Annotated in this window: 50 protein-coding genes (1 of these 50 cut by a window edge); 28 read left to right on the plus strand and 22 right to left on the minus strand. The window is 61.5% G+C overall.

Going from position 1 to position 57,487, the window contains the following annotated elements:
* From C5J24_RS10215 to C5J24_RS10250, 8 genes are all read left to right on the plus strand, one after another.
* Window positions 1-957: glycoside hydrolase family 105 protein (locus tag C5J24_RS10215; protein ID WP_105417668.1), on the plus strand; the 957-nt coding region annotated here is incomplete at its 5' end.
* A gap of 116 nt (window positions 958-1,073) precedes the next feature.
* Window positions 1,074-2,357: an ABC transporter substrate-binding protein gene (locus C5J24_RS10220; RefSeq protein WP_105417669.1), complete on the plus strand. Its 1,284-nt coding sequence runs from the start codon at window positions 1,074-1,076 to the stop codon at window positions 2,355-2,357.
* A gap of 72 nt (window positions 2,358-2,429) precedes the next feature.
* Window positions 2,430-3,323, plus strand: coding sequence for a carbohydrate ABC transporter permease (locus C5J24_RS10225; protein WP_037084987.1), 894 nt, complete (start codon window positions 2,430-2,432; stop codon window positions 3,321-3,323).
* A gap of 19 nt (window positions 3,324-3,342) precedes the next feature.
* Window positions 3,343-4,221, plus strand: a complete 879-nt coding sequence (locus C5J24_RS10230) for a carbohydrate ABC transporter permease (protein WP_370649418.1) — start codon at window positions 3,343-3,345, stop codon at window positions 4,219-4,221.
* Window positions 4,222-4,233: 12 nt separating this feature from the next.
* A complete protein-coding gene (locus tag C5J24_RS10235) occupies window positions 4,234-5,328 on the plus strand; it encodes an ABC transporter ATP-binding protein (protein ID WP_105417670.1) in 1,095 nt (364 codons plus the stop codon).
* Window positions 5,329-5,363: 35 nt separating this feature from the next.
* Window positions 5,364-6,620: a Gfo/Idh/MocA family protein gene (locus C5J24_RS10240; protein WP_245437568.1), complete on the plus strand. Its 1,257-nt coding sequence runs from the start codon at window positions 5,364-5,366 to the stop codon at window positions 6,618-6,620.
* 5 nt (window positions 6,621-6,625) lie between these two features.
* Window positions 6,626-7,648, plus strand: a complete 1,023-nt coding sequence (locus tag C5J24_RS10245) for a Gfo/Idh/MocA family protein (protein WP_105417674.1) — start codon at window positions 6,626-6,628, stop codon at window positions 7,646-7,648.
* On the plus strand, window positions 7,645-8,715 hold the full coding sequence (locus C5J24_RS10250) for a Gfo/Idh/MocA family protein (protein ID WP_105417676.1): 1,071 nt from the start codon (window positions 7,645-7,647) through the stop codon (window positions 8,713-8,715). The genes C5J24_RS10245 and C5J24_RS10250 overlap by 4 nt, the downstream gene beginning before the upstream one ends.
* A gap of 34 nt (window positions 8,716-8,749) precedes the next feature.
* On the opposite strand, the gene C5J24_RS10255 is transcribed toward C5J24_RS10250, so the two are convergent.
* Entirely contained in the window at window positions 8,750-10,426 is a 1,677-nt protein-coding gene (locus C5J24_RS10255) for a response regulator (protein WP_105417678.1), read from the minus strand.
* Window positions 10,427-10,436: 10 nt separating this feature from the next.
* Window positions 10,437-16,700: a HAMP domain-containing protein gene (locus tag C5J24_RS10260; protein WP_105417680.1), complete on the minus strand. Its 6,264-nt coding sequence runs from the start codon at window positions 16,698-16,700 to the stop codon at window positions 10,437-10,439.
* A 306-nt stretch (window positions 16,701-17,006) separates the two neighbouring features.
* Between C5J24_RS10260 and C5J24_RS10265 the strand changes: the two genes are divergently transcribed.
* Together C5J24_RS10265 and C5J24_RS10270 are read left to right on the plus strand one after the other, a co-directional pair.
* Window positions 17,007-18,035 (plus strand): four-carbon acid sugar kinase family protein, encoded by a 1,029-nt coding sequence (locus tag C5J24_RS10265; protein WP_105417682.1) that lies wholly within the window; start codon window positions 17,007-17,009, stop codon window positions 18,033-18,035.
* 3 nt (window positions 18,036-18,038) lie between these two features.
* The gene (locus C5J24_RS10270) at window positions 18,039-18,743 is read left to right on the plus strand and encodes a FadR/GntR family transcriptional regulator (protein ID WP_105417684.1); all 705 of its coding nucleotides are present in this window, start codon (window positions 18,039-18,041) and stop codon (window positions 18,741-18,743) included.
* A 63-nt stretch (window positions 18,744-18,806) separates the two neighbouring features.
* On the opposite strand, the gene C5J24_RS10275 is transcribed toward C5J24_RS10270, so the two are convergent.
* The 3 genes from C5J24_RS10275 to C5J24_RS10285 are packed head-to-tail and all read right to left on the minus strand — an operon-like array spanning window position 18,807 to window position 22,073.
* On the minus strand, window positions 18,807-19,925 hold the full coding sequence (locus C5J24_RS10275) for an iron-containing alcohol dehydrogenase (RefSeq protein WP_105417686.1): 1,119 nt from the start codon (window positions 19,923-19,925) through the stop codon (window positions 18,807-18,809).
* A 10-nt stretch (window positions 19,926-19,935) separates the two neighbouring features.
* Window positions 19,936-20,883: a 4-hydroxythreonine-4-phosphate dehydrogenase PdxA gene (gene pdxA / locus C5J24_RS10280; RefSeq protein ID WP_105417688.1), complete on the minus strand. Its 948-nt coding sequence runs from the start codon at window positions 20,881-20,883 to the stop codon at window positions 19,936-19,938.
* Complete coding sequence (locus C5J24_RS10285) at window positions 20,883-22,073, minus strand: exo-alpha-sialidase (RefSeq protein ID WP_105417690.1); 1,191 nt, start codon at window positions 22,071-22,073, stop codon at window positions 20,883-20,885. Before C5J24_RS10285 ends, pdxA begins: the two co-directional genes overlap by 1 nt.
* 434 nt (window positions 22,074-22,507) lie before the next feature.
* On the opposite strand from C5J24_RS10285, the gene C5J24_RS10290 reads away from it, so the two are divergent.
* The 5 genes from C5J24_RS10290 to C5J24_RS10310 all read left to right on the plus strand — a co-directional run bounded on the left by C5J24_RS10290 (window position 22,508) and on the right by C5J24_RS10310 (window position 28,464).
* Window positions 22,508-24,004, plus strand: coding sequence for an ABC transporter substrate-binding protein (locus C5J24_RS10290; RefSeq protein ID WP_105417691.1), 1,497 nt, complete (start codon window positions 22,508-22,510; stop codon window positions 24,002-24,004).
* A gap of 83 nt (window positions 24,005-24,087) precedes the next feature.
* Window positions 24,088-25,002 (plus strand): ABC transporter permease, encoded by a 915-nt coding sequence (locus tag C5J24_RS10295; RefSeq protein ID WP_105402768.1) that lies wholly within the window; start codon window positions 24,088-24,090, stop codon window positions 25,000-25,002.
* Window positions 25,003-25,013: 11 nt separating this feature from the next.
* Window positions 25,014-25,937, plus strand: a complete 924-nt coding sequence (locus tag C5J24_RS10300) for an ABC transporter permease (protein WP_105417693.1) — start codon at window positions 25,014-25,016, stop codon at window positions 25,935-25,937.
* Window positions 25,930-27,546: an ABC transporter ATP-binding protein gene (locus C5J24_RS10305; protein WP_105417694.1), complete on the plus strand. Its 1,617-nt coding sequence runs from the start codon at window positions 25,930-25,932 to the stop codon at window positions 27,544-27,546. The genes C5J24_RS10300 and C5J24_RS10305 overlap by 8 nt, the downstream gene beginning before the upstream one ends.
* A 36-nt stretch (window positions 27,547-27,582) precedes the next feature.
* Window positions 27,583-28,464, plus strand: coding sequence for a dihydrodipicolinate synthase family protein (locus C5J24_RS10310; RefSeq protein ID WP_105417696.1), 882 nt, complete (start codon window positions 27,583-27,585; stop codon window positions 28,462-28,464).
* A 52-nt stretch (window positions 28,465-28,516) separates the two neighbouring features.
* Here C5J24_RS10310 and C5J24_RS10315 read toward each other — a convergent pair whose 3' ends face one another.
* The 8 genes from C5J24_RS10315 to C5J24_RS10350 form a co-directional block, all read right to left on the minus strand.
* Window positions 28,517-29,581 carry an ABC transporter ATP-binding protein gene (locus C5J24_RS10315; RefSeq protein WP_105417698.1) on the minus strand — a complete coding sequence of 355 codons (1,065 nt, stop codon included), beginning with the start codon at window positions 29,579-29,581 and terminating at the stop codon, window positions 28,517-28,519.
* Between the two features lie 30 nt (window positions 29,582-29,611).
* Window positions 29,612-30,415, minus strand: coding sequence for an ABC transporter permease (locus C5J24_RS10320; RefSeq protein ID WP_105417700.1), 804 nt, complete (start codon window positions 30,413-30,415; stop codon window positions 29,612-29,614).
* A 6-nt stretch (window positions 30,416-30,421) separates the two neighbouring features.
* Entirely contained in the window at window positions 30,422-31,270 is an 849-nt protein-coding gene (locus tag C5J24_RS10325; RefSeq protein ID WP_105417702.1) for an ABC transporter permease, read from the minus strand.
* Between the two features lie 97 nt (window positions 31,271-31,367).
* Window positions 31,368-32,408, minus strand: a complete 1,041-nt coding sequence (locus tag C5J24_RS10330) for an ABC transporter substrate-binding protein (protein WP_105417704.1) — start codon at window positions 32,406-32,408, stop codon at window positions 31,368-31,370.
* Window positions 32,409-32,422: 14 nt separating this feature from the next.
* Window positions 32,423-33,394, minus strand: coding sequence for a dipeptidase (locus C5J24_RS10335; protein ID WP_105417706.1), 972 nt, complete (start codon window positions 33,392-33,394; stop codon window positions 32,423-32,425).
* A complete protein-coding gene (locus C5J24_RS10340) occupies window positions 33,391-34,113 on the minus strand; it encodes a hypothetical protein (protein ID WP_105417708.1) in 723 nt (240 codons plus the stop codon). Before C5J24_RS10340 ends, C5J24_RS10335 begins: the two co-directional genes overlap by 4 nt.
* Window positions 34,110-35,819 (minus strand): hypothetical protein, encoded by a 1,710-nt coding sequence (locus C5J24_RS10345; RefSeq protein WP_245446607.1) that lies wholly within the window; start codon window positions 35,817-35,819, stop codon window positions 34,110-34,112. The genes C5J24_RS10340 and C5J24_RS10345 overlap by 4 nt, the downstream gene beginning before the upstream one ends.
* A gap of 5 nt (window positions 35,820-35,824) precedes the next feature.
* Window positions 35,825-36,583, minus strand: coding sequence for an IclR family transcriptional regulator (locus C5J24_RS10350; protein WP_245441188.1), 759 nt, complete (start codon window positions 36,581-36,583; stop codon window positions 35,825-35,827).
* A 335-nt stretch (window positions 36,584-36,918) separates the two neighbouring features.
* Here C5J24_RS10350 and C5J24_RS10355 point away from each other — a divergent pair, with 335 nt between their 5' ends.
* The 7 genes from C5J24_RS10355 to C5J24_RS10385 all read left to right on the plus strand — a co-directional run bounded on the left by C5J24_RS10355 (window position 36,919) and on the right by C5J24_RS10385 (window position 42,055).
* Complete coding sequence (locus C5J24_RS10355; protein WP_105417710.1) at window positions 36,919-37,692, plus strand: amino acid ABC transporter substrate-binding protein; 774 nt, start codon at window positions 36,919-36,921, stop codon at window positions 37,690-37,692.
* Between the two features lie 76 nt (window positions 37,693-37,768).
* Entirely contained in the window at window positions 37,769-38,449 is a 681-nt protein-coding gene (locus C5J24_RS10360; protein ID WP_105418386.1) for an amino acid ABC transporter permease, read from the plus strand.
* Entirely contained in the window at window positions 38,446-39,207 is a 762-nt protein-coding gene (locus C5J24_RS10365; protein WP_105417712.1) for an amino acid ABC transporter ATP-binding protein, read from the plus strand. The genes C5J24_RS10360 and C5J24_RS10365 overlap by 4 nt, the downstream gene beginning before the upstream one ends.
* Before the next feature lie 226 nt (window positions 39,208-39,433).
* On the plus strand, window positions 39,434-40,078 hold the full coding sequence (locus tag C5J24_RS10370; RefSeq protein ID WP_105402755.1) for a lysophospholipid acyltransferase family protein: 645 nt from the start codon (window positions 39,434-39,436) through the stop codon (window positions 40,076-40,078).
* Complete coding sequence (locus C5J24_RS10375; protein WP_046632174.1) at window positions 40,075-41,022, plus strand: phosphatidate cytidylyltransferase; 948 nt, start codon at window positions 40,075-40,077, stop codon at window positions 41,020-41,022. The genes C5J24_RS10370 and C5J24_RS10375 overlap by 4 nt, the downstream gene beginning before the upstream one ends.
* Window positions 41,022-41,417, plus strand: coding sequence for a hypothetical protein (locus C5J24_RS10380; protein WP_105402754.1), 396 nt, complete (start codon window positions 41,022-41,024; stop codon window positions 41,415-41,417). Before C5J24_RS10375 ends, C5J24_RS10380 begins: the two co-directional genes overlap by 1 nt.
* Entirely contained in the window at window positions 41,414-42,055 is a 642-nt protein-coding gene (locus C5J24_RS10385) for a CDP-alcohol phosphatidyltransferase family protein (RefSeq protein WP_105417714.1), read from the plus strand. Before C5J24_RS10380 ends, C5J24_RS10385 begins: the two co-directional genes overlap by 4 nt.
* A 100-nt stretch (window positions 42,056-42,155) precedes the next feature.
* Here C5J24_RS10385 and C5J24_RS10390 read toward each other — a convergent pair whose 3' ends face one another.
* The 5 genes from C5J24_RS10390 to C5J24_RS10410 all read right to left on the minus strand — a co-directional run bounded on the left by C5J24_RS10390 (window position 42,156) and on the right by C5J24_RS10410 (window position 46,502).
* Window positions 42,156-42,878, minus strand: a complete 723-nt coding sequence (locus C5J24_RS10390) for an amino acid ABC transporter permease (protein ID WP_105402752.1) — start codon at window positions 42,876-42,878, stop codon at window positions 42,156-42,158.
* A gap of 3 nt (window positions 42,879-42,881) precedes the next feature.
* A complete protein-coding gene (locus tag C5J24_RS10395) occupies window positions 42,882-43,541 on the minus strand; it encodes an amino acid ABC transporter permease (RefSeq protein WP_205836933.1) in 660 nt (219 codons plus the stop codon).
* 72 nt (window positions 43,542-43,613) lie between these two features.
* On the minus strand, window positions 43,614-44,459 hold the full coding sequence (locus C5J24_RS10400) for a transporter substrate-binding domain-containing protein (protein WP_105402750.1): 846 nt from the start codon (window positions 44,457-44,459) through the stop codon (window positions 43,614-43,616).
* A gap of 97 nt (window positions 44,460-44,556) precedes the next feature.
* Window positions 44,557-45,327, minus strand: coding sequence for an amino acid ABC transporter ATP-binding protein (locus C5J24_RS10405; RefSeq protein ID WP_105402749.1), 771 nt, complete (start codon window positions 45,325-45,327; stop codon window positions 44,557-44,559).
* A 26-nt stretch (window positions 45,328-45,353) separates the two neighbouring features.
* On the minus strand, window positions 45,354-46,502 hold the full coding sequence (locus tag C5J24_RS10410) for an NAD(P)/FAD-dependent oxidoreductase (protein WP_371674238.1): 1,149 nt from the start codon (window positions 46,500-46,502) through the stop codon (window positions 45,354-45,356).
* Window positions 46,503-46,670: 168 nt separating this feature from the next.
* On the opposite strand from C5J24_RS10410, the gene C5J24_RS10415 reads away from it, so the two are divergent.
* Window positions 46,671-47,789, plus strand: coding sequence for a LacI family DNA-binding transcriptional regulator (locus C5J24_RS10415; RefSeq protein WP_105402747.1), 1,119 nt, complete (start codon window positions 46,671-46,673; stop codon window positions 47,787-47,789).
* Between the two features lie 165 nt (window positions 47,790-47,954).
* On the opposite strand, the gene C5J24_RS10420 is transcribed toward C5J24_RS10415, so the two are convergent.
* Together C5J24_RS10420 and C5J24_RS10425 are read right to left on the minus strand one after the other, a co-directional pair.
* On the minus strand, window positions 47,955-48,677 hold the full coding sequence (locus tag C5J24_RS10420; protein WP_105417720.1) for a ribonuclease activity regulator RraA: 723 nt from the start codon (window positions 48,675-48,677) through the stop codon (window positions 47,955-47,957).
* 72 nt (window positions 48,678-48,749) lie between these two features.
* Window positions 48,750-49,535: an IclR family transcriptional regulator gene (locus tag C5J24_RS10425; protein WP_105417722.1), complete on the minus strand. Its 786-nt coding sequence runs from the start codon at window positions 49,533-49,535 to the stop codon at window positions 48,750-48,752.
* Window positions 49,536-49,746: 211 nt separating this feature from the next.
* On the opposite strand from C5J24_RS10425, the gene C5J24_RS10430 reads away from it, so the two are divergent.
* The 5 genes from C5J24_RS10430 to C5J24_RS10450 are packed head-to-tail and all read left to right on the plus strand — an operon-like array spanning window position 49,747 to window position 55,088.
* Window positions 49,747-51,267 (plus strand): ABC transporter substrate-binding protein, encoded by a 1,521-nt coding sequence (locus tag C5J24_RS10430; RefSeq protein ID WP_105417724.1) that lies wholly within the window; start codon window positions 49,747-49,749, stop codon window positions 51,265-51,267.
* A gap of 41 nt (window positions 51,268-51,308) precedes the next feature.
* Window positions 51,309-52,229 carry an ABC transporter permease gene (locus C5J24_RS10435; protein WP_105417726.1) on the plus strand — a complete coding sequence of 307 codons (921 nt, stop codon included), beginning with the start codon at window positions 51,309-51,311 and terminating at the stop codon, window positions 52,227-52,229.
* The gene (locus C5J24_RS10440; protein WP_105417728.1) at window positions 52,226-53,143 is read left to right on the plus strand and encodes an ABC transporter permease; all 918 of its coding nucleotides are present in this window, start codon (window positions 52,226-52,228) and stop codon (window positions 53,141-53,143) included. The genes C5J24_RS10435 and C5J24_RS10440 overlap by 4 nt, the downstream gene beginning before the upstream one ends.
* Window positions 53,143-54,114, plus strand: a complete 972-nt coding sequence (locus C5J24_RS10445; protein ID WP_105402741.1) for an ABC transporter ATP-binding protein — start codon at window positions 53,143-53,145, stop codon at window positions 54,112-54,114. Before C5J24_RS10440 ends, C5J24_RS10445 begins: the two co-directional genes overlap by 1 nt.
* Window positions 54,111-55,088: an ABC transporter ATP-binding protein gene (locus tag C5J24_RS10450; RefSeq protein WP_105417730.1), complete on the plus strand. Its 978-nt coding sequence runs from the start codon at window positions 54,111-54,113 to the stop codon at window positions 55,086-55,088. The genes C5J24_RS10445 and C5J24_RS10450 overlap by 4 nt, the downstream gene beginning before the upstream one ends.
* 81 nt (window positions 55,089-55,169) lie before the next feature.
* Here C5J24_RS10450 and C5J24_RS10455 read toward each other — a convergent pair whose 3' ends face one another.
* Window positions 55,170-56,531 (minus strand): sigma-54 dependent transcriptional regulator, encoded by a 1,362-nt coding sequence (locus C5J24_RS10455; RefSeq protein ID WP_105417732.1) that lies wholly within the window; start codon window positions 56,529-56,531, stop codon window positions 55,170-55,172.
* On the minus strand, window positions 56,528-57,487 hold the 3' portion of the coding sequence (locus C5J24_RS10460) for an ATP-binding protein (RefSeq protein WP_105418388.1). The gene runs 894 nt beyond the window's last position; only the last 960 of its 1,854 coding nucleotides appear in the window; the start codon falls outside the window, past its right edge — the gene reads right to left on this strand; its stop codon occupies window positions 56,528-56,530. The genes C5J24_RS10455 and C5J24_RS10460 overlap by 4 nt, the downstream gene beginning before the upstream one ends.

Consider the following 57,487-nt stretch of genomic DNA (forward strand, 5'->3'; position numbering starts at 1 on the left):
GGCTGGGAATGGACCCATGGGGTCGCGCTTTTCGGCCTTCTCAAATATTGGCAGCTGACCGGCAATCAGAAGGTGATGGGCATCATCGTCGACTGGTTCGAAGCCCGGCTGGCTGAAGGTACCCCCACAAAGAACATCAACACGGTCGCCCCGTTCCTGACGCTTGCCCATCTCTATGAACTCACGGGGGATCCTCGGTGGCGGCCCTACCTGGAAACATGGGCCGAATGGGTGATGCACGAGATGCCGCGGACCCGCGAAGGCGGGCTGCAGCATATCGTCTATAACAGCGTCAATGATCAGCAGATGTGGGACGACACGCTGATGATGAGCGTGCTGCCGCTTGCCAAAATCGGCCTGGTGCTCAAACGGCCGGAGTTCGTGGAAGAGGCGAAATACCAGTTCCTGGTCCACGCCCAATATCTCTGCGACACGCAGACCGGCCTCTGGTTCCACGGCTGGACGTTCGACGACAATCATAATTTTGCGCGCGCCAGATGGGCACGCGGCAATAGCTGGATCACGATCGCCATTCCGGAATTCGTCGAGCTCCTGGACCTTGCCGAAAACGATCCCCTCCGCCGCCATCTGGTGTCCCTGCTCGGCCGGCAGGCAGCGGCGCTGAAACTCCACCAGCACCCATCGGGCCTGTGGCACACGCTGGTCGATGATACCTCGAGCTATCTGGAAGCCTCGGCGACCGCCGGCTTCGCCTATGGTTTGATGAAGGGCGTACGCAAGCGGTATCTGGGCATCGAGTATCTGGAAACCGCCGAGCAAGCCATGAAAGGCGTGATCGACAACATCAGCCCCGGGGGAGAGCTCCAGCAGGTCTCTTTCGGCACGGCGATGGGCGGCGATCTCGATTTCTACCGGCAGATCAAGCTGACATCCATGCCTTACGGGCAGGCGATGGCGATGCTCTGCCTGACCGAGCTTTTGCGCAGCTTCATCTGACAAGCTGCGCCGAGGAAGAATGGGTGTGTCCGGCAGGAGGAGCCGGCATGCAACAAGCCATGAACAACCGCATCCGGCGCCCATGAGGCGCTTCGGGTCAGAAGGAGGAGGACGAAATGACCAGACTGACGAGACGAGCATTGTTGGGCACCATGGGAGCGGCTGCAGCCGCTTGCGCACTTCCGGCCATGCCGGCGTTTGCTGCCGATCGCTCGATCCGGCACTATTGGTGGGGCAATCCGGAGCGCGACAAGCGCACCTTTGCCGTCATCGACACATTCCAGAAGAAAAACGCCGGTATCGCAGTTTCCGGCGAAACGATCGGCTGGGGCGACTACTGGACCAAGATGGCGACCCAGACCGCCGGCCGGAACATGGCCGACCTCGTGCAGATGGACTACCGGTTCCTGTTCGAATACGTCAATCGCGGGGCGCTGAAGCCCCTCGACGAATTCGTCGGCAAGAGCCTGATGATCGCCGACTTCGACAAGGGGCCTCTTGATGGCGGCAAGGTCGATGGAAAGCTTTATGCTCTCAACATCGGCTCGAACAGCCAGGTCATGGTCCACAACAAGCGCGCCTTCCAGGAAGCGGGCATCGATGCAGACCTGATCAACTGGACCTGGGACGACTTCGCCAAGGCATGCGAAAAGATTACCGCCAAGTCCGGCGGCAAGATGAAGGGGTCGGACGATCTGTCCCTGATGATCGAGACCTTCGAATCCTGGGTTCGCCAGAACGGTCGGGAATTCTACAGCCCAGACGGCAAGGTCACGGCGACAGCCGGTGACGTCACCAGCTGGTGGCAGATGTGGGCCGATCTGCGCAAGGCCGGGGTTGTTCGCGACAAGAACAAGACCGTCATTCTCGATCCGCCGATTGCCGAGTCGGGCATTGCCGTCGGTGACACCGCCATGTCCCACTACTGGTCCAACCAGCTGGTCGGCATCCAGGCCGTGGCGAAAGACAAGATCGGTGCCGCCATGGTGCCCCACAAGGCGGGCGGCAAGCCTGGCCAGTTCATCAAGCCGTCGATGTTCCTGTCTCTCAGCCGGGACGCCAAGGATACCGGGGCCGCAATTGCCTATATGAATGCCTGGGTCAACGATCCTGATATTACCGGCATTCTCGGCCTCGAACGCGGTATTCCTTGTTCGCCAAAAATCCGCGCGGCGCTGGCCCCGAAGCTCACGGAAGTCGAGAAGCTCTCCGTCGACTATTTCACGGCGATCCAGAGCAAGGTCGGCCCGCTGCCGGTGCCCGCCCCCAAGGGAGCGGGAGAGGTACGAGACGCCTTCATGCGTATCGGCACCGATGTCGTGCTTGGCAAGGTGGAAGTCGCGAAAGCCGCCGGCACCTTCATCGAGGATGCCCAGGCGATCATCGAGCGCGCCCAGTAATCGGCGCGGCAATATCAAGGCCCCGGCGGCGCCTGCCGCCGGGGCCTCTCTTCCGACAACAAGGTCGTTTCGATGAAACGTTTTTTTGCCCGCAATGCACCGGCCTATGTGTTTCTTCTTCCATGGCTGATCGGATTTTTCCTGCTCGCGCTTGGGCCAATCCTTGCGTCGCTTTATCTTTCCTTCACCCGCTATGACATGGTGAGCGCGCCCCGATGGATCGGCTGGGGCAATTACGAATACATGTTCACGCGGGACCGGCGCTTCTGGAAAGCGCTGGAAGTGACGTTTACCTATGTTGCGCTGGCTGTACCCGCGCGCCTGATCATGGCTCTCGGTGTCGCCATGCTGCTCGACAAGGGCCTGCGCACGATCGGTCTTTACCGAGCGATCTTCTATCTGCCGTCCCTGCTGGGCGCGTCCATCGCCATCGCCATCCTGTGGCGCCAGCTTTTCGCCGCCGACGGCGTCGTCAATCAGGTCCTGGCGATGGTGGGAATTCAGGGAGCCTCGTGGATCACCGATCCCGATACCTCGCTTTATACGCTGGTGGTGCTGGCCATGTGGCAGTTCGGCTCGCCGATGCTGATCTTTCTGGCGGGCCTGCGCGGCATACCGCGCGATCTTTACGAGGCGGCGGAAATCGACGGGACGCCCGGCTGGCGGCAATTCACCCGCATCACCTTGCCGCTTCTTGCCCCGGTGATCTTCTTCAATCTGGTGCTGCAGACGATCGATTCCTTCAAGACCTTTTCCAGCGCCTTCATCATCTCCAACGGCACCGGCGCTCCGGCGGACAGCCTCCTGTTTTATACGGTCTACCTGTTCAACGAAGCCTTCAAATTCTTCCGCATGGGTTATGCATCGGCGCTTGCCTGGTTCCTGTTGGTCATCATAGCGACCTTCACCGCGATCGCTTTCTTCACTTCCAAATATTGGGTGCACTATGAAAACGAGCGCGACTGATCTGGAGCTCGCCATCCAGATGGACGAGGCCGCGCGCGTGGCTCACGAGCTGCGGCTGAAGCGCGACAGACAAAATCGCAACGGCCGGATCCTGAAGCATATCTTCCTGATCATCGTGTCATGCGTCATGCTCTATCCGCTGTTCTGGCTGCTCGCTTCCTCCTTCAAGCCGGAAAACGAGATCTTCGGCAGCCTGACGCTCTGGCCTTCCGAATTTCGGTTCGAGAACTACACCAAGGGCTGGTACGCCCTGCCGATCTCCTTCACCGTCTTTTATGTGAATTCGGCGATCGTCACCGGCCTGTCGGTGATCGGAAACCTGGTTTCCTGCTCGTTCGCGGCCTATGCCTTTGCGCGATTGAGTTTCACAGGGCGCAGCTTCTTTTTCGCGCTGATGATGATGACGCTGATGATCCCCTATCACGTAGTTCTCATCCCTCAATATGTTCAGTTCCTGAATCTCGGCTGGGTCGACACCTATCTGCCGCTGGTGGTGCCGCGTTTCCTCGCCTCCGATGCCTTTTTCATCTTTCTGATGGTGCAGTTCTTTCGACAATTGCCGCGCGAACTGGATGAAGCGGCGATGATCGACGGCTGCTCGCCCTTCAAGATCTATTGGGCAATCATATTGCCGCTTTCGCTGCCGGCCATGGGCACGGCCGCGATCTTTTCGCTGATCTGGGTCTGGGAGGATTTCCTCGCCCCGCTCATCTACCTCAACGACATCAAGAGCTACACCGTGCCCCTGGCGCTTCGCCTCTTCCTCGATCAGGAGGGCCAGTCCGCCTACGGCCAGATGTTCGCGATGTCGGTTCTTTCACTGGTCCCGGTCGTCATCTTCTTCGTCCTGTTCCAGAAACTCATCGTGCGCGGCATCGCCACTTCCGGAATGAAATAGGGAACAAGACGCATGGCAGGATTGACGCTTCGAAACGTCGGCAAGCGCTATGGGGCGCTGTCCATCATCCAGGGGTTGAATCTGGACATCCACGACGGCGAGTTTCTTGTTCTCGTCGGTCCATCGGGCTGCGGAAAGTCGACGCTCCTGCGGATGATCGCGGGGCTCGAAGACATCAGCGAAGGAACGATCTCGATCGGCGGAAAGGTCGTCAACGATCTGCCCGCCTCGAAGCGCGAGCTTTCCATGGTCTTTCAAAGCTACGCTCTTTATCCCCATATGAGCGTTCGCAAGAACCTTGCTTTCGGTCTGCAGAACTTCAAGGTTTCGCGCACCGAGGTGGAAAGGCGGGTGGCGGAGGCCGCGCGCATCCTGCAAATCGAGCAGCTCATGGACCGCAAGCCGCGCCAGCTTTCCGGCGGCCAGAAGCAGCGAGTGGCGATCGGCAGGTCGATCGTGCGCGAGCCGCAGCTTTTCCTGTTCGACGAGCCGCTTTCCAATCTGGACGCGGAACTGCGCGTGCAGATGCGGGCGGAACTGGCCTCGCTCTACGCCCGGCTCGGCACCACCATGATCTATGTGACCCATGACCAGGTGGAAGCGATGACCATGGCAAGCCGGATCGTAGTTCTGCGAGGCGGCAAGATCGAGCAGCTCGGCACGCCCCAGGAACTCTATACCCGGCCGCAAAATCTCTTTGTCGCGGGCTTCATCGGCTCGCCGAAGATCAACATGCTGCAGGCGAGAGCGACGCGCGACGCGGGCAGGACCGTGGTATCGGTGGCCGGCATGCCTGATTTTGCGATTGCCGAGCTTCCGACCGACGATCAGGCACTGACTTTATGCGTGCGGCCTTCGTCTCTGCGTGTCGGCACTGGCGATGTCACGGGCGAAGGCACGATCCGGCTGGTGGAATATCTTGGCAGCGAGACCTTGCTGCATATCACCCTGTCTTCAGGCCAGGTCCTGCTGGCCAGCGACAATGGGCGAGTGCCCTACCGAATGGGCGATCCGGTCACCATCGGGTTCGACCTCTCCGACCTCCACTATTTCGATGGCGCGGGCAAACGCATCGAACCCACCCAGAAAGAAAGCCAGGTACAGTGAAGATCGCCATTGTTGGATGCGGCTCACGGCATCAGATGTTCCGCAATTCCGTTGTTGAAGATTATGCCGACAAACATGAGATCGTTGCCCTTTGCGACAGCAACGCCCATCGCCTCAGCGAAGCAGCGCGAGCGGCTTCAAGGCCCGGCACGAACGGCGTCGCGACCTATCTCGCCGCCGATTTCGACCGGCTGATTGCGGAGCAGAGACCGGATACGATTGTCGTCGCAACGCCGGATTTCCTGCATGCCGATTACATCGTCCGTGCCTTCGAGGCCGGATGCGACGTCATTTGCGAAAAGCCGCTGACGATCGATCTCAGCCGCCTCAAGCAGATCGTCGATGCCCAGGCGCGCACCGGCCGGAAGGTCACCGTGACCTTCAACTACCGCTATTCGCCGGCGCGCACCCAGATCAAGGAGCTGATTTCATCCGGAGCGATCGGCACGGTGACGGCGGTCGATTTCCGCTGGCACCTCGATCGGGTTCACGGCGCCGATTATTTCCGCCGCTGGCACCGCCAGAAGGAAAATTCCGGCGGGCTCCTGGTCCATAAATCAACTCACCATTTCGACCTTCTCAACTGGTGGCTGGGGACCGCGCCGACGGAGGTCCTGGCCTCCGGCCGCCGGGTCTTTTATCGCCCGGAAATGGCAATGGAACTTGGTCTTGCTGGCCGTGGGCCACGCTGCAGCGACTGTCCTGTCGCCCACAAGTGCGATTTCCGGCTCGACCTTGCCGCCGACGAGAACCTGCGCAATCTCTATGTCGAGGCTGAACACGAAGACGGCTATTTCCGGGATCTCTGCGTATTCGACGAAGAGATCGGTATCGAGGATACGATGCAGGCGCATATCCGCTACGCCTCGGGCGTCACCGCCAATTACACCCTGACTGCCTATTCGCCCTGGGAAGGGTTGGAGATCAAGTTCCAGGGCACCAAGGGCGACATCACCCATCGCCATGTCGAGGTCCATGGCGTGTTCGGCGGCAAACGCGCCCATGCGGATGAAGATGCGATCACCACGGAACTTCACCTGGCCGGCGAGCCCGCGCGCCAGCTTGCCGTTCCGAAGGCAGTGGGGGATCACGGCGGCGCGGATCCGGTCATGCTGGGTTACATCTTTGATCCGGAAAGCATGCAGCCCGATCCTTACGGCCGTGCCTCCGATCATGTTGCCGGCGCCTGGTCGATCCTCACCGGCATCGCCGCCAACGCTTCCATCGAGACGGGTTCGCTCGTCAACATCCAATCCATGCTTCGCGCTCGCGGCATCCACCTGAACAGGTAGTTTCCATGGCTTTTAACCTTCGAATCGGCGTCATCGGCATAGACCACGGACATATCTACGGCATGATCAACGGCATGCGGGGCGCCGGCGCCACGCTTGTTGCATGGACAACGGGCGACGAGACGCCGGAGGCGGTCCGCAAGACATTCCAGGAAACCTATCCGGATCTGCCCGCCCGGCCGATGCAGGCCATCCTCGATGACGAGAGCATTGTCCTTGTCCTGTCGTCTGCAATCAACAGCGACCGCGCCGATATCGCAGTGGCGGCGATGGTGCACGGCAAGGACGTTCTGGTCGACAAACCCGGCTGCACCAGCCTGGAACAGCTGGCAGACATCCAGCGTACCGTCTCGGAGACCGGGCGGCGCTGGGTCGTATCCTTTTCCGAACGCGTCTCCGTCGAGAGCGCCACCCTGGCGGATCAGCTGGTCGCCGAAGGCCGGATCGGCAAGGTCGTCCAGACGGTCGGTCTTGGACCGCATCGCTTGAATGCGCATCTCAGGCCGGATTGGTTCTGGGACAGGACCCGTTGCGGCGGGATTCTTGCCGATATCTGTGCCCATCAGTTCGACCAGTTCCTGCATTATACCGGCTCGGCCGAGGCACGCGTCGTTTCCGCCCATGTGACCAATGTCGCAAATCCGGATCGGCCCGGATTTCAGGATTTCGGCGAGGTTCTGCTGGAGGGCAATGGCGGCCGGGGTTATGCCCGGGTCGATTGGCTGACGCCCGACGGTCTTCCCGTCTGGGGCGACGGCAGGATGACCATTCTCGGGACGGAAGGGTATATCGAGCTGCGCAAATACATCGATATTGCCGGCCACGACGGTCAGGACCACGTTTTTGTGGTCGACAAGTCGGGCGTGCAGCGTTTCGAGGCAAGCGGCGCCGGAAAGCCCTTCTTCGCCCGCCTGTTTGCCGATGTGGAAAGGCGCACCGAGACGGCCATGGCCCAGTCCCATGCGTTGCTCGCGACCCGGTTGGGACTGCAGGCGCAACACATCGCCGAAGAGAAGAAAGACCGATGACGACGCGCATCCGTGTCGCCGTCATCGGCGCGGGTATAGGCAAGGCGCATCTCGCCGCTTATGCGCAATTGGCCGATCTTTTCGACGTCCGTTACGTCTGTGACCTCAACCTGCCTCGCGCCGAGGACGCGGCGCAACAGGCTCCCGGCAGCCGGGTCGTTGCCGACATCAGCGAGGTCTTCGCCGATCCCTGCGTGGATCTGGTCGACATCTGCCTGCCGCCACAACTGCACGCACCGATGACGCTTGCCGCACTGGAGGCAGGCAAGCACGTGGTCTGCGAAAAGCCGCTTGCCGGTTCAATAACCGAGGTGCGCCGGATCACCGAGCTTGCCGCACGAGCGGGGCGGCAGGTCTTTCCCGTATTCCAGTATCGTTATGGAGCCGGCTACCGGGCAGCGCACGAATTGAAGGTCCGGGGCCTGCTGGGCAGGCCTTACGTGGTGGCCCTGGAGACACACTGGCAACGCGGATCAGATTATTACGCAGAGCGCTGGCGGGGCACCTGGAAAGGCGAGCTCGGCGGCGTGCTCGTCAGTCATGCGTGCCATATCCACAACCTGACGACTCATCTCGCGGGAGATGTCGTGGAGGTTGCCGCCTTCCTCGATACACGCGTCAATCCCATCGAGACCGAGGATTGCGCCGTGCTTTCGATGCGCACCGCAGCGGGGGCGCTGATCACGTCCTCGGTCACCTTGGGTGCGGCCGGAAACAGTTCGCGGCTGAGGATGTGTTTCGAGCATGTCACGGTCACGTCGGGCACGGAACCCTATCAGATAGGGGCAGGACCGTGGAGGTTCGAAGCAACCGACCCCTCACGACAGCCCGAGGTCGATGCGGCAACGCGAGACATACCCGATGTCCTTCCGCGATTTCCGGGACTATTCGCAGATGTCCATGCACGTCTCACCGGCGAACCTGACCTTTACCTGCCGTCGCTTCAGGAAAGTTATCACTCGATCGAGCTTGTGACGGCAATCTACGCGTCGGCAAGGGAAGGCCAGATCGTACGCCTGCCGCTTTCCGCAGATCACCCCCTCGCTGCGGGCTGGCTGCCGGTCTGAACAGGACAGATATCGCGGAGCCCGAAAGGGGCGCTCAGGCGGCCGTCGCCCGCTCAGCCACCGCGCGATGCACTGCCGTCTGAAGTTGCTCTTGAGTGAACGGCTTCATCATCCTCGGGAGATCTGAAAGCCCGTGATCTTCGTGCAGTTCAACATATCCGGAGGCGAGGATCACCGGCAAGCCCGGATAAGAGGCGAGGATCCGCCGTGCCAGTTCCGCGCCGGTCATGCCCGGCATGGCGTGGTCCGTGATGACAAGGTCGAACTTCTGGTCGGAGCCGAGGATCTCGAGTGCGGCGGCGGCCGAGGATGCCTCCGTGGCGACATGGCCAAGGTCTTCCAGCATTGCCGACGTTCCCATGCTGACGAGCGAATCGTCGTCGACCACAAGCACCGTCAGTGCATGCGGCACATTGGGAGCAGCGTCTGGCGATGTAGCCTCCGATGACGACGCCGCCACCGCAATATTTTCGGCGACCGGCAACCACAAAGACACCGTCGTCCCCTCTCCCTTGACGCTCGACAGGTCAAGGATGCCACCCGATTGAGCCGCCAGGCCGTGCACCATGGAAAGGCCGAGACCCGTCCCCTTTCCAGGCCCTTTCGTCGTGAAAAAGGGCTCGGCCGCGCGGGTAACCGTCGCTTCGTCCATGCCTTCGCCGGTATCGGACACCGAAATCCGCACGTATCGACCGGCGGCCAGGCGGCCGTGCCTCGAGACATCTTTCTGCTCTGCGGACACCATGATCGTACCGCCCCCGATCATCGCGTCGCGCGCGTTCACGAACAGATTGAGGAGGGCAAGTTCGAGCTGGTTGCTATCGACCAACAACTGCGGAAGCCGTGGCGGAATATCTTTTCTGATATCGACCCCAGGCCCCAGCGCCTTGCTCAGCAGGTCCTGGATGTTTTCGAAGAGTTCGGCGAAATCGACCGCGTGCGGCTTCAATTCCTGGCGGCGCGCGAAGGCCAGCAGCCGTTGGGTCAAAGCCGCGCCGCGCTCGGCCGCCTGTATCGCATTGGCGATCAGCCGCTCGCTCTTCTCGTCGATTGGAAGCCGCTTCTTCAGGAGGTTCAAGCTACCCAGAACCGCCATCAGCAGGTTGTTGAAATCGTGGGCGACGCCGCCGGTCAATTGGCCGATCGTGTCCAGCTTTTGCGCCTCGAACAATTGCGCAAGCGCTTCTTCGCGCTCGCGCGTCCTCTGGTCGATCCGTTCCTCAAGGTCTTCATTGAGCTGACGGAGCTGGTTCGAGGACGCTTCGAGTTCGGCGGTGCGTTCCCGAACCCTGTCCTCGAGGTCGGCATTCAACCGCTCCAGTTCCCTCGTCTTCCGGTACAGGTCGGCGAATACCCGGACCTTGGCCCGCAGAACTTCCGGAACGATGGGTACCGAGACATAGTCGACGGCACCCGCCGCATAACCCCGCAGCCGGTCCGGTTCCGCCATCATGACGGCCGACACAAAAATGATCGCCGTATGCTGGTATCGGGGGTGCTCCCTGATCATGCTGACGAGCTCGAAGCCGTCCTGCTCCGGCATGCAGACATCCACGAGAATGACCGCGATATCGTTGCGCAGGAGATGCTCCAGGGCTTCCCTGCCCGACTGGGCCTTGATCAGGTTTTCGCCAAGCTCCTGCAGCACGACTTCATAGCTCAGGAGCTTTGCCGGCTGATCATCCACGAGAAGGATATTGACGGGGTTCATGGCCATATCCCTAGCGATGCAGCCACATGCGGAGAGCGGAAAGCAATTGCTCCGTATTGACCGGCTTTGCCAGATAATCCGACGCACCCGCCTCCAGGCACTTTTCGCGGTCTCCCTTCATTGCCTTTGCGGTCAGCGCAAGGATGGGCAGGCGCCGGAACCGGTGGTCTGAGCGGATCACCTGCATTGTTTCGTAGCCGTCCATTCCAGGCATCATGATGTCCATCAGGACGATCGCGACAGCCGGCTCCCTGTGAATGACGTCGATGGCCTCGCTGCCGGTCGTCGCTGTCAGGACCCTCATTCCGCGGCGCTCGAGAACGCTGCTGAGAGCGAAGATATTGCGGGCGTCGTCGTCCACCAGCAGAACGGTTTCCCCGATCAGATCCTCATCGGAACTGTGAAGTTCCTCAAGCATCGCTTGCTTGGCGGCCGGCATATCGGCCACCACCCTGTGGAGGAACAGTGCCGTCTCATCCAGGAGACGCTCGGGCGACTCCACACCCTTGACGACGACGCTGCGCGCCATCGTGTGTAGCTGGGCGTCCTCTTCCGGCGAAAGCTCGCGGCCCGTGAATACCACGACCGGAACCTCGGGAATGTCACTGTCGTCGCGGATCTTTTCGAGAACTTCGAAGCCCGACATGTCAGGCAGGGTAAGATCGAGAACGACGCAGTCGGCCGGATCCTGCTTCAGCGCGGCCAGCGCTTCGGCACCCGAGCCTACACTTTCGATGTCGATGTCATCATGGCTGAGCAGCGCAGTCACGCTCAGCCGCTCCGCCTCGCTGTCTTCAACGAGCAGAAGCCGCTTGCGACGCGGTTCGGCATAATTCTTCAGCCGCAGGAATGCCTTTCCGAGGCTGTCGGTGGTTGTGGGCTTGCTCATGAAGGCGAAGGCGCCGCGCGTGAGGCCATGCTGACGGTCCTCGTCAAGGCTGATGATTTGGACCGGAATATGCCGCGTCGCCGCGCTCTGCTTGAGCTGGCTCAGCACCGTCCAGCCGAGCATGTCCGGCAGGAAGATGTCGAGGGATATCGCGGCGGGTTTGAATTCCTGCGCGAAATTCAACGCTTCGCTGCCGCGCGTGGCCACCAGGACCTTGAACCCGCTGTCACGGGCCAGATCGACAAGCACCCGGGCGTAGTGGGGATCATCCTCGACGATCAACAGAACCGCGTCCCCGGGGTTTATTTCGCCGCGATCGTCGTCGATCTGTTCCGTGGTTTTGTCGGCACGCCGTGCCGCGGCCGCTTCCGCGAGCTGAACCACGTTGCTTTGCGCCGGCAGGTATTTTGGCACGGGGGAAGCGCCGACATAGGTCAGCGGCAGGTAGAGTACGAACGTGCTGCCGACGCCGGGGGTGCTGCGCAGCTGGATTTCGCCCCCAAGCAGGCTCGCCAGTTCGCGGCTGATCGCAAGACCTAGCCCGGTGCCCCCGTATTTCCGGCTGGTCGAGGCATCCGCCTGTTGGAATGCCTCGAATATGATCCGCTGCTTTTCGGGCGGGATGCCGATACCGGTATCGGAGACTTCGAAGGCGATCACCGACGGGGCATGTTTGAGAGAAGGATGATCCAGGGACCAGCCTTCCGTCACCGGAGCGACTTTCAGCGTGACGCCGCCCTGCGCGGTGAACTTGAAGGCGTTGGACAACAGGTTCTTGAGGATCTGCTGCAGCCGCTTGGAGTCGGTAATGATGCTTCTCGGCACCTCTTCGCCGATCTCGACCATATAGCTGAGATCGCGGTTTTCCGCCTCATGCCGGAACGGCCTCGACATCATCTCCAGCAGGTTGGTGATGAATATCTCTTCGGCATCGACCGAAACGGTCCCAGACTCGATCTTGGAGAGGTCGAGAATATCGCTGATCAGGTTGAGGAGATCGGTGCCCGCGCCATGGATCGTCTTTGCAAACTCCACCTGCTTGCCGGAAAGATTGCCGTCGGGGTTTTCTCCCAGCTGCTGGCCGAGGATCAGGATCGAGTTGAGCGGCGTGCGCAGCTCGTGCGACATGTTGGCGAGGAACTCGGACTTGTATTTCGATGTCAGCGCAAGCTCGGTCGCCTTTTCTTCCAGCGCACGGCGGGCCTGCTCGATTTCCTGGTTCTTCGCCTCGACCTCCACGTTTCGTTCTTCGAGCTGCTGCGCCTTTTGCTCAAGCTGCTCGTTGGTCTGCTGCAACTCCCGCTGCTGCGTCTGAAGTTCGGTCGCAAGCTGCTGGGATTGCTTGAGCAGACCTTCCGTCTGCATCGTCGCCTCGATTGAGTTGAGTACGATGCCGATCGAGGTCGTCAGCTGGTCGAGGAAGGAAAGCTGCAGCTCGGTGAATTCGCCGGCCGAAGCAAGCTCGATCACCGCCTTGACCTGTCCTTCGAAGTGAACCGGCAGAACGATGGCGCTCTTGGGAAGGGTCGAGAAAACCCCCGAGCTGATGGGAACGACATTGTCGGGAAGATTGGTGACGAGGATGCGACGGGCATCGATGGCGCACTGCCCCACCAGGCCCTGGCCGAATTCCAGGCGCCGCGGATGTGCCGCACCGACCCCGTCCGCGTAACTGGACAGCAGAGACAGGGTTGGTTGGCGATCCTCCGCGTCCACCTGATAGATCACGCCTTGATGTGCTCCGACGAGAGGCGCCAGTTCCGACAGCAGCATTTTCCCGACCAGCGTCAGGTCGCGCTGCCCCTGGAGCATGTTGGTGAATCTCGCCAGGTTCGTCTTCAGCCAGTCCTGTTCGGTATTCTGCTCCGTCGTCAGGCGCAGATTGCCGATCATCGTATTGATGTTGTCCTTGAGCTCGGCGACTTCTCCGCGCGCTTCCACCTGGATCGACCGCGTCAGGTCGCCCTTGGTGACGGCGGTTGCCACCTCGGCGATAGCCCGGACCTGGGTGGTGAGGTTTGCGGCCAGCAGGTTGACGTTACCCGTCAGGTCTTTCCATGTACCGGCGGTGCCCGGCACGTTCGCCTGGCCGCCAAGGCGGCCTTCGACGCCCACTTCGCGAGCCACCGTGGTGACCTGGTCGGCGAAGGTCGCGAGCGTATTGGTCATGTTGTTGATGGTTTCGGCAAGCGCTGCGACCTCGCCCTTGGATGCGACGGTGAGGTTTTGCTTGAGGTCGCCGTTGGCAACCGCCGTCACCACCTTGACGATGCCGCGCACCTGTTCGGTCAGGTTGGCGGCCATGACGTTGACCGTGTCGGTCAAGTCCTTCCACGTCCCCGCGACGCCGGGCACCTGCGCCTGGCCGCCGAGCTTGCCCTCGGTGCCGACCTCGCGCGCCACGCGGGTGACTTCGCCCGCAAAGGCGTTCAGCTGATCCACCATCGTGTTGATGGTGTTTTTGAGTTCCAGGATTTCGCCCTTCACATCCACCGTGATCTTGCGCGACAGGTCGCCTCGCGCAACGGCGGTCGTGACTTCGGCGATGTTGCGGACCTGCGTGGTGAGATTGGCGGCAAGCAGGTTGACGTTGTCGGTCAGATCCTTCCAGGTTCCCGCGACGCCCGGCACGACGGCCTGGCCGCCAAGGCGGCCGTCGGTGCCGACCTCGCGCGCCACGCGCGTCACTTCGCCCGCGAACGACCGCAGCTGGTCGACCATGGTGTTGAGCGTGTCCTTCAGCAGCAGGATTTCGCCACGAACGTCGACGGTGATCTTGCGTGACAAGTCGCCATTGGCGATCGCGGTGGCGACCTCGGCGATATTGCGGACCTGGGCCGTCAGGTTGCCGGCCATCGAGTTGACGCTGTCGGTCAGGTCCTTCCAGGTGCCGGCGACACCCGACACCTGCGCCTGGCCGCCGAGCTTGCCTTCGGTGCCAACCTCGCGTGCAACGCGCGTTACTTCGCCGGCGAAGGCGTTGAGCTGGTCCACCATCGTGTTGATGGTGTTCTTCAGTTCGAGGATTTCACCCTTCACGTCGACAGTGATCTTGCGCGACAGGTCTCCTCGCGCGACCGCGGTCGTCACTTCGGCGATGTTTCGCACCTGACCTGTCAGGTTGGAGGCCATCGAGTTGACGTTCTCGGTCAGATCCTTCCAGGTGCCGGCAACGCCGGGCACCTGAGCCTGGCCGCCGAGCTTGCCTTCGGTACCCACTTCGCGCGCCACACGCGTCACTTCCGAGGCGAACCGGTTGAGCTGGTCCACCATCGTGTTCAGCGTCTCCTTCAGCTGAAGGATTTCACCCTTCACGTCGACGGTGATCTTGCGTGACAGGTCGCCGTTGGCGATCGCCGTCGAGACCTCGGCGATGTTGCGGACCTGGGCCGTCAGGTTGCCCGCCATCGAGTTCACCGAATCCGTCAGATCCTTCCAGGTGCCGGCGACACCCAGAACGTTCGCCTGGCCCCCAAGACGTCCCTCCGTCCCGACCTCTCGGGCGACACGCGTCACCTCCCCGGCAAAGCCGTTGAGCTGGTCCACCATCGTATTGATGGTTTCCTTGAGTTCGAGAATTTCGCCGGACACCGTCACGGTAATCTTCTTCGACAGGTCGCCCTGGGCGACGGCGGTCGCAACTTCGGCGATGTTGCGCACCTGGCCGGTCAGGTTGGAGGCCATGGAATTGACCGAGTCCGTCAGGTCCTTCCAGGTTCCCGCGACGCCGCGCACGTTGGCCTGGCCGCCAAGCCGGCCTTCGGTTCCCACTTCGCGCGCGACACGCGTGACTTCCGATGCAAACGCGTTGAGCTGGTCGACCATGGTGTTGATGGTCTCCTTCAGCTCCAGGATTTCACCCTTTACATCGACGGTAATCTTCTTGGACAAGTCACCATTGGCGATTGCCGTCGAGACCTCGGCAATGTTGCGGACCTGTGCCGTCAGGTTCCCGGCCATGGAGTTGACGTTCTCCGTCAGGTCCTTCCAGGTGCCGGCGACGCCGCGGACGTTGGCCTGCCCGCCGAGTCGTCCTTCCGTTCCCACCTCGCGGGCGACGCGGGTGACTTCCGATGCAAACGCGTTGAGCTGATCCACCATCGTGTTGATGGTTTCCTTGAGTTCCAGAATTTCACCCGAAACCGTGACCGTGATCTTTTTCGACAAGTCGCCATTGGCGATCGCCGTCGACACTTCGGCGATGTTTCGCACCTGGGCCGTCAGATTGGACGCCATGGAGTTGACGTTGTCGGTGAGGTCTTTCCAGGTTCCGGCGACGCCCGGCACCTGAGCCTGGCCACCGAGGCGGCCTTCGGTGCCGACTTCGCGGGCAACGCGCGTCACCTCGCCGGCAAAGCCGTTGAGCTGGTCGACCATCGTGTTGATGGTTTCCTTCAATTCAAGGATTTCGCCGGACACGTCGACGGTGATCTTTCTCGAAAGGTCGCCGCGGGCGACGGCGGTCGTGACCTGGGCGATGTTTCGCACCTGCGCCGTCAGGTTGCCGCACATTGCGTTGACCGAGTCGGTCAAATCCTTCCACGTGCCGGCTACCCCCGGTACGAGCGCCTGGCCCCCCAGCTTTCCTTCCGTGCCGACCTCCCGGGCAACGCGCGTCACTTCCGATGCAAAGGAGCGGAGCTGGTCGACCATCGTGTTGATGGCCTCCTTCAGCTGCAGGATTTCGCCGCGGACATCGACGGTGATCTTTTTGGAAAGATCGCCGTTGGCGACCGCAATCGTGACGTCTGCGATATTGCGGACTTGAGCGGTCAGGTTCGAAGCCATCGAATTGACGCTCTCGGTCAGGTCTTTCCAAACGCCGGTCACTTCCGGAACCTGAGCCTGCCCACCCAGCTTGCCATCCGTGCCAACCTCGCGGGCGACGCGCGTCACTTCGGACGTGAACACGCTCAGCTGCTTGATCATCGTGTTGACGATCTCGGCCGAACGCAGGAACTCCCCTTTCAGCGGACGCCCATCGACGTCAAGCGGAACCGTTTGCAGCAGGTCACCCTTGGCGACCGCCGTGATCGTCCGGGTAACCGCCGTCGTCGGCCACAGCAAATCGTCGATCAGGGTGTTGATCGACCCTTCCATGTCCGCCCAGGCTCCATCGGAGAGGCCAAATCTGACCCGGGTGCTGGTGCGGCCATCCCGCCCGACAACCTGACCTACATTTTCGAGCTGCGCCGCCATTTTCTGGTTGGCCGCGATGATGTCGTTCAATGTATCTGCAATTTTTCCGGTGACGCCGGTCATATCGGACCGCATCCGGACCGAAAAGTCTCCCCGTCTCATCGCCAGGAGAGCTTCAAGCAGGGCGCGGGCGTCTTCGTCCGCCATCACCGCCACATCTACGTCGGAAAGGTCATCCGAATCCATGCCACTGCGCTGAACGTCATTGCCCTGTCTGCTCACCGAAGCCCCCTGCCTTAGAGTGCCATTTAATCTAGCGCAGGATTTCAAAAAGACTACAGGCCGGGCGCGCTCCGCCTCCCGCGTCAAACGAGCAGATTTCGCTCTGCAAAGGGACGCCAAATTACAGCAAGTGAAGGCCCGCAAAAATACGGTCTGGCCAATCCATCCGGCGCCCGCGCGACGACACAATTTGTCAAATACTGCTGTTATACAATTGACAATATGAGCAAATTTCGCTCAAAAAGATAACAACAGATTATGTGGTCCATTATGCTGGTTATTCTTGCCGACGACCTGACTGGCGCGCTTGATTGCGCGGCGCCGTTTGCCGGCAGGGGTTTGCATACTGAAATCGCGTTGAGCATCGAGGCTATCGGAGCGGCCTTGCAACTGAGGCCCGCGGTTCTTTCAGTCAACCTCGGATCTCGGGAAGTCGAGTCGGAGGCTGCGCGGCAGGCAACTGCGGCGGCCCTGTCGTGCCTGCCGTCGGACATCGTCCTGTTCAAGAAGATCGATTCCCGCCTCAAGGGCAATATCGCCGCCGAGCTCGACGCGACGCCTTTTCATCTGGCGCTGGTCGCGCCTGCGATACCTGACTTCGGACGGAATGTCCGAACGGGACATGTCGAAGGTTTCGGCCTGGACAAGCCGTTGAAGGTCGCCGACGCGCTTGGCGTTCATGCCGGACGCGCCATCATTCCCGATACGCTTTCACAGGAAGACATGTCTGCGGCTCTGGCAATTGGCCGCGAGGCCGGGGCAGATCTTCTTGTCGGCGCCAGGGGTCTCGCCGAGGCGCTGGCCTGTCACATGACCGGCCGTCAGGTCGCCGAACCGGCTCTCCCTGAACCCGGCCCTGCCCTTTTCGTCATCGGCTCGAGAGATCCGATCACGCTGGCGCAAGTCGAGGAATTGCGGCGGGCGGTCGTGCCTGACTATATTGCCGCGCCGAACGGGCACCCGGAGAGGATCGCACGGCCGCAGCATTCCGTGACGCTGGTTCAGGCCACGCCGGATGGAAAGGACGATCCGCCGCTTCTGGTATCGGACCGGTTGGCGGCAAGCATAGTCCCGGACATGACGGCACCGGTCGCCACTCTGCTTCTGTCGGGCGGCGCGACTGCCGAGGCTGTCCTGAAGGCAATGAATGTTTCGCGATTCCAGCTTCTCGGCGAATGTCTGCCAGGCCTTGGCTTGGCTTATATCGATGGCCAATGCATCATCGCCAAATCCGGCGGATTCGGCACGCCGGGCACATTGTGCGAGATAGCAAGAATAACCATGGACGAGAAGGGTTGAACGATGGGGCTTGAGAGCGGCACTGCCCGCAAGGGCCTTCCTGATATCGTCTTTGAGCGGATGTTGCGCGCGATCAAGTCGGGGGCATACAGGCCGGACGAGCGGTTGCCGACCGAACATGAGCTAGCCAACGAATTCGAAGTGTCGCGGCCGATCATCCGGGAAGCGCTGAGACGGTTGCGCGAGCAGGGACTGATCTATTCGAGACGCGGTGCCGGCAGCTTCGTGCGTGCGCTCGGCCTGCGTGAACCGCTCGGATTCGGCCAGCTGGAAAATGTCGCCGATCTCCTCAACTGTTACGAGTTTCGCATGACGCTTGAACCTGCAGCAGCGGCGGCGGCGGCAGTGCGTCACGACAAGGAGAGCCTGGCGGCCATAACGCGGGCCCTGGAATTGCTGCGCGATGCCACGAACCGCCAGGCCCATCGCGAAGACGCCGACTACCAATTCCATCTGGCTATCGCGCGGGCGGCTCAGAACAGCTACTTCTCGACGGCGATGGAGGCCCTGAAGGATCACATTGCCGTGGGGATGAAATTCCACGGAGCCTCCGTGAAAAGAGAGGCAACCGGGCTGGCGAAGGTGTTCGGCGAGCACGAGGCGATTGCCGATGCAATCACACGCGGAGACCAGGAATCGGCGCGGCAGTTGATGCTGGACCACTTGAAGGGCTCACGCGCGCGGCTGTTCCAATCGTCGCACCAATGAAACCCGAATGCGTCATCCGGAAATAACGGCCATCCGGCAGCGTACCGCCGGATGGCTATCACTTCAAAATGCCGCCTCGTAGATTCCCAGCACATCGTCGATACTCATTTCGGCCGGGTTGTTATCCATCAGCCGACGGATCGCATGCGCCTCAGAAGCGTAGAGGGAAAGCTCGTCCTGCCTGGCGCCGTGAGCCGCCAGCGACATCTGGATGCCAAGCGCTCCGCAGAAGTCGCATGCCGACGATCGCAATTCGTCCGAGGAGAGATTGTCACCGAGACCGAGTGCTGCGGCCACTTCCGCGGTCTTCGCGGCGGCGACAGACTGGTTGAAAGCCAGTACATGCGGGAAAACGATGGCATTCGCCAGACCGTGCGGCAGGTTGAGCCGCGTCCCCAGTGGATAGGCGATCGCATGGCCGGCCGCCGTATTGACCGGTCCAAGGCAAATCCCACCGTAATAGGAAGCGAGCATCAACCCTTCGCGCGCCTCCGTATCCTGCCCGTCCTTCACCGCCCGCGCCAGATACCGGCCGACCAGCCCGAACCCCATGCGGGCAAAGCCGTCGATCATCGGATGGGCGCGGCGGTTGGTGAAGGCTTCGACGCAATGCGCCATGGCATCGACACCCGTCGCGGCGGTCACGGCCGGAGGCACCGAATAGGTCAGTTCAGGATCGAGCACCGCGAAATCCGCGATCATGTGCGGGCTCTCCACCGCGATCTTGGTCCGCTTGACCGGATCGGTGATGAGCGAGCGGATGCCGGCCTCCGAGCCGGTACCCGCGGTGGTCGCGACCTGGGCAAGCCGCGTGCGACGGCCGGCGACGCGATTGGGACCGGCAACGTCTTCGAGGCTCTGCTCGGAATCCCACAGCACCGCGACAAGCTTGGCGACGTCCAACACGGATCCACCGCCAAGCCCGACGATCAGTTGCGGACGAGCCTTGCGGGCAGCCGCCAGCGCAGCATCCAGCGTCAAGGTGTCCGGCTCGCCCGGAATGGCGTCGAATACCGAAAATCGGCCGGGCAACTGCAGACGGTCGGCGAAACCAGCCGTGATCGGCGTCGCAATGACCAGGGTCGAGGCGACGTCGCCGGCCCAGACGCCAACCTGGCTGATCGTGCCGGCCCCGACGGCGAGGCGCAGGGGCTGGTGGAGTGTGATGGGTGCAATGGCCATGACGCTTTCCTTATCGGACCCCCGCCACGAGCTTGCGCGCGTAGGCGATGGCAGAATTCATATTGCCGTGATTGGCGATCCCCTTGCCGGCGATATCGAATGCGGTGCCGTGATCGACGGAGGTGCGGTCGATCGGCAGATCGACCGAAACGTTGACGGCCGTGTCGAAGGCGACAAGCTTGATCGGGATATGGCCCTGATCGTGATACTGCGCGACGACCAGATCGAAGGCGCCCGAATAGGCTCGATGGAAAACCGTATCGGCGGAAATCGGACCGTGAACCTCGATGCCTTCGGCGCGGGCGGCCGCCACGGCCGGCGCGATCTGATCGTCGTCCTCCGTGCCGAAGAGGCCATTTTCGCCGCAATGGGGATTGATGCCGGCCACCGCAATGCGCGGACGTTCATAACCAATGCGCTTCAGATGCGCGTCACCGGCGCGGATCGTCGCCAGAACCCGTTCCGTCGTGGCGCGCCGGATAGCCTCCTGCAGGGAGACATGCGTGGAGACATGGATCACCTTCAGGCGGTCGGAGGCCAGCAGCATGTATGCCGCTGCCGAACCGGTGAGGCTGCGCAGCATGCCCGTATGGCCATCGTAGTGATGACCCGCAAGGTTGAGCGCTTCCTTGTTGATCGGCGCGGTGACGATGCAGCCGATCGAGCCGGCCTCGGCATCGCGTACGGCGCGCTCGATGAAGCGGAACGCCGCATCGCCGGCGACCGCCGAAAACTGCCCCCAGGGCAGAGGCGCTCCCTCCACCGGAAGATCGACCACGTAAGGCGTGAGGTCGAGCGTGACCCCGACCGCGTCGCGGGCCGCCTCCAGCGTCGCAAGATTGCCGTAGACCCGCGTTGCGGAGCGATCGGCGTCCGACATCTCGGCCAGCGCCTTGACTGTTACTTCCGGACCGACGCCACAGGGGTCTCCCATGGTTATACCAATGATATTGCTCATCAAATTCTCCCGTCAGTCGCGTCTGCCCAGCCCGAAGCCAGGCTCACGTATTTGATTGCCCGCCTGTGATAGGTATAGGCGATGTGCAGGGTCCCGTCCGGCGCGTCCAGCAGCCACGGATAGGACATTTCCTTGTTCCGGCCATCGGTGGAATCGTTGGACAGGCAGGTGCCCGGCCCGTCTTCGATCAGAATACGGACTGGGAAGCTTAGCCCGCCATCATTCGAAATACAGACACAGACCGGCGCGCGCGGCACGCCCCAGACGGGCACGCAGCCGCCCGTAGGATCGGCATCCGGTCTTTCGTCACTCTCGCCGAGTTCATCGTAAAGCGAAGCACGGCGATCGCCGGACTGAGCCGCGCTTGTCGGATTGCAGATCATCGCAAGCCGACCGTCCTTCAACCGGATAACCGCAATCGAGGAATTGTTGTTCGGCACATCCGTTGCCTCGGGCACCGACCAGGATCGGCCGCCATCGGCGCTTTCGCTCCGGTAGACGAAATCCGCCTGCCTCCGGCGGAAAAAAGCCGCATGACCGCCTGCCGGCAAGGCGACGGGACTCATATGGACGCAGCCGGTCGATTGCGGCAATTCTTCGAGGCGCCAGGTTTTCCCGGCATCTGTGGATATCCCGATTGCCGCCGTGTCATGGCTTCCATTCCACTTCTGGCCCGGCCGCTGAACGCAGCGGAAGATCGGCAGAAGCCATGCGCCGTCATCCCGCACCGTCAGCGGAGCTCGGATAAAACATCCTTTCGGCAGGTCGAGATAAGCGCCCGCCTCCGTAGTCAGCCTTGTCGGGTCGCTTTGATCACGCCGGATCTCGGCCATGCGGATACGGCATTCGTCCTGGTTACCGGAAGGCTGCGACGTGTGGAAAAGCCAGAGCCGGCCATCGGGCGCGTTAAGCAGAACCGGGTTCTGCTCGGAATGCGCGTCATCGAAGCTCAGCCTCTGCGGCAGCCCCCAGAGGTCCGAGGACGACATGAGGACGGACGCGAAAATGGATATATCGGACTTACCTTCCAGCGAGCCACCGAACCAGGCGCAGATCAACGCGCCGTCAGCCAGGAGATGCAGGAAGCTTGCATGGTTCTGCACCATGGGGGAAGGCAGGAAGGCTTCGTGCCTGCCGGCGGTCATCCGTACCTTGCCGGTCATTGCTGCCGCTATTTCATCAGGGCTCATAAAGCTCTCCTCTCGGCGCTGAGAATTGCCAGAAACACAAAGTTGTCAAGTTTTATAATATGCATAAGCCGCAGGTTTCAGGTGCAGGTATAATCATAACAATATGGAAAATAACGGTATTTTTACGAATGAATTTTTCTCAAAAAATTACATCGCAAAACAATTTGACAAAGTGCGCAGGACAGAACATGGTTTGGAGGAGAATAGCACAGGAGGAGTAGGCGATCGCGGTGCAGCGAAATATGTGGCCCTGCCGTCGGGGGAAATTTTCGGTCCAAGACCCGAACGCCCCACGATTGAGCCTCTAAATCGCCATCGGTCTTCCTTCACGGGTCGGCTCGCCAATCACCAAATCAGCCGTTCATCCACCGGGCCACGGCAGGTCGATCGGAACGGTGTCTGATCAATTTATATTCACTTGGGAGGTGAACCACATGAAGAAGATGCTGATGACCGCGCTGATCCTTGGATCTGCGCTTGCGCCGGCTTACGCGGGGTCCGGTCCTATCAAGATCGTGCTGCCCGAAGAAGCCGATCTGCTGGAGCCGTGCATGGCGACCCGTTCCAACATCGGTCGTATCATCATGGAGAATGTCAGCGAAACCCTGACCGAGCTCGATGTACGCGGCAAGAAGGGCGTGATGCCGCGCCTTGCCGAAAAATGGGAGCAGACCCAGGACGGCAGCTGGCGGTTCCATCTCCGCCAGGGCGTCAAGTTCTCCAACGGGACGACGTTCGACGCCAAGGACGTGAAGCACAGTTTCGATCGCGTGATGAGCGACAAGAATGCCTGCGAATCTCGCCGCTATTTCGGCGGCATGAAGATCAGCGCCAATGTCGTCGATCCCAACACGATCGATTTCAAGGCCGACCCGGCCCAGCCGATCCTGCCTTTGCTGATGTCATTGGTGACGATCGTCCCGGAAGAAACTCCGCTGGCATTCATTCGCGAGCCGATCGGAACCGGCCCCTATGCGCTGAAGAACTGGACGCCGGGTCAGCAGATCGTGCTGGCCGCCCGCAGCGACTACTGGGGCGCCAAGCCGCAGGTGACCGAGGCGACCTATCTGTTCCGCTCCGATCCGTCCGTGCGTGCGGCGATGGTGAAGGCTGGTGAGGCGGATCTTTCTCCGTCGATCTCGCAGCTGGATGCAACCGATCCGAAGACCGACTTCTCCTATCTCGACAGCGAGACGGTCTATCTGCGTCTCGACCACAACATTCAGCCGCTGAACGACGTGCGCGTTCGCAGGGCGCTCAATCTGGCCATCGATCGTCAGGCATTCATCGGCACGCTGGTGCCGGATGGTGCCGTGCTCGCGACGGCGCTGGTTCCGCCGACCACGCAAGGCTGGAACCCGAACGTCAAGGTGTTTCCCTATGATCCGGCAGGCGCCAAGAAGCTTCTCGCGGAGGCCAAGGCCGCCGGCGTGAAGGTCGATACGCCGATCACGCTGATCGCCCGCACGGCAAACTTCCCGAACGTCACCGAAATCATGGAAGCGGTTCAGTCGCAGCTCCAGGAAGTCGGCTTCAAGGTCGATCTGAAGTTTGTCGAAGTCGCCGAGCACGAGAGCTACTATTCCAAGCCCTTCAAGGAAGGTCGTGGCCCGATCATCGTCGCCGCCATGCACGACAACTCCAAGGGGGATCCGTCCTTCACCATGTTCTTCAAATATGCCTCGCAGGGTACGCAGTCGGGCTTTTCCGACCCAAAGGTCGACGACCTGATCAAGCGCGCCTCGGCGGCAGTCGGCGACGAACGTGCGAAGCTCTGGTCGCAGTTGATCGCCTACCTGCATGACGACGTGGTTGCAGACGGCCTTCTCTTCCACATGGTCGGCTTCTCGCGCGTTTCACCGCGTATCGACTTCAAACCGACCATCGCTACAAATTCGATGCTGCAATTGTCCGAGATCGGCATCAAATAGTCAGCGGAAACCGGCTACCGGATTTCCAATCACGACCCAAAGGCGGCGGGTACCCATCCGCCGCCATAATAGTCGAGGGCGACATGCTCAGTTTCATTCGTAAGCGCTCCGTGGCGAGCTTGATTTCACTGGTCGGGCTGCTTGTGCTGGTGTTCTTCCTGTCCCGCCTGACCGGCGATCCGGCCGCTCTCTTCCTGCCCGTCGAGGCTTCGGCCGAAATGAAGCAGCAGTTCCGCGAGCTTCACGGGTTGAACGACCCGCTGATGGTGCAGTTCGGGCGCTATGTCGGCGACGTGGTAACCGGCGATCTCGGTGAATCGCTCCGCAAGGCACGGCCGGCGCTGGGTGTGGTGACGGAAGCCTTCGTGTGGACGCTCTGGCTCGCCGTGATCACCATGTCGCTCGTCACGGCGGCCGCCATCGTCGTCGGCTCGCTCGCCGCCTTTCGTTCCGGTGGCTTCTTCGACCGGCTCTCCTCGATCATCTCACTCGTTGGCGCCTCCGTCCCGGATTTCTGGCTGGCCATCGTCGCGATCGTCGTCTTCTCCGTTAACCTCGCATGGCTGCCGACCTCCGGCACCGGCTCGATCCTGCACTGGATCCTGCCGATCGCCGTGTTGTTCGTCCGTCCCTTCGGCATCATCGTCCAGGTGGTGCGCGGCTCGATGATCGGCGCGCTATCCTCCGCCTATGTGAAGACGGCCCGCGCAAAAGGCGTCAAGGCCGGCCCGATCATCTTCATCCACGCCCTGCGCAACGCCATGCTGCCGGTCATCACCGTCATCGGGGACCAGGCGGCAAGCCTGTTGAACGGCGCCGTGGTGGTCGAGACGATCTTCGGTTTTCCAGGCGTCGGCAAGCTGATGATCGACTCGATCCTGCAGCGGGATTTCAACGTCGTCCTTGCCGCGATCCTGGTGACCGCGCTGGCGATCTTCCTCATGAACCTGCTGATCGACCTTGCCTATGCGCTTCTCGATCCGCGCATCCGTCATTGAGGAGCGCAACGATGAGTGTTTCCACCTCCGATACGACGATCACCCACGAGCCCCCCTTCCCGGTCCGCATGGCACGGATGCTCTGGGCCGACAAATTCGCGCTCTGCGCGGTAATCTTCCTGCTCATCATCATCGTACTTGCCCTGGTCGGGCCATCCTGGCTCGGTGAGCTCGCCACCAAGCAGAACCTGCGCGGCCGCAACCTCGCGCCGTTCGACTGGAGCCGTGAATGGGTATGGTGGATGGGGGCCGACGCTCTCGGCCGGCCGCTGCTCGCCCGCATCATCGTTGCGACCCAGAATACGATCATGGTCGCAGCCGGCGCGGTGATCCTGTCGTCGGTCACCGGCACGCTGCTCGGCCTCGTCGCCGGCTTTTCCTCGCCCCGCGTCGGGCAGGTGATCATGCGCCTGGCGGACGTGATCATGTCCTTCCCCTCGCTGTTGATCGCGGTGATCGTCCTTTATCTCCTGGGGTCCTCGATCCTGAACCTGGTCGCCGTCCTGTCGATCACCCGCATCCCCGTTTATCTGCGCACCACCCGCGCCGAGGTGCTGGAGATCCGCGAGCGGATGTTCGTGCAGGCGGCGCGGGTGATGGGCGCTTCGCAGAACCGCATCCTGTTCCGTCACATTCTGCCGGTCGTTTTCCCGACGCTCACGACACTGGCGACGCTGGACTTCGCCTATGTCATGCTTGCCGAAAGCGCGTTGTCCTTCCTCGGCATCGGCATCCAGCCGCCCGCGATCACCTGGGGGCTGATGATCTCCCAGGGGCGCCAGTATCTGACCAATGCCTGGTGGCTCTCGTTCTGGCCCGGACTGGCAATCATCATGACGACCTTGTCGCTCAACCTTTTGTCGAACTGGCTGCGCATCGCGCTCGACCCGGTTCAGCGCTGGCGCCTGGAAATGAAAGGCCGAAAGAATGGCTGAGCACCTGCTGGAAGTCCGCAACCTCTCGGTCGAATTCCACACGGCCGCCGGCGTCGTGCATGCCGTGCGAAACATCTCCTATCATCTCGACCGCGGCGAAACGCTGGCGATCCTGGGCGAGAGCGGATCGGGCAAGTCGGTTTCGTCAGCGGCGATCATGAACCTCATCGACATGCCGCCCGGCCGGATCAGTGCCGGGCAGATCCTGCTTGATGGCAAGGACCTGCTGACAATGCCGCCCCAGGCCCGCCGCGAGGCAAACGGCCGGCGGATCGCGATGATCTTTCAGGACCCGCTCAGCCATCTGAACCCGGTCTATACCGTCGGATGGCAGATCCGCGAAGCGATGACGACCCATGGCATGCCGGCCGAACAGGCCAGGAGCGAAGCGGTGCGCCTGTTGACGCGGGTCGGCATTCCCGATCCGGAAGGCGCCATGGGCAAATATCCGCACGAATTTTCCGGCGGCCAGCGTCAGCGCGTGATGATTGCGATGGCGCTTGCGCTGCGCCCCGACCTGCTGATCGCCGATGAGCCGACCACCGCGCTCGACGTGACGGTCCAGGCCGAGGTGCTGGCGCTGTTGAAGGAGCTGCAGCGGGAAACCGGCATGGGCGTGCTGATCATCACCCACGATCTCGGCGTGGTGGCCGAAATTGCCGATCGCGTCGTTGTCATGGAAAAAGGCGAGTTGGTCGAGACCGGCACGGTTCGCGACGTCTACAAGAACCCAAAGCATCCCTATACCAAAAAGCTGATCGGCGCCGCCCCCGGAAAGGGCGAGATGCACATCGCGCAGCTGTCGGGCGAACCGCTGCTCAGCGTCCGGGACATACGCAAACGCTACGGCTCTTTCGATGCGCTGAAGGGCGTCTCGTTCGATCTGAGAGCCGGCGAAACCATGGCGATCGTCGGGGAAAGCGGCTCGGGCAAATCGACGCTTGCCCGCGTTCTCTTGAGGCTGGACGAGCCAGACGCCGGTACGGCTCACTGGAAGGGGCGCGATCTTTTTCAGCTCTCGCCATCGGAACTCTACAAGCTCCGCCGCGACCTTCAGATGGTGTTTCAGGACCCCACCCAGTCGCTCAATCCGCGCATGACGGTGTTCCAGCTCGTATCCGAAGCATGGGCCATCCATCCCGACATTCTGCCAAAGCGCCAATGGCGGGAACGGGTCGCGGAACTGCTGGTGCAGGTCGGCCTTTCGGCCGAGCACATGAGCCGTTACCCGCACCAGTTCTCCGGCGGCCAGCGACAGAGGATTGCAATTGCCCGCGCGCTTGCGCTCGAACCACAGCTGATCGTCTGCGACGAGGCGGTGTCGGCGCTCGACGTGTCGGTGCAGGCCCAGGTCATCGCGCTTCTCGACAAGCTGCGAAGGGACATGGGAATCTCCTTCATCTTCATCGCCCACGACCTGCCCGTCGTTCGTGACTTCGCGGACTACGTCATGGTCATGCAGAAGGGCGAAGTGGTGGAATTGGGAACGGTCCGGGAAATCTTCGAGACGCCCCGGGAAGCCTATACAAAAGCGCTCCTGGCGGCGAGCCTCGATCCGGACCCGGATGTTCAGGCCGAACACCGGGCAGCCCGTCTCAAACGTGCATGACACACCGCCGGACGGCGGATAAGCGGAGTTGATTGAATGACCAGAAATGCCTTTGTCGCACTTGTGACTTGCTTCAACGAAGACGAGACGATCAATTTCGAGGCGACCCGCGCCCAGGTCCGCCGGCAGGTGGCGGCGGGCAACAACATCATGTGCGCCGGCACCAATGGTGATTTCACAGCTCTCACCCACGAAGAGAAGATCCGCCTGACGGAACACGTGGTTGACGAGGTGGCAGGCCGCGCCAAAGTCATCGTCAATGCCGGGATGCCTGCCACCTTCGAAACGGTGCAGCTCGCCAAAGAGTTTGACCGGATCGGCGTCGACGGCATCGCCGTCATCACCCCCTTCTTTATCGCCTGCACCCAGGACGGACTGGTCCGCCACTTCTCGACGGTCGCGGATACGGTCAAGACGCCGGTCTATCTCTATGACATCCCCGCCCGGACCCAGAACCACATCGAGCCGGCGACGGCCGCAAAGCTTGCCGGGCACGGCAATATCGCCGGCATCAAGGATTCCGGCGGCGCTCAGGAAACTCTTGCAGCCTACCTCCAGGTCTCGAAAGAAAACCCAGGATTCGAGGTTTATTCCGGTCCCGACCATCTTGTCCTGTGGTCGCTCCAGAACGGCGCTGCTGGCTGCATATCAGGCCTCGGCAACGCCCTGCCGCACGTGCTCGCCGGCATCGTTGCGGCCTTCAATTCCGGCGACATCGCGGAAGCGGAGCGTCAGCAGGCGATCTATACCGCCTTTCGCACCGAGCTTTATGCGCTGGGCTTTGCGCCCGCCATGGTCAAGCGGTCGCTTTACCTTCAGGACAAGTCGGTTGGCGCGAGCAGGCAGCCTGCCCTGCTTCCAGACGAGTCTCAGGACGAGAAAATAAAAGAAATTCTAAAAAAATACGAGCTGCTGTAGGGTTTTCTGACCTAAGGTGTCGCCAAATTTACGAGGCGCTTCGAGCGCAACCCTATTTGGTGATCACGAACACCGCGTCCGGCGCCCAGCTGATACAGCATTCCTCGCCTTCCTTGATGATCACCACATCGGCGCCGAGCACCCTGACGCGCATGGGGATCTCCCCTGCCCGTCCGATCACGAGTGCGTTGTCGCCGTAGTTGACGATCGTCTCGACGATCATGCGGGCGTTCTTGCGGCCCTCGATCGGGTTGCGTGACAGCTTGATATGCTCCGGGCGGATCAGAAGCGTCACCTTCTGGCCATCGGCAAGAGTATCTTCGCCAGCGTATTGGACGGCTCCAAGCGTCGGGTTTTCGGCCGTTCTGTCGGTCCCGCTGGTAATGATTGCCGGGATCAGGTTGCTCTCGCCGATGAAGGCAGCGACGAAGGAGGTCTGCGGGTGATGGTAGATATCCAGGGGTGCTGCGACCTGCTCGATACGTCCCTTCTCGAACACCACGATGCGATCGGACATCGACATGGCCTCCGACTGGTCATGGGTCACGAAAATGGTCGTCACGCCGAGGCTGCGCTGGATGCGCTTGATCTCGATCTGCATCTGCTCACGCAGGTTCTTGTCGAGCGCGCCGAGCGGCTCGTCAAGCAGAAGCAGCGAGGGCTCGAAGACCAGTGCGCGGGCAAGCGCGACCCGCTGCTGCTGGCCGCCGGACAATTCCTTCGGATGGCGATGGCCAAAGCCCTTGAGACCGACGAGCGACAGCATGTCCTCTGCCTGCCTCAGGCCCTGCGAACGGCTGACGCCACGCATCTGCAGCGGGAAATAGACATTCTCCACCGCCGTCTTGTGCGGAAACAAGGCGTAGTTCTGGAACACGATGCCAATATTGCGCTCGTGCGGCGCAAGCTCGGAGATCGACCGGCCACCGACTTGCACCGTGCCGCCGCTCGCCTTTTCGAAACCGGCAATGATCATCAGGGTCGTCGTCTTGCCCGAGCCGCTCGGCCCCAGGAAGGTCACGAACTCCCCCTTGTCGACCGACAGGCTCACATCGTCGAGCGCTGTGAAATGCCCGTAGGTCTTGGTGATGTTGGAGAGTTGCAGATAGTTCGTCATGGGAAGTCCTTGGGGAAGTCCTTGCGAGGATCAATGTGCGCCGGCCGGCCGGCTCGGCTTGGGAGCGCGGCTGCGCAGCGCGCTGGCGAAATAGGGAGCCGCTATGCCGAGCAGCACGACGAAGAACAGCAGCGTCGAGATGACGGCGATCACCGGATCGGCCTCCTGGCGAATGCTGTCAAACATCTTGCGCGGCAGGGTCTCCGCGTCGCGGCCGGAAATGAAGATCGCCACCACCGTCTCGTCGAAGGATTGGATGAAGGCGAAGAGCGAGCTGATGACCAGGCCCGGCCGCAGGATCGGCAGGGTGACGTGCAGGAAGGTCTTTGCCGGACTGGCGCCGAGGCTCTGCGCGGCGCGTTCAAGGTTTCGGTCGAAACCCTTGAGATTGGCCGAAAGGACGAGGAAGGCGATCGGGACCGACAGGCAGGTATGCGCCAGGATGACGCCGAGATGGCTGTGCACCAGCCCGAGATCGCCGAAATAGGAATAGTAGCCGACCGCCATGACGATATGGGGCACTGCCATCGGCATCAGCATCATCAGGTCGGCAAACCCCTTGCCGCGAAACTTGTGGCGCACCAGGGCGAAGGTTGCAGGCACGACCAGGGCCATGGTGAGGATGGTCGTCGCAGTCGCGATCAGGATGCTGTTCCAGGTCGGTATCAGCCAATCCATGCTGGTGAAATAAGCCCGGTAATATCCAAGCCAGTAACCCGGCGGCGGGAATTGCAGCGAGCTCGCGTTCGAAAACGACATCGGCACGACGATGACGAGCGGTGCTGCAATGAAGAGCACGACGATGAAACCGGCCCAGCGCATGAACGTGTTCATGTTCGGTCACCCCCAGAGTTTGTCGAGGCCGAAACGGCGGTGATAAATGGTGAGGATGATGAGTGTCACCACGAGCAGGATCATCGCCATGGCGGAGCCCAGACCGAAGGCGAGGAACTCCTCGATCTGGTGGCCGATCAGACCGGCGACCATCTGCTCGCGCGGGCTGCCGAGCAGAACCGGCGTCACGTAGAAACCGAGGCAGATGACGAAGACCAGGACGGAACCATTGGCGATACCCGGTGCCGTCAGCGGCAGGTAGACATGCCTAAACAGCGACCAGCCCTTGGCGCCCAGGCTTTCCGCCGAGCGGATCAGCGCCGGGTCGATCTTCTTCATCACCGAATAGATGTTCATGATCATGTAGGGCGCCAGGATATGCACCATGGCGAGCGTCGAGGAAAAACGGGTGAAGAGAAGCTGCGGCGGTTTGTCGACGCCGATCATCTGCAGGAAGGCGATCAGCGGACCGTTATTGCCGAGCAGAACCATCCACGAATAGGTACGGACGAGGAAACTGGTCCAGAAGCTCATGGTGACGAGCAGCAAGATCAGCATTGCCGTGCGCGGCTTTGAATGCGCCATCAGATAGGCCAGCGGATAACCGACCAGAAGGCAGCAGAGCGTGACGAAGGCGGCCGTCACGAACGTGTTCAGGAAGACGCGCTGGTAGAGCGCGCCGGTGACGACCTTCTGGTAGTTCGCAAGCGAGACCTTCGGCTCGGTGAAGCTCATGATCGCCACTTCGGCAAGCGGCACGGCGAAGAAGATGAGCATGTAGATGCCGAGCGGCGCCAGCAGCAGCCAGGGCCAGATGTTCGTCTTTTCCGTCAGTTTTGAAAGGCTGATGCCCATTGCCGTTCCCTTTTCATGGCAGGCAGGATCGTTTCGGCATCGCGCGGTCGCTCCGCGCGATGCCGGCTAGCAGGTCAAGTTGATCCAGGAGAGCGGATCAGCTCGCGACCCACTCCTCGAAACGTTCGGCGAGCTCCGCCGGGTCTATGCCCAGATTCGCCATGTCCTGCTCGAAGGTCAGCTTGTAGTTGTCCGGCGAGGTCGGCATGCGCTTGGCATCCGCTGGATCCACGAACTGGTTGGAGGCCGGGTTCAGCGCGCCGTAGTCCGCAGCCTTGGAGAAGCCGGCGAGCGGCTTGGCACTGGTTGCGAACTCGACGAATTTCCTGGCGTTCTCGAGGTTCGGTGTCTTCTTGGCGACAACCCAATAGGCGCGCTCGATCTCGCCCTGGTTCCAGGTCATGGCAACCGGAGCGCCAGCCTTCTCGGCCTCGAAATATCGGCCGTGCCAGATGCCGATCATGTCGATCTCTCCGTCACGCAGGATCTGCGTCGACTGGGCGCCGGCAGTCCACCAGACGCGGATATGCGGCTTGATCCTGTCGAGCGACTTGAAGGCCCGGTCAACATCGAGCGGATAGAGGTCCTTGACCGCGACGCCGTCGGCCAGAAGCGCGATCGGGATGACGCGCGACGCATAACGCTGCAGCGACCGCCCGCCGGGGAATTTCTCGACGTTCCAGAAATCGGCCCAGGTCTTCGGAGTGTCCTTATATTTGTCCTTGCGCCAGGCCATGACGGTGGCGAACGCATGTGACGCGACGCCGTTTTCGAAGAGGCCGCCTTTGTAGGGTTCCTTCAGCTCTTCGATGATGCCGGCCTGGTTGGCGCGCACCAGTTCGCCGCCGCCGAGCGTGGTGACGTCGAATTCGTAGGTGCCGGTCTTCACCTGCTGGGCGAGCTTGGCGAACGAGACCGGGGAAACCGTCTTGACCTGAATGCCGGTTTCTGCGGTGAAGGGATCGATGAGATGCGCCTTTGCCGCAGCCTCCCAGGGACCGCCCCAGGTGTTCACGTAGAGGATCTTTTCCTGCGCGCGAGCGAGATAGGGAGCGGCAAGCGAGGCGGTGACCGCAGCGCCGGCCGTCTTCAGGAAACGGCGGCGGTCAGGCATGAGAAATGTCTTCATTCCAGTCATTGCAGTTCTCCTCTTTATGATTTTCTGAAGGTGGCTTCGTAGAGCCGCAGCCAGTTCTGGTGGGTGATCTTCGCGACCTCTTCTTTCGAGAAGCCCACGGCGCGCAGGCCGTCCGGGATTACCCTGATGTCCTCGACCTTCTGGAACCATTCCGGCGGCGCGGCCTTGAGCGGCTTGCCGGGGGCGCTGGCGCCATAGTCCTCGCCACGGGTCCAGCGCCCCTTGCGCATCCACGCATAATCGGGAGCGGTGAAATTGTGGCTCTTGTCGGTGCCGATCGCGACGGAGTCGATGCCGGCAAGATCCACCGTGCGGGCAACCATCGTGCACCAGGCTTCGATCGAAGCGCAGAAGTCGTCGCCGGTGATGTTGCGATAGGCAGCGCAGCCGATCACGCCGCCGGTATCCTTCAGCGCCCGGATGACGTCGTCCGACTTGTTGCGCTTGTGGAAGAACAGCGACTGGGCGTTGGCATGGGTGACGGCGATCGGCTTTTCGGAAACCTTGATCGCATCGAGCGTCGTGCGGTCGCCGACATGGCTGCAATCGACCAGAATGCCGGCAGCATTCATCTCACGCACCACTTCCTTGCCGAAACGGGCAAGGCCGGAATCTTCGGCCTCGTAGCAGGAGCCACCGAGTTCGTTCTGGTTGTTGTAGGTGAGCTGCACGACGCGCACGCCGAGTTCGGCAAACATCTCGACGAAGCGGATCCGCCCTTCGAAAAGGTTGGCATTCTGGAAACCCATGATGACCGCGACCTTGGCCGCGCTGGAAATGCGCGTGATGTCGCCTGCGGTAAGGGCGATCTCGGCAATGTCGGAGTTTTCGCGCACCAGGTCGCGCCAGCGGCCGATCGAGTCCATCGATTCAACGGTGCCCTCCCAGAAGCCGCAGGTATTGACGACCCCGCCGACATCCCCTGCCCTCAGGGATTCAAAGGCGGCGCGATCGAAATGCCCACATTGCAAACCGTCGATGATCATGATCTCGCGCCCTCTTTTATACGTTCGGAAATGCTGGACGACAGGAAGGAGACATCCGTCTCGTCGTCATTGTCCTTGCGGCCGATGACGGTGCCGTCCTCGTTGACGATCATCGGGCCGGCATGGCGGCGCGAGACGACGCTGTCGGTCGCAAGCGCCTGCTTCGCAAGGTGATAGATGCGCCACCAGAGGTCGCTCTCGATCTCGGCGCCGTTTTCCAGAAGCGACCAGAGAAGAGGATCGTCGTTGCGAAGGTCGCCGGTGACAGCTGCCGGAACAGCCTTCAACACATTGCCGAATACGGAGATCGAGAGCCCTGATCGCCCGCCAAAACGCGCGGCAAGCGCAAGTTCCTCGGCATCCGTGGCTCCTGTTATGGTCAGCTCCACCGACCCGAACCGGGTTGTCAGCTCACCGAGAAGATCGATCGCCGTCGGCAGCACGAACCATGCGTGTTCGCCGCAAGCATCGAGCGTCATGCGGTTGCCGGCTTCGGAAGCAATCGCGATACGGGCGGGAGCCGCCGACTTGAAGCTCTCGAACCGCTGCTCGAGCAGTTTGAAACCGCCAAGGCCGAGCTTTTGCGAATACATCGGAATGTCGCCGACTGTCAGGAAGAAGCCTTTGGGCAGGCTGCTCAGCGAAAGGATCCTCTCCGACATCAGCCGCATTTCGCGAGGCATGACGCGCATGGAGGGAGATGAACGCGAGGATGTCATAGAACAGGCTCCGCCGGGTAATACCAAGTGCCGGTATAGCCGGCGCGCAGATCGTCGGGGGTCGGTGCGCCGTGATAGAGCACGCCGCGCAGGTTGCGGTTCAGGAAGTCACGGGTCTTGTCGATGCCGTGGATGCCGACATTCATCAGCCGCACGAGATCGATCGGCACAAAAGCCTCCGCGTTAATGTTGGCGCGGGGCGTGTGATAGTCCCGCCCGCGCAGGCTCTGAATGCGCGCCACCATGTAGCGGTGTTCGGGATGTTTCATCAGGAAACGGGCGGTGCTGAGCGAACCATCGGCGCTGCCGAGATCGGCAAAAAGGGATTGGATGCCGCCGCAGACATCGAGGCCGAGGTCGAGCGCATCGGGAACCTCCTCCCGGGCGCCGCGGCGCGGTTCCTCCGCCGTCTCCGACTTGTACCAGACATATTTATAGGCCTCGGGGCCAGCCATGTCGGTGTCGAGCGCCCACCGATATTCATCCCCGACAAGCGCCATCAGTTGTTCGACCGTCTCGGCCGGTGAGATGCTGAATTCGTCGGGAGCATCGATGGCTGACAACAGCCGGTCGGCTTGTTCCGGCACCAGTTCGATCAGCAACGACAGGAAAGTCTCGAAGGCTTCCGGAATGAGGTGGGCTTCGAATTCGGCGGCAAGCACGTCAAGCGGGAAATCCGTGGCACGGCCAAACACCGTTCCGCTGCGGCGGAATTCTTCGAGTGCTGCCACGACCTTTTCGAGGTCGGACGCCACTTCGGCGCTGGAAGCAAATGTCTCGTAGACCATCCGGTCCTGTTTGCGGAACACGATTGCCTGGCGGAGAAGTCCGAGCAGCCTGGCGATGCGGGGATCCGACCCATCGAGCTTCAGCGCGCGGGCCATCGCAATCGCGGCTTCGCGCGCGGACAGAAGCCCGTCGATCAGGCGCGGATGTTTGTGGACGAAGAAGATAAGGCCGAGCGCCGAACCATTGCCGACGCCGATATAGCGGCGAAGCTGCGGGTCGAGACGCACGGCGGTCTCCGATTTCTTGGCCGCCAGATGCTCGACGAGGTCGCAGGAGAATTCCCGCATCAGGTAGGCGGTCAGCAACTGGGCCTGCAGGACACTACCGAGCGAATGACGGGCACCGAGCGACGGAAAGGAGCGCGTCCCGAACGTGCCGTTGCCGTCGAGGCCGGTATTGCGCATCAGGTAACAGACCTTCGAAAGATCGGCGACGGAGGGCTGACGGCCTTCGGCAAGCGCTTCGAGCGTCTGGTCGAAGACCCGCATCGAGCGGTTCGAGCGGCACCAGATGAGCGTTCCTGCGGTCGCCCGGCCGGTATAGAGCTTGGGGATTTCCCGCCGCGCCGTTTCGATCTCGACTTCGGTCGCCGGCCCTTCGATCAGTGCGCCCATCATGTCCCAGGCCTGGCCGATGATACGGCCGGTACGAGCCGTGCGGCTCGGCGGACGGGAAAAGCCGATGAAGGAGAATTCCTGGTCAGGCGCCTTGATGGAGTAAACGACGGTTCCTTCGGCGTTTCCATCCACGTTGAAAAGGACGTTGGAGATGTCCCAGCGCTCGCGGATCATCTTGTTCATGAAGGCGCGGGTGCCGCTGAGCCGGCTCGGCTGGATTGCCGCCAGCCGTGAGGTCTTCATCACCTCATGGCTCGGGCGCGGTCGGGGCGTTGCCACCTGTTCGGAAGTCGCGGTCATGACCGTCAACGTTCTCCCTGCTGCATTTTCGTGATGGTTCGGGCGGTTTCGAGAAGCGGCTCGCGGAAGCTCTCGAGGTCGAAGCGCATTTCCGGCATGACCAGCGAGATCGTCGACGTGCACTTGCCGTGGAGATCGAAGATCGGCGCGGCGATGGCGACGACGCCGCTATGGGTATAGCCGCTCGACAAGGCGTAACCGTTCGCGCGCGCTTCGCCCAGGAGCTCCTCCGAAGCGAGCGGCTCGCCGCTTTCCGTCAGGCGGGCCAGTGTCAGTTCGTCCGCGAAAGCGGTCAGGATGCGGCCGGATGCGGAACCTTCGAGTGACATGGTCGTGCCGATCTTCTGTTCCGCACGCAGCACGCTTTGGGATTCGACACGCGAGACTATGCAAGGCAGTCCGCGATCGAGCACTGCCAGCGAAGCCGTCTCCTTCACTCGATGGACCAGCATTTCGATGATCGGCTGAACCCGCGTTCCGAGATTCGCCTGCTCCATGGCCGCCGCGGCAAGCCGGCAGGCATGCATCGAAAGCCGGTAGCGCATCTCCTGATCCTGCTCGACCCAGCCGGCTTCGATCAACGTGAGCAGCCGCTGGTAGGCGGTTGGTCGCGACAACGCCATGGCCGACGCGATCTCGGGCAGTTTCATGCCGCGGGCGCTCGATGCCAGCACGTCCAGCACCGCCATGGTCTTCAGGACCGTGGAGAGTGGGCGGACGCCGCCGCTTTCCTCTTGTATTCTATTTGAATATATTGTATCCATGTTGAATATAATCTGGCCGTCATTGATTTATGTCAATCGCGTCGGAGGCGAGTGCGCGCGAAAACGGCACGTTCATCGCTAAGGGGTTCAGGATGTTTGGAATTTTTTGCGTTGAATTCAGTGCGCCACAGGCATCGACACGGTCGAGTGGCGTAAATCCACAGCCGTGACGTGCATCTACGTGCGAAGACGGAAGTCGTGGCTGTCGGTTGGCTGCCACCGTATGTGAGCAAAATATTCGCATTTGCCGGCTTTATTTGCGGTTTTCTTTCAATCGCCGCGTCCTATTTTCTGTCATCTAGTCGCCAGCAAGCACTGCTGAAAGGATGACCTAAATGTTCCGGCTGAAAACCATTATCGCGGCGGCCCTTATTCACGCGGCGGCCCTTACGCCGTCCCTCGCCGGCGAAAATCTCGCTGCCATCAAATCCTCCGGTGTCGTCAAGATCGGCACGGAAGGGACCTACGCGCCATTCACCTTCCATGACGCAAGCGGCAAGCTCGTCGGTTTCGACGTGGAGATCGGGCAAGCCGTTGCCGCGAAAATCGGCGTCAAGGCCGAGTTTTTGGAAGGAAAGTGGGACGGCCTTATCGCCGGCCTCGACGCCAAGCGTTACGATGCCGTCATCAACCAGGTCGGCATCACCGAAGCCCGCAAGCAGAAATACGATTTCTCCGAGCCCTACATCGCCTCCAAGGCAGTGCTGATCGTTCGCCAGGACAATAGCGACATCAAGGGCTTTGCCGATCTCAAGGGCAAGAAATCCGCCCAGTCGCTGACCAGCAACTTCGGGAAGATCGCCCAGCAGTCGGGCGCCGAGCTTGTGGGTACGGACGGTTTCGACCAGTCGATCCAGCTTGTGCTGACACGCCGCGCCGACGCGACGATCAATGACAGCCTCTCCTTCCTGGATTTCAAGAAGCAGAAACCCGACGCGCCGGTAAAGATCGCAGCGCAGCAGGACAATGCCGATTATTCCGGCATCATCATCCGCAAGGGCGAACCGGAACTGCTTGGCGCGATCAACAAGGCCCTGGCGGACATCAAGGCCGACGGCACCTATCAGAAGATCTCGGACAAGTATTTCGGACAGGACGTCTCGAAATAGGCTGCCAGGGCGTTCCTGAATGCATGAATCCAGCGTCCGGCGCCTGCGCCGGACGCCTCATTTTGAGGATCACATCGTGCCGCACTGGCTTCAACTGATGTCGGATTCACTTCCGACCCTCCTATGGGCGGGCATCCGCTTTACGGTTCCGCTGACATTGCTGTCCTTCCTGTTCGGGCTCATCCTCGGCCTGATCACGGCGGTGACGCGGCTCTTCGGCCCGGCACCGCTGGCGCTGATCGCCCGATTTTACGTCTGGGTGATCCGCGGGACGCCGCTTCTTGTGCAGCTTTTCGTGATCTTCTACGGCCTGCCGAGCATCGGCATCCTGCTCGACGCCTTCCCCGCAGCGCTGATCGGCTTCACCCTGAATATCGGCGCCTATAGCTCCGAGATTATCCGCGCCGTCATCTCGTCGGTTCCGAAAGGGCAGTGGGAAGCGGCCTATTCGATCGGGATGTCATGGCGCCAGGCGATGAGCCGCACCATTCTGCCGCAGGCGGCGCGCGTCGCCGTGCCGCCGCTTTCGAACACCTTCATCTCGCTGGTCAAGGATACGTCACTTGCCGCGGCGATCACGGTGCCGGAACTCTTCCAGGCGGCCCAGCGGATCGTCGCGACGACCTACGAACCGCTGATCCTCTATATCGAGGCGGCCTTGATCTATCTGGTCCTGAGCTCGGTGCTGTCGTCCTTGCAGAACAGGCTTGAAAAGCGTTTCGCCCGTTATGGCGGCATGATGGAGTCAAACCGATGATCGAGCTTTCCAACATCGAAAAGCGGTTCGGCGATGCGGTCATCCTGAAGGATATCAGCCTCGGCATCCCCGAAGGAAGCGTCACTGCGCTCATCGGACCCTCGGGCGGCGGCAAGAGCACGCTGCTGCGCTGCATCAACCTCCTGGAGATCCCGACCGCCGGCTCCGTCCGCATCGGCGATGAAAAGCTCGACTTCGAGCCCGGCATGAAGATCGGCTGGAAGTCGATCCAGAAAATCCGCCGCCAGACCGGCATGGTCTTCCAGAACTTCCAGCTCTTTCCGCATCGCACAGCGATCGAGAATGTCATGGAAGGGTTGACGACGGTTCTCAAGTGGCCGCGCGAAAGGGCCCATAACCGCGCCAGCGAACTGCTCACCAAGGTGGGAATGGCGCATAAGACCGATGCCTGGCCGTCAGAACTTTCCGGCGGGCAGCAGCAAAGGGTTGCGATCGCCCGGGCGCTGGCACCTTCGCCCCGGGTCCTTCTCTGCGACGAACCGACCTCGGCTCTCGATCCCGAACTTTCCGCCGAGGTCATCGACGTGCTCGGACGGCTCGCCGCCGAGGGTACGACGATGGTGATGGCGACGCACGATCTGCGCCTCGCCTCGCGGATCGCCAATCACGTGGTTTTCCTCGAGAGCGGAAAAGTGGTCGAGTCCGGCAGAGCGCAAGCGATCTTTGGTGATCCGAGACAGGAGCGCACGAAGAGCTTCATCTCATCGATCAACGCGGCGCAGACGACGCATATCTAAGCGCCGTTCTTCCCGCCGAACGTGGGCGCCGGGCCTGCGCTTCTACACGCCGACGGATGCCGAATCCGGGTGATTTCCGGTGGCCGGGTCACCGAGGTTGTTCAAAGGTAAAGCGCGCGACGGCATTGGTGCTGTTTTTCGCTGGAATGTTCCAAAGTCCCTTTCTTCCGACCGTGACAATGCTAGAGTTCGATCAGCGCTATCGCTCACGTCGACCGGGGGACGAATGAAGGCTTTTATAACAAAGGCCGCGGCGGCGGCGATCGTCGTATTTGCCCGCGCGGTCACGGCGGTTCGCGCCATCTGGCCTGAGGAAGGCCTGCCCACCCGCCCTTGCGTTTATTTCGCCAACCATTCCAGCCACGGTGACTTCGTTCTGGTCTGGACGGTGTTGCCGCCAAGGCTCCGTCGTCAGGCTCGTCCGGTTGCCGGCGCTGAATACTGGCTGAAATCGCGGCTTAACCGTTTTATCGGCCGTGACGTTTTCAATGCGGTTCTGATCGCCAGGGAGCGAGACCAGAGGACTGAGGATCCCGTCACACAAATGGCCGCGGCGATCGACGCCGGTTCGTCGCTGATCCTCTTTCCGGAAGGCACCCGCAACCAGTCCGATGCCCCTCTCCTTCCGTTCAAGAGCGGCATTTTTCATCTGGCGGCGGCACGCCCCGACATAGAATTGGTCCCGGTCTGGATCAACAATCTCAACCGGGTCATGCCAAAGGGTGAGATCGTCCCGATACCGCTGATCTGCACCGTCACCTTCGGCAGCGCCCTGCGCTTGGCACAGGATGAGGCCAAGGACACTTTCCTTGAACGCATGCAGACGGCTCTTCTAGCTCTGTCCCCCAAGCCTGCAGGGAGTGGTGAATGAGTGCCGCGAGTTCCGATCTCTTGACGCTGGTGGCCGGCATATTCGGCGTGCTTATTCTTGCATCGGCCATTGGTTACGTGCTGCAGCAGCGCCTCTCGCCAAACGGTTCGAACGCGGCAATCGAAAACCTCAACGCCCGGATCAAGGCCTGGTGGATCATGGTTATCCTGATCGGCATCGCTTTCGTGGCGGGCCGCATCGGGGTTCTCGTTCTATTCGGTTTTTGCTCTTTTGCCGCGCTCAGGGAATTTGTGACCCTCATCAACACCCGCAGGGCCGACCACTGGGCACTGGCGGCCGCCTTTTTCGTCGTGGTGCCGGTTCAATACTATCTGCTCTGGGCTGAACAATACGGCATCTTCTCGATCTTCATTCCGGTCTATGCGTTCCTGCTGATGCCGATCATATCGGTGCTCAGGGGCGATACGGAGCGTTTCCTGATCCGTATTGCGGAGGTGCAGTGGGCATTGATGATCTGCGTCTTCTGCGCCTCGCACGTCCCGGCGCTGCTGACCTTGAACATACCGGGCTACGACGGCCGCAACGTACTGCTGATCGCCTTCCTGGTGATCGTCGTCCAGTTGAGCGACGTGCTGCAATATGTGTGGGGCAAGCTGTTCGGGCGCACCAAGATCGCACCGAAACTGTCGCCATCCAAGACCGTCGAGGGCTTTGTCGGCGGCGTCATCAGCGCCACTCTGATCGGTGCTGCCCTCTGGTGGATCACCCCGTTCACGCCTGTTCAGGCAGGGCTGCTCGCCTTCATCATCACGCTGATGGGTTTCTTCGGCGGCCTGGTGATGTCGGCGATCAAAAGGGACCGCGGCATCAAGGACTGGGGCAATCTCATCGAAGGTCATGGCGGCCTGATCGACAGGCTGGATTCCGTCGTGTTCTCGGCGCCGATCTTCTTCCATATCGTGCGCTACTGGTGGTCGCTGTGATGCCGGATGCGCTGAAGCGGCTTGCACGCAGCGGGACGGTGCATGTGCTGTTCGCGTTTCTTGCCATGGGCGGCTGGGCTGTCTTTGCCAATCGCGACTATGCAATGCCAAGACCGCTTTATTCCGGTCTGGTGCAGGGCGTGATGTCCGCGTGCCTGACACTTTTCCTGAAATCGGTGATCGACGGACTTTCGAAGCGCTTTGACGGCATGACCCGGTTATGGGCGCCGCCGCTCATTGCCTGCCTCGGCTCGACCGCCGTTCTCGTCGCGATCCATGCGGCGAGCGGCACACCGGAAATCCTCAAGACCGTCGCGGTTCCGCTTCTGGTATCGACGAGCTACGCCGCGATCTACAATTATTCGATCTCCGCAAGACGAGGTGCCGGGACATGACCGAGACAGGCGACAGGCGGCCGCTGGCAAGCCGCAACACCCGCTGGGCAGGCTCGATCGCGCGATGGATGGCATCGAAAACCATCACCCCAAACCAGATATCCCAGGCCAGCATGGTCGCCGCGGCCCTTGCCTGTGGCGCCTTCTATATGGCGGGACAGACGGTCGGTTGGTGCCGCATTGCCTGTCTGCTGCTGGCCGTGCTTTGCTGCCAGGGCCGGCTGCTTTGCAATCTGTTCGACGGCATGGTCGCCGTCGAAGGCGGAAAGGGAGAACCGGACGGCCCGTTCTGGAACGAATTCCCGGACCGCATCGCCGATCTCCTGATCTTCGCGGGCGTTGGATATGGGATCGGCATGCCCGGCCTCGGCTGGGCCGCTGGTGCTTTTGCCGTATTGACGGCTTATGTCAGGGAACTCGGCCGGGCCACCGGCAATCCGAGTGATTTCTCCGGCCCGATGGCCAAGCAACACCGGATGGCAACGATCACCGCAGCAGGATTGATATCCATGCTTGAGCCGTTGTGGGGCGGCTACAATCAGGTCCTGATGATTGGTCTCGGCATCATCGCGCTCGGCGCAGCCCTCACCGCAGTTCGCCGCTCTAGGACCTTGATCCTACACCTCAAAACCCTCTGAAAGGGCCATGGAACAGGCTATGGCGGCGAGCGGCCCAAGTCGCTTTTCTGGGGGTGAGCCGAAGATTTCGGCTGCCCCATATCAAGGACAGGATACCAGTTCAGGTCGTGCTGATCTGCAGGGCCACCGCCGGCCTTGCAAGCCCGGTCTTGCCGTTCGTCCGCTGGTATGGTTTAGCGAAATGCCGCTCGAGCTTTGCGCCCAAGGCAGAGATCGACCAGCAGAGAGCGAAATACACCACAAGAATGGAGCCGTAGACCAGATAGGCCGGGCTTCCTCCGCGCGCGATGGTCGTCTGCTCGATGAGGATCTGCGCCGAGCGCAGCAGTTCGTTGACACCGAGGACCGCGCCGAGAGAGCTCGCCTGGGTGAGGCTGGTGACGAGGCTGACGTAAGGGGGCAGAATGACAGGCATCGCCTGCGGGACTATGACCAAGAACAACCCTTTCCAGCCGCGCAGGCCGGATGACAGGGCAGCTTCCCGCTGGCCACTCGGCACGGACAGCAGACCGGCGCGAATAATATGCGCGCCGTTCGCCCCACCCCAGACCGACACGCTGAGCGCGCTCGACCAGAACGGATTGAACGACAGGCCTGCATGCGGCAGCACGAAATACACCATCAGCACCGTGACCATCAATGGAATGTCGCGAAGGCATTCGACGAGACCGTAGACAGGTCCTCTCAACCAAGCCGATTGGGCGGAAAGACCGGCGGCGAAGATCACCGCGAAGAACGTGCCGCCGGCGATCATGACCGACGAGAGAAACAGGGTATTGAGAAGGCCGTCCAACAGGAAGGACTGGAACTCCAGAAGCAGCATCGTCTACCTCCCGCCGAAAGGTCGGCTGAGACGCCGTTCGACCATGTAGCCGAAGCCAGAAATGGTGAAGACGCAGATCAGATAAATCACGCAAATCGAGGCGAACATCTCGATTGCCCGGAAATCGTAGGCGATCCGGTCGACGGCGACAAAAGTCAGCTCCACCAGGCCGATCGCCTGCAGATATGCGGAATTCTTCACCGTCGCCACGATCGTATTCATCGCCGACGGCAGAGCGGCGCGGGTCGCCAGGGGCAGGATGATGAATATCGAATGTTGCCAGCGCTTGAGGCCAAGCGACGCCGACGCGTCATGCATTCCCCTGCCGACGGCCGCGAGGCCGGCCCGGAAATTTTCGATCTGAAAGGCACTTGCCCAGGCCGTGAGAGCAATGACCCCGGACCAGAAGATGCTGAAGCGCAACCCCAGGCTCGGAAGGCCATAAAAGATGAAGAAGATCTGCACGAGGTAGGGCGTGCCGCGAATGAATTCGACATAGGCCGTGACAGCATATTGCAGGGGCTTGATCCCGCCCGTCCGCAACACCGCGCCCAGCAGGCCGATAAGGCAGGACAGGACGATCGCGAGAAAGCTGACGATCAGCGTCATTTTGAGGCCGGTCATCAGGTCCGGCAGGGCGTCGAGAATATAGGCAAAGTCCATGGCCGTCATCCTGCTCGAAAATACCGGTGAACATGGGGTCCTGGCGGTCGAAACCGTCAGGACCGGGTTCGCTCACTTTACGGCCGGCGGATCCGTTTCGAAGGATTTTACCATTTCCGCCGCGACGACGGGATCCTTGACGAAGGTCGGCACTGTCTTTGAGTAAAATTTCTCGTTCTTCAGCTTCTTGACCACACCATTGACGAAAGCCTTGAGTTCGTCCTCACCCTTGCGGACGCCGACGCCATTGAAGCCGAGATCGACGGGCTCTTCCAGCGTGCGGAATTCCGGATAATTGGCCGCAAGCGTCGCGATCGTGATCGCATCGCCCACATAGCCGTCGGCGCGACCCTGCTGCAGGGCCTGCAGATTGTCGGCATTGGTGTTGAGCTGGACGAATTCCAGGCTCGGAATGCGTTCCTTCAACCACTTCAGCTGCGAGCCGCCCTTGATGATGAGCATCGACTTGCCGTCGAGATCGGCCAGCTTCTGGACCTTGCTGTCCTTCGGTACGATCACCCGGCTGCTGCCCCAGTAGTAGATATCGGAATAATCGATCACCTGTTCGCGCGACGGCGTCTTGCCGAGCGTCGCAATGATCAGGTCGATCTTTCCGCCCGTCAGGGAGGGAATGCGGGCGTCCGTCGCCACGCAACTCAATTCCGCCTTTTCGGCTGCCCCGAAGGCGGCAATGCCGATTTGCTTCGCCATCTCGATCTCGATGCCGGCCGGCTTGCCGTCGGTGCCGGATGCCCCGAATGGAGGAGAGTCGCATTTGACGCCGATGCGGATCACGCCGGCATCCTTGATCGCCTTAGGCACGGTCTGAGCCGAAGCGGGCAGCGGCGCAAACGCAAGGACGGCAAGCGCGCCGAAAGCTACGGCCGTGCGGCGAAGCATGCAGATGGATATGTACATGACAGTCGTTCCCTTTGTTTCATTGTTTTGCCATCGAACGTTTGCCCGTCCGTATGCTTTTTGCCGCAACCGGTCCGGATGCAGAAAATCAGACCCGCTAGTGCAGTATCTGGCTGAGAAATGCCTTTGTCCGGCTTTCCCTCGGATTGCTGAAGAACTCCTCGGGCGGCGCTGTCTCGATGATCCTGCCCGCGTCCATGAACACCACCCTGTCCGCCACCTGCCGCGCGAAACCCATTTCATGTGTGACGCACACCATGGTCATGCCGTCGCTCGCCAGCTGCGCCATCGTGTCCAGCACCTCGCGCACGAGCTCCGGATCGAGAGCCGAGGTCGGTTCGTCGAACAGCATGATCTTCGGGTTCATGCAGAGCGATCGGGCGATCGCCGCGCGCTGCTGTTGTCCGCCGGACAACTGGCTTGGATAGAAATCGGCTTTGTCCGGAATCCGCACCCGCTCCAGATAGGCGCGCGCTACAGCCTCGGCATCCTTTCTCGCAACCCCCTTTACCCAGCGGGGAGCCAGCGTGCAGTTCTCGAGCACGGTGAGATGCGGATAGAGATTGAAGTTCTGAAACACCATGCCGACATCCTGCCGGACGCGGTCGATAACCTTCCTGTTGTCCGTCAGCTCCGTACCGTTGACGACGATGCGGCCCTTCTGGTGCTTTTCCAGGTAATTGATGCAACGGATCATGGTGGACTTGCCGGAACCCGAGGGACCGCAAACGACCACCTTTTCACCACACCTGACGGTAAGGTTGACGTCGTGCAGCACCTGGAGGATGGAGAACCATTTGTCGACGCCGGACAATTCGACGGCAACTTCGAGATCGACCATCTCCGAATTCTTCTCCTTCGCCGTCATCTGCAATCTCCTCCCTGCAGCTCGGCTTACGATGCCAAGGCCTGGCTTTTCCGGGCGAAACGGGCCGGCCGGAAATTCGCAAGCAGAGGGCTCGCCTCCCCCGTCACGATTTCCCGCGCGATGAGCTCACCGGCAATCAGCCCGAGTGTTGCGCCGCTATGGCTGAAGGCGACGAAATAATCCGGAATGCCCTCGAGCGGGCCGATCACCGGTTCCCCGTCACCCGGCACGGGCTTCGGCCCGCAGTGATAGCTTTCCAGTTCAAGCGCGGGGTTACCCTCGAGCACGTTCGAGGCTTCCAGAAGGAGACGACGAAGCGTCTCTTCCTTCACGTCATGGGTTCCGTCGGAGCGGCGATTGAGCTCTTCCTCCGACCATGCGGAATCGCAGACGACCGCGCCATCCGGCGTCGGGCGCAGCGCCACGTTCGGTGTATTGAGGACGGCGCGGACGGCGGGCCTGAAAGGCTTCGATTTGACAAGAAGGGCGATCGGAGTTCCATCGGCAATGGCATGGCCCGCCTGTTTTGCCATGTCAGGCACGACCGCGCCGGTGGCGACGAGAACTGCGTCCGCCTTTACATACGTTCCATTTGTAGTCGAGACCCCGGCTGGCCGACCACCCTTGATGTCGACGCTCGCCTTTCCGGCATGGGCGACGGCCTGGCCGCCAAGCGCCTTGAATTCCTGAAGGAGGATATCGATCAGGGAAGGCAGGTCCACCCAGCCCTCACCGGGATTGAAAATCGCGCCCTGAGGCGAAACCGCAGCCACATTGATACCGGGCGTGACCTTCACCACTTCTGTTGCGGCAAGAAGCTGGCAGTCATAACCGATCGATTGCTCGTGAGCGAAGGTTTCCGCAATCCGGTTCGCCGCATCGTCCGCATCCCATGTCAGGCCACCGTCGAAGCGCAGCCAGGCAGCGCCTTCATTGCGGCTTGCCAGTGTCCGGTAGCGATCGATGCCGGCGACCCGAAGACGGTGATATTCGGCGGAACGGAAACGTGCCGAATTGAGCCATGCCAGCGACCGACCGGACGCGCCGCTGGCGAACGCCCCTTCCGTGACTAGGATGACCTGCGCGCCCAGCCGGGCCAGATGAACCGCCGAGGAAACACCGAAAATACCGCCACCGATGACGGCGATCCGCTGGCGGGAGGAAGAGGTTGTCAACTGCATGTTCCTTCGTCCTGGATTATCGTAGAGGGCTTCGTCCATCCGAGGCGTAAAAGCGCCCGTATTTCCTAATGAGACCGGTATCAATCGTATTTGAGACCGGTCTCACATGTCAATGGTGTGATTTTCTTGACGCCGTTTTTTTCTCAGCCTATGTCACGGAACATGATGAAGAGAACGACGTCAAAGCGGCTTGTCACCATCTCGGACGTTGCGCAGAGCGCAGGTGTATCCAAGGCGACCGCCGCACGCGTTCTCGGCAGCTACGGGACAGCGAGCCCCGTCGTGAAGGAGAAGGTTCGCGAAGCCGCAAGAAAGCTTGGCTATCAGGCCAACGAGCTTGCGCGCAGCATGACGACCGGAAAGTCGAAGACGATCGGGGTCATCGTCGGCGATATCGAAAATCCGTATTTCGGCCAGGCCGTGCGCGGGATCAGCGATGCGGCGCACGCAGCCGGATTCGATGTCATCCTGTCCAATTCCGGCGAGGATGCCGCCAAGGAAAAGGCGGCCGTGCGCGTCTTGCTGGGCAAGCGCGTGGATGGATTGATCGTTACTCCGGCCTCGGTATATGAGACACAGCACCTGCACGAGGTCCAGCGATCCGGTCGACCCCTCGTCCTTCTGGACCGGACCGTTCCGGGTCTTGCAGTCGATGCCGTCGTTACGGACGACCGACAGGCGGCCGAGGCCGCCACACGAGCCCTGATCGAAGCCGGCCATCGCCGCATCGCCTACATCTCAGCCACGGAGTCGGACGACCCGATCTACCGGGGACCGCACCAGATCAATCTGAGTACGGTGATGGAGAGAATAGAAGGCGTTGTCGCGGCGAGCCGGTCTGCCGGTATCGAGCATCCGGAGCGCTACATCCGGCTCGGTGCCAACCGCCGCGGCGAGGGTGACAAGATCATTTCCGAATTGCTTCAGGGCGCCGACAGGCCAACTGCCATACTCGCGTCGGATAACGTGGTGGCGCTTGAAGTGTTCAAGACCCTGCGCAGACTGGGCATGTCCATCCCTCAAGACCTGTCGCTGATCGCTTTCCACGATGCCGATTGGACAAGCGTGACCAGCCCGCCGATTACGGTGATCGCCCAGCCGGTCTACGACCTCGGCTTCGAAAGCGCGCGGATCCTCGTCCGGCGCATTACCGGCATCGGCGATGCGCCACGCTGCCGGGTGCTGGCGACCACACTCATCAAACGACAATCCATAGGAGCTCCGCCGGAGCTCCCGGAGAGCCGCACCGTTCTTCAGAACACTGCCGCGAAAATCGGTTGATTCAGGTTGCTGGAATTGCCGTTGACTTCAATCGTAGGCGGGTTCGAGCGGCGCGGGAATCGAACCGTTGCCGCGTTGGGGGCCACAGCGCGTCGCAGTAGATGAAGATTCCACGCCCAAGCGAGCTGCAGGGCCGAACTCGCCGAACGCTGGCGGTGACAGGCGTCAAACGGCCTCGATGCGAGCCCTGCGCCAGGCCTCGAACCGCTCGAGCGTTTCCGTGTTTGGCGGATAGACGCCAAGTGTCGATTTGCCCGACTCGATCTCCAGCTTCAGGAACTCCTCCTGCTCCTCCATTGCGACGGCCTCGTCAGCGATCTCGTTCACATATTGCCGGGGGATGACGATGACAGCCTCGCTGTCGCCGAAGATGATGTCGTCGGGATAAACCGCAACACCACCGCAGGCGATCGGCTGATTCATGTCGGAAGCATGGTGGGCAACCAGATTGGCCGGAGCCGCCGGCCCCATGCAGTAGGTCGGGAGCCCGAGCTGGGCGATATCGGCCGTATCTCGAACGCCGCCATCCAGCACAAGGCCAGCGCATCCGCGGTAGACAAGGCGCCGGGCCAGCATCGCGCCAATCCCGGCAATCTCCGCCAGCGAGCGGCAATCGAACACAAGGACGTGCCCCTCGGGTATCGTGTCGATCGCCTTGCGCTGCTGATTGGACGGATCGGAACTGTAGGCCGAGCCGTCGATATCCTCCCGGGCGGGAATGTAGCGAACGGTGACGGCCGGGCCGATCATAGGTTTCTCGGCGGCGGCCAGCGGCCGCACACCGCGAACCGCGGTGTTCCTGAGCCCACGTTTCAGCAGCAAGCTGCTCAGGGTCGCCGAATTTGTCCGCAAAAGCTTTACGTAAACCGATGGGTCCAACGCCGTCATGATAACCTCCGTTTGTCCGGCTGCGAGGTCTAGCATAACGGCATGATAGTTCAATAAAGAATTTCCTGCTTCTTATTTGGACATTGGATGAGCGCCATTGATGGCCTTCATCACCATGGCAGCGGCGTCGAGGACCTCGCGCCTGATTGATCGAGCGCGCTCCGGCGTCGCCTCGCCGATGAACGGCACGCTGACGGTGGCGACCAGGCGACTTGCTGAATCGAATATGGGAGCTGCGAAAGCTCGCAGGCCAAGGTTCGATTCCTGGTTGTCCTCCGCACTTCCGCTGCGGCGAATTTCAGCGAGCGCTTCCTTCAACGTCTCAGGATCGGTGATCGTATATGGCGTCCGAGCCTCCAGCCCGCCGGCGCAGTAGACCTCGATCTCGTTGTAGTCGGAATAGGCCAGAGCAAGTTTGCCGGCCGCACCGACATGCTTGCGCGAACGACCGCCGACCTTGATGAACAGGGCGTAGTCCCCGGGACTGGGGGCCGCAAATATCGTCATCATTTCATTGCCTTCGGGCGCCGCCAGCCTGAAAGATTCGTAGATCCTGTCGGCCGCGGCAGCCAGAACAGGCCTCGCAGCCTCGATCAGCGTCACCCTATCCGCACCGGGCGAAATACGCCGCGCAAGCTGCACGAATTTCGGCCCCAGCTCGTAGGAGGCCCCGCCGTTTACCCGAGCCACAAGCCCATGTGCGGTCAGTGAATTGAGGATGCGATAGACGGTCGAACGAGGCACTCCGAGCTGATCGACCAATGCGCCGAGCGAAATTCCGGTCCGCGCATCCGCAACCGCCTCAAGCAGATGCGCCGTCTTTTCCACCACCGGGGACCCATGCTTTGGTTCACTCATGAACTTCAAATTCCATATACGGATTGACTGCCTTGACTTCTTGAGATTGAACGAGCATGTTGGCGTCGCAAGTGTCACATTTGACACTACGCACTTGCAGGAGGAAGTAAAGCCATTTGAGCGCGGGTTGTCCCCGCGGACCCGGATGACTTTGAGGAAGAGATCACCGAGGCGCCGTATGCGGCTCGTTTGGATTTGGAGGAGGGCTTTCATGAAGAAGATCACGGGTATCCATGCGTTGAGCATGGGGCTTGCAATATCGTTGGCGGCAGGCGTCGCAATTCCCGCTCGCGCGGCCCCGGACAAGCTGACGGTCGTGGTGACGGACGAGCCGAAATCGCTCGACCCCTGCGACACGGACCTCTCGGGCAATTCACGCATTCTGCACAACAACATCACCGAAGCGCTCGTCAATCTCAGCCCCAAGGATGGTTCTGTCGTCCCGAGCCTCGCCACCAGGTGGCGGCAGGTCGATAGCCTGACCTGGGAGTTCAAGCTGCGCCAAGGCGTGACCTTCCACGACGGCAAGGCGTTCGATGCGAATGCGGTTATCGCGGCTCTGAAGCGGGCCCAGGATCCGGCGCTCGCCTGCGAAGTGGGACTTGCCACCCTGAAGGGCCTCAAACTCAATGCAGAAGCCGTGAACCCGACGACCCTCCTCATAAGGACGGACGTCGTCGAGCCAATCCTGCCGAACAAGCTGTCCGCCCTGGACATCGGTTCGCCGGCAACCCCGGGTGACACCAAGACGCGCAATCCAGCTGGAACCGGACCTTACAAGCTGGTCGCGTGGACACCCGGCCAGTCCGTCGGTCTGGTGGCCTATGAAGGCTATTGGGGCGACAAGCCGGCAATTCCCAACGCGACGATCATCTGGCGCGCCGAGTCCGCGGTGCGGGCGGCGATGGTCGACACCGGCGAAGCGCAGATCGCCTATGAAATTGCACCCCAGGACGGCACCACCGGACAGGATCACGCCTTCCCAAACGCCGAAACCTCGCTGTTGAGGATCGATGCGCAGATCGCACCCCTCAACGACAAGCGCGTTCGCGAAGCCCTCAACCTCGCGATCGACAGGGATGGCCTCATTGGAACGATCTTCCACAAGGACGCTCAAAAGGCGATGCAGGTCGTGCCACCATCGGTCTTCGGCTTCAATCCGGACATTCCCGTTTGGACCTACGATCCGGAAAAGGCGAAGTCCCTGCTTGCAGCCGCCAAGGCGGATGGCGTGCCGGTCGACAAGGAGATCATCATCTACGGCCGCATCGGCATCTATCCGAACTCCTCCGAAAGCCTGGAGGCCATTCAGGCCATGCTGGCGGATGCCGGTTTCAACGCCCGGCTTGAAATGCTCGAGACAAGCCCGTGGCTGAAGCGGCTGCTGAAACCGTGGAACAAGGATCGCCCGCCCTCGATCCTGCAGACGCAGATCGACAATGCCGAGGGCGATGCCGTGTTCACGCTGCCGAACCGTTTTACCACCGATGGCAACCAGTCGACCATCACCGACGCCGGCCTCGACAAGCTGATTACCGACGGCTCGAAGGCAACCGGCGACGAGCGCAAGAAGCTGTTCCAACAGGCGTTCAGGTACATCGCCGTCGATGCGGTCAACATCGCACCGCTCTTTCACATGGTCACGATCGCCCGTGTCGCCAAGAATGTGAACTATACGCCTGATGTACAGGCCGGCAACGAGATCAAGCTGAAGTCGATCAGCTACCGTTGATCTGCCCGGCCGACGGCTTGTATGTCGCTTGAGGAGAGCGGATGTCCTTCACCTATTTCCTGAAACGCGCGGCCTTCGCGGCGCTCGCGCTTGCGGCACTGATGACATCCGCTTTCTTCCTCGTGCGGTTGACGGGCGATCCCGTCAATCTCTACCTGCCTGTCGACGCTTCGGAGGCGGCGCGCGACGCCATGCGCATCCGTCTTGGGCTCGATCGCTCGCTCATGGCCCAGTTCTTCGATTGGGCCTGGGATATTCTCAGCCTCGATTTCGGAATGTCTCTCTGGCACAATCGCCCGGCCATGGACGTGGTGCTGGAGGCGCTGCCGAACACGCTGGCACTTGGCGCCATCGCCTTGGCTCTGGCCTTCACCGCCGCGATCGTCATGGGATCCATTGCTGCCGTGAATGCCGGCGGCTGGATCGACCGGGGCGTCAATGTCCTGTCGCAGGCAGCCGCAAGCGTGCCGGATTTCTGGCTCGGCCTGATGGGCGTGCTTCTGTTTGCGGTCACCTTCCGCATTCTGCCGACGTCAGGCTTCGGCGGCCCGATTTACTGGGTGCTGCCCGTCGCCTGCCTGTTTGCCCGGCCTTTCGGAACTCTGGTGCAGATCGTCCGCGGCTCGATGATTGAAGCGCTGAATGCGACATTCGTCCGGACGGCGCGGGCCAAGGGCGCGCGTGACGGACGGGTCACCTTCGTGCACGCGCTCCGCAATGCCCTCCTTCCCGCGGTCACGGTGACCGGCGACCTTGCCGCCCAGTTCGCCGGCGGTGGCGGCGTCGTCGAGGTGGTCTTCGGGTTTCCCGGCATCGGCAAACTCCTGATCGACGGCATTCTGAAACGCGACTTCGCGATCGTCCAGGCATCGATCTTTGCCGTCGCGGTCGTGATCTTCGTCATCAACATTCTGGTCGACATGCTCTATGCCTCGATCGATCCGCGCGTGAGGATCGAATGACCGACACATCCGCCGAATTCCTCCCGGCCCGCGAGCGCCGTGGCCCCCGCATCTTCTGGCTCCTGCGTGCGCTCGCGGGTGACCCGATGGCCGTCGCCGCGGCGATCTGGTTGCTGATCGTCGTGCTCGCCATCTTCACCGATTCGCTGTCGCTCCTGGGCGACAACCGCATTTCGCTGAAGGCACGCAACCTGCCGCCGTTCGACTTCGGCCAGTCCTGGACCTTATGGCTGGGTGCCGACGCACTCGGACGGCCGCTCCTCGTTCGCCTCATCCAGGCGGCTTCGACGACGATCGGCATCGCCGTGGTGACCGTGCTGTCAAGCCTGATCGGCGGAACGCTGCTGGGCGTGATCGCCGGGTATTTCGGCGGCATCGTCGGAAACCTCATCATGCGGATCTGCGATATCATCCTCGGTTTCCCGACCCTGCTGGTGGCACTCTTCGGCCTCTACCTGTTCGGTCCGAGCGTCAGCAACCTCGTGATCGTGCTCGCCATCACCCGCATGCCGGCCTATATCCGCGTCGCAAGGGCCGAAACGCTCGAGGTCCGCGAACGACTTTTCGTCGATGCCGCGCGCGTCTTCGGCGGGGGACCGGCCTGGATCCTGCGCACCCACATCCTCCCCAGCGTCGCACCCACCATGCTGACGCTCGCCTCGGTCAATCTCGCCATGGTCATGTTGTTCGAATCCGGGCTGAGCTATCTCGGTCTCGGCATCCAGCCGCCTTCGGTAAGCTGGGGGCTGATGGTCGCCCAGGGCCAGGGCTATCTGTCGTCTGCCTGGTGGCTCGGCTTTTTCCCCGGCCTCGCCGTCATGCTCACCACCATGTCCTTCAACCTTCTCGCCAACTGGTTCCGGATCGTCAACGACCCGTCGCAGCACTGGCGCCTTGTAAGCCGGAGGCGCTGATGGCTCTTCTCGAAGTCGAGGATCTGCAAGTCAGTTTTGATACGGCGTCCGGCCGCATATTCGCACTCAATGGCGTCTCTTTCTCGCTGGAACGCGGTGAAGTCCTGGCCCTTCTTGGCGAAAGCGGCTCAGGCAAGTCCGTGACTGCATCTGCCATCATGGACCTCGTTCCCAATCCTCCGGGCGCGATCGACCGGGGATCGATCCGCTTCGACGGGGCGGAACTGCTGCAGCTTTCGCGCAAAGAGCGGCGGGATCTGTGCGGCAGCCGGATCGCCCTCATCTTCCAGGATGCGCTTGCGGCGCTCAATCCCGTCTATCCCGTCGGCTGGCAGATCGCGGAGATGTACCGCATCCACGGCCGCAACCCCGAAGGCGGCGTCGAGAAGGCCGTGATCGACCTCCTGACCGCAATCGGCATTCCCGATCCTGAACGTCGGGCGCGGCAATATCCGCACGAATTTTCCGGTGGCATGCGCCAGCGCATCATGATCGCCATGGCCGTAGCACTCGAACCGGATGTCATCATCGCCGACGAGCCGACGACGGCGCTCGACGTCACGATCCAGGCGCAGGTGGTTGATCTTCTGGCGACAATCCGCAAACGCAGCGATGCCGGAATGATCTTCATCACCCACGATCTGGGTGTGGTAGCCGAACTCGCGGACCGCGTGGCCGTCATGTATGCCGGCCGGATCGTCGAGACCGCAAATGTCTTCGAACTTTTCGAAGATGCGCGACATCCCTACAGCGTCGGCCTGCTTGCCTCGCAGCCGCGCCTGGATACCGATGACGACGAACTGGTGCCGATCCCCGGTTCGGCGCCCAATCCCGTCGCCCTTCCTTCAGGCTGCGCGTTCAGGACGCGCTGTCCGCGCGCCGAAGGGCTCTGCGCCGAGGTCATCCCTCCCCTTGAAACCGTGGGGCCGGGCCGCCAGGCCGCCTGCCATTTCCCGGTATCACCAGCATGAACCAGCCTCTTCTCAAAGTCGAAAACCTTTCCCGGCACTTTGGCAGCGGCGCGACGCCCGTGCGCGCAGTCGACGACGTCAGCTTCGAGATCGCCCGCGGAGAGACGCTCGGCCTTGTCGGCGAAAGCGGTTGCGGCAAGACTTCCCTGGTCAGGACGCTCCTGAAGCTCGGGCCGGCGACCAGCGGCAGCGCCGTTCTCGATGGCGTGGAAATCACCAAAGCGAGCGGACGGGAGCTGCATGAGTTGCGCCGCAAGATGCAGGTCGTCTTCCAGGACCCCTACCAGTCGCTTAATCCGCGCATGCGGATCGACCGGCTGATCTCCGAACCGTGGGCGCTGCATCCCGGCGCCGTGCCAAAGGCCCGCTGGCGGGAAGAGACGGTCAAGCTGCTTGAATCCGTGGGGTTGCGTGCGGAACATGCGGACCGCTATCCTTCGGAATTTTCAGGCGGCCAGCGGCAGCGGCTTGGAATCGCGCGCGCCCTGACACTCAACCCGACGCTCCTCGTCTGCGACGAACCGGTCTCCGCCCTCGACGTCTCGGTTCAGGCCCAGGTCGTCAATCTGCTCGCCAGGCTGAGGCGCGAGCGCAATCTGGCGATGCTTTTCGTCGCGCACGACCTTGCCGTCGTGCGGCACGTCTCGGATCGAGTGATGGTCATGTATCTCGGCAAGATCATCGAGACCGGGCCGAAGCAATCGATCTTCAGCGCGCCGGCACATCCCTATACGCAGGCCCTGATGTCGGCTGTTCCGACGCCGGACCCAAGGCTTCGCGGACATCGCAAGCGCATCGTGCTGGAAGGCGATCTTCCAAGCCCTGCCAATCCGCCGAGCGGATGCCGATTTCGGACGAGGTGCTGGAAGGCCACTTCGATCTGCGCCGATCAGGAGCCTGGCCTGACGGCAAGAACGACTGCCCCGGGGTTGCTGACCGCCTGCCACCATGCAGATCCCGAAACCACGCGTTGACGATGGCGGCCGACGTTTTCTGGGGCTTTCCGCCTCGGTATCACATGCATGCCGACAAAGTCTGCTTGCGGCCTTGAGGCTCTATCTGGCCGGCTTGACGCCCTGGTCGAAAGAGGCACGCTCTATCCCGTGCCGTTGGAGCTTGTCGTAAAAGGTCTTTCGCGGAATTCCGAGCGCCTCGATCGTACGGCGGACATCGCCTGCGTTGCTGGCCAGCGTCTCACGGAGGATTTCCGCTTCATGCTGGTTGAGACGCTGGGGCAGCGTCAGGGTGGCTGCCTCCAGCGGCACCATCGCCCCGTCGTCCTCCCCTGCAAGCCCGAGGACGAAGCGTTCTGCAAAGTGGGACAGTTCGCGGACGTTTCCCGGCCAATGATGGGTTTCGAGGTGATGACGGGCAGAAGATGACAGAGCGGGCGTTTGACGGTTGAACCGCTTGGCGGCCCGTTCGCAAAAGAATCCGAAGAGGAGGAGGATGTCGTCGCGCCGTTCACGCAACGGCGGAATGGAGATGGTGACGACGTTGAGCCGGTAATAGAGGTCTTCGCGAAATGCGCCGCGTTGCGAGGGATCGCCAAGATCGACCTTGGCGGCCGCCACGACCCTCAGGTCGATCGGCCGCGTCTCGTTGGTGCCGAGCGGTGCCACCTCACGCGCCTCCAGGACGCGCAGCATATGGATCTGCGTGGCGGGCGGCATGCTTTCGATTTCATCGAGGAAGAGGGTGCCGCCACTCGAATATTCGATCCTGCCGACACGTTTTTTCTGCGCGCCGGTAAAGGCGCCGGGCTCGTGGCCGAACAATTCGCTTTCGATGATGGTTTCGGGAAGCGCGCCGCAATTGAGCGCGACGAAACTGCCCTTCGACCGCCGGCTCCATCGATGGATCAGATTGGCAACGACCTCCTTGCCGCTACCGGTCTCTCCGGTCACCAGAACGTCGACGTCCGTATCGGCAATCTGGCGAAGCGTTCTGCGCAGCCGCTCCATGGCCGCGGTCTGACCGATGAGCGGCAGGTCGTCGCGTGCCTGTTCGGCCACATCGCGAAGTGTCCTGTTCTCCAGTATCAGCCGCCGTTTTTCGGCAGCCCGGCGAATGGCCTGCACCAGGCGGTCCGCGGCGAAAGGTTTGGTGATGAAGTCGTAAGCTCCGTCCTGCATCGCCTTGACGGCCATCGGTATATCGCCATGGCCGGTCATCAGGATGACGGGAAGGTCCGGATCGAGCTTGCGGACGCGATCGAAGAGCTGCAGCCCGTCGATCTCGGGCATACGGATGTCGGAAACGACGACGCCCGCGAAACCATCGTTGATCCGGACGAGCGCGTCGGAAGCCTTCGAAAATCGGGAGACCACAAAGCCCGCAAGCTCGATCGTCTGGGCGGTCGCCTTGAGAAGGTCGGCGTCGTCGTCAACCAGAACGACGGGTGTTGGATTGCTCATGATACCGCCTTGCGCAGATAGACAATAAAAGTCGTGCCGGTTTCGCCGCTTTCCACCTCGATGCGACCGCCATAGTCAGTGACGATATCCTTCGAGATGACCAGACCGAGGCCGAGGCCTTTTTCCTTGGACGTGTTGAAGGGCGAAAAGAGCGAACTTCTAACCGATGGATCGATACCGGGACCATTGTCGGAGACCCGGATCACGATCTCATCCGCCAGTGTCTCCACCGAGACATTCACACTTGCCTCGGTTCTGCCCTCCAGCGCTTCCAAGGCATTCTGGAACAGATTGATCAGCACCTGTTCGAGACGGACGCGATTGCCGGTGACGGCAAGGCCGGCCGGCGGCAGATCGATCTGGAGTATGTCGAGCCGGCCGGCAAATCGGCTCCTCAAAAGCACCACCGCGCCTTCGATAGCGCCCCGCAGATCGACGGCTTCGGGCGGCGTTCGTCCCTTGCGTCCGAAGGCCTTGAGTTCCTCGGTGATCATGCCGATCCGCTCGGTCAGGGCGGCGATCTCGCCGAGATTTTCCTCCGCCGAGGCTTTCCGGTTCCGCTGCAGGAAGACACGTGCATTGTCGGCATAGGCGCGGATGGTCGCGACCGGCTGGTTGATTTCATGGGCAACTCCGGCCGCAACCTGACCAAGGATCGCAAGGCGATTTGCCTGCACGAGCTCCTGCTGCACGACCTGCAGTTTCGACTCGGTGCTGCGATGGTCGGCGATCTCTTCCTGCAGGAGGTCCCTCGCGCGGCTCAAATCCACGGTCCGTTCCGCGACACGGCGCTCCAGTTCCACGCGCAGGTTTTTCTCCGCGGCGATGCGATTGGTGATCATCTGCCGCCGCCTCAAAAGGAATGCGATCAGTGCGAGGATCGGAACGAGCACCGCAAGTGCAAGCAGCCGCGCTTCGCGGACCGCAGCGGCGACGGAAGGCTCGGTCGGCACGAG

The organism is Neorhizobium sp. T25_27, assembly GCF_002968565.1.
In the GTDB taxonomy this organism is placed as follows: domain Bacteria; phylum Pseudomonadota; class Alphaproteobacteria; order Rhizobiales; family Rhizobiaceae; genus Neorhizobium; species Neorhizobium tomejilense.

What these genes read in the sequence shown, in the direction of transcription:
- C5J24_RS10220 (WP_105417669.1), top strand. Translation starts at nt 1,074, where the DNA reads ATGACCAGACTGACGAGACGAGCATTGTTGGGCACCATGGGAGCGGCT.
- C5J24_RS10225 (WP_037084987.1), top strand. Translation starts at nt 2,430, where the DNA reads ATGAAACGTTTTTTTGCCCGCAATGCACCGGCCTATGTGTTTCTTCTT.
- C5J24_RS10230 (WP_370649418.1), top strand. Translation starts at nt 3,343, where the DNA reads ATGGACGAGGCCGCGCGCGTGGCTCACGAGCTGCGGCTGAAGCGCGAC.
- C5J24_RS10235 (WP_105417670.1), top strand. Translation starts at nt 4,234, where the DNA reads ATGGCAGGATTGACGCTTCGAAACGTCGGCAAGCGCTATGGGGCGCTG.
- C5J24_RS10240 (WP_245437568.1), top strand. Translation starts at nt 5,364, where the DNA reads ATGTTCCGCAATTCCGTTGTTGAAGATTATGCCGACAAACATGAGATC.
- C5J24_RS10245 (WP_105417674.1), top strand. Translation starts at nt 6,626, where the DNA reads ATGGCTTTTAACCTTCGAATCGGCGTCATCGGCATAGACCACGGACAT.
- C5J24_RS10250 (WP_105417676.1), top strand. Translation starts at nt 7,645, where the DNA reads ATGACGACGCGCATCCGTGTCGCCGTCATCGGCGCGGGTATAGGCAAG.
- C5J24_RS10255 (WP_105417678.1), bottom strand. Translation starts at nt 10,426, where the DNA reads ATGAACCCCGTCAATATCCTTCTCGTGGATGATCAGCCGGCAAAGCTC.
- C5J24_RS10260 (WP_105417680.1), bottom strand. Translation starts at nt 16,700, where the DNA reads ATGGATTCGGATGACCTTTCCGACGTAGATGTGGCGGTGATGGCGGAC.
- C5J24_RS10265 (WP_105417682.1), top strand. Translation starts at nt 17,007, where the DNA reads ATGCTGGTTATTCTTGCCGACGACCTGACTGGCGCGCTTGATTGCGCG.
- C5J24_RS10270 (WP_105417684.1), top strand. Translation starts at nt 18,039, where the DNA reads ATGGGGCTTGAGAGCGGCACTGCCCGCAAGGGCCTTCCTGATATCGTC.
- C5J24_RS10275 (WP_105417686.1), bottom strand. Translation starts at nt 19,925, where the DNA reads ATGGCCATTGCACCCATCACACTCCACCAGCCCCTGCGCCTCGCCGTC.
- pdxA (WP_105417688.1), bottom strand. Translation starts at nt 20,883, where the DNA reads ATGAGCAATATCATTGGTATAACCATGGGAGACCCCTGTGGCGTCGGT.
- C5J24_RS10285 (WP_105417690.1), bottom strand. Translation starts at nt 22,073, where the DNA reads ATGAGCCCTGATGAAATAGCGGCAGCAATGACCGGCAAGGTACGGATG.
- C5J24_RS10290 (WP_105417691.1), top strand. Translation starts at nt 22,508, where the DNA reads ATGAAGAAGATGCTGATGACCGCGCTGATCCTTGGATCTGCGCTTGCG.
- C5J24_RS10295 (WP_105402768.1), top strand. Translation starts at nt 24,088, where the DNA reads ATGCTCAGTTTCATTCGTAAGCGCTCCGTGGCGAGCTTGATTTCACTG.
- C5J24_RS10300 (WP_105417693.1), top strand. Translation starts at nt 25,014, where the DNA reads ATGAGTGTTTCCACCTCCGATACGACGATCACCCACGAGCCCCCCTTC.
- C5J24_RS10305 (WP_105417694.1), top strand. Translation starts at nt 25,930, where the DNA reads ATGGCTGAGCACCTGCTGGAAGTCCGCAACCTCTCGGTCGAATTCCAC.
- C5J24_RS10310 (WP_105417696.1), top strand. Translation starts at nt 27,583, where the DNA reads ATGACCAGAAATGCCTTTGTCGCACTTGTGACTTGCTTCAACGAAGAC.
- C5J24_RS10315 (WP_105417698.1), bottom strand. Translation starts at nt 29,581, where the DNA reads ATGACGAACTATCTGCAACTCTCCAACATCACCAAGACCTACGGGCAT.
- C5J24_RS10320 (WP_105417700.1), bottom strand. Translation starts at nt 30,415, where the DNA reads ATGAACACGTTCATGCGCTGGGCCGGTTTCATCGTCGTGCTCTTCATT.
- C5J24_RS10325 (WP_105417702.1), bottom strand. Translation starts at nt 31,270, where the DNA reads ATGGGCATCAGCCTTTCAAAACTGACGGAAAAGACGAACATCTGGCCC.
- C5J24_RS10330 (WP_105417704.1), bottom strand. Translation starts at nt 32,408, where the DNA reads ATGACTGGAATGAAGACATTTCTCATGCCTGACCGCCGCCGTTTCCTG.
- C5J24_RS10335 (WP_105417706.1), bottom strand. Translation starts at nt 33,394, where the DNA reads ATGATCATCGACGGTTTGCAATGTGGGCATTTCGATCGCGCCGCCTTT.
- C5J24_RS10340 (WP_105417708.1), bottom strand. Translation starts at nt 34,113, where the DNA reads ATGACATCCTCGCGTTCATCTCCCTCCATGCGCGTCATGCCTCGCGAA.
- C5J24_RS10345 (WP_245446607.1), bottom strand. Translation starts at nt 35,819, where the DNA reads ATGACCGCGACTTCCGAACAGGTGGCAACGCCCCGACCGCGCCCGAGC.
- C5J24_RS10350 (WP_245441188.1), bottom strand. Translation starts at nt 36,583, where the DNA reads ATGGATACAATATATTCAAATAGAATACAAGAGGAAAGCGGCGGCGTC.
- C5J24_RS10355 (WP_105417710.1), top strand. Translation starts at nt 36,919, where the DNA reads ATGTTCCGGCTGAAAACCATTATCGCGGCGGCCCTTATTCACGCGGCG.
- C5J24_RS10365 (WP_105417712.1), top strand. Translation starts at nt 38,446, where the DNA reads ATGATCGAGCTTTCCAACATCGAAAAGCGGTTCGGCGATGCGGTCATC.
- C5J24_RS10370 (WP_105402755.1), top strand. Translation starts at nt 39,434, where the DNA reads ATGAAGGCTTTTATAACAAAGGCCGCGGCGGCGGCGATCGTCGTATTT.
- C5J24_RS10375 (WP_046632174.1), top strand. Translation starts at nt 40,075, where the DNA reads ATGAGTGCCGCGAGTTCCGATCTCTTGACGCTGGTGGCCGGCATATTC.
- C5J24_RS10380 (WP_105402754.1), top strand. Translation starts at nt 41,022, where the DNA reads ATGCCGGATGCGCTGAAGCGGCTTGCACGCAGCGGGACGGTGCATGTG.
- C5J24_RS10385 (WP_105417714.1), top strand. Translation starts at nt 41,414, where the DNA reads ATGACCGAGACAGGCGACAGGCGGCCGCTGGCAAGCCGCAACACCCGC.
- C5J24_RS10390 (WP_105402752.1), bottom strand. Translation starts at nt 42,878, where the DNA reads ATGCTGCTTCTGGAGTTCCAGTCCTTCCTGTTGGACGGCCTTCTCAAT.
- C5J24_RS10395 (WP_205836933.1), bottom strand. Translation starts at nt 43,541, where the DNA reads ATGGACTTTGCCTATATTCTCGACGCCCTGCCGGACCTGATGACCGGC.
- C5J24_RS10400 (WP_105402750.1), bottom strand. Translation starts at nt 44,459, where the DNA reads ATGTACATATCCATCTGCATGCTTCGCCGCACGGCCGTAGCTTTCGGC.
- C5J24_RS10405 (WP_105402749.1), bottom strand. Translation starts at nt 45,327, where the DNA reads ATGACGGCGAAGGAGAAGAATTCGGAGATGGTCGATCTCGAAGTTGCC.
- C5J24_RS10415 (WP_105402747.1), top strand. Translation starts at nt 46,671, where the DNA reads ATGATGAAGAGAACGACGTCAAAGCGGCTTGTCACCATCTCGGACGTT.
- C5J24_RS10420 (WP_105417720.1), bottom strand. Translation starts at nt 48,677, where the DNA reads ATGACGGCGTTGGACCCATCGGTTTACGTAAAGCTTTTGCGGACAAAT.
- C5J24_RS10425 (WP_105417722.1), bottom strand. Translation starts at nt 49,535, where the DNA reads ATGAGTGAACCAAAGCATGGGTCCCCGGTGGTGGAAAAGACGGCGCAT.
- C5J24_RS10430 (WP_105417724.1), top strand. Translation starts at nt 49,747, where the DNA reads ATGAAGAAGATCACGGGTATCCATGCGTTGAGCATGGGGCTTGCAATA.
- C5J24_RS10435 (WP_105417726.1), top strand. Translation starts at nt 51,309, where the DNA reads ATGTCCTTCACCTATTTCCTGAAACGCGCGGCCTTCGCGGCGCTCGCG.
- C5J24_RS10440 (WP_105417728.1), top strand. Translation starts at nt 52,226, where the DNA reads ATGACCGACACATCCGCCGAATTCCTCCCGGCCCGCGAGCGCCGTGGC.
- C5J24_RS10445 (WP_105402741.1), top strand. Translation starts at nt 53,143, where the DNA reads ATGGCTCTTCTCGAAGTCGAGGATCTGCAAGTCAGTTTTGATACGGCG.
- C5J24_RS10450 (WP_105417730.1), top strand. Translation starts at nt 54,111, where the DNA reads ATGAACCAGCCTCTTCTCAAAGTCGAAAACCTTTCCCGGCACTTTGGC.
- C5J24_RS10455 (WP_105417732.1), bottom strand. Translation starts at nt 56,531, where the DNA reads ATGAGCAATCCAACACCCGTCGTTCTGGTTGACGACGACGCCGACCTT.